The following is a 57,671-nucleotide window of genomic DNA, read 5'->3' on the forward strand; positions in this document are numbered from 1 at the left end:
TCCAAAACCAATACGTTTCCCTTTTAATTCCATCATTTATTCTCCTCTCTTTTTTGCAAATGATCTATCAAAATTTGTGAAAGCACATTTGCAACAATTTTACCTGCTGTCTTTGGTGCTACAATCCCAGGAAGACCTGGAGCTAATAGAGCCTTGATTCCCCGTTTTTCAGCATATCGAAAATCGGTTCCACCTGGTTTTGAAGCTAAATCAACGATTAACGCATGTGCTGGCATTTTGGAAATAACGCCCGCTTTAACAATTAGGTGTGGAATTGTATTAATACACACATCCACGTCAGACACTTGACGTTTTAGATCATCAAGGTGAAATGGTTGTAATCCCATTTCAGTTATCCTGGCTATATGTTCCGATCGTCTAGCTCCTACTTTTACATGTGCACCAAGTGCATTGAACGTCCGTGCAACACTCATTCCTACACGTCCCAATCCAAGAACTAAAACGTTAGAATTATGAATTGTAATATCTGTATGCTGAATAACCATCATGATTGTACCTTCAACTGTCGGAATCGAGTTGTAGATAGCTACATCATCACGCTCAAATAACTTAACCAATTCACGATTTACCGTGATGTTATCTAGATAACTGTTACTGATCCCTGAGAAAATGACACAATGGTCTGGAGTTTTTAAAATAATATCCTCAGTAAGGATTACTTTTTCGTTTGAAAAAATTGTTTCGACCTGCCCCTCACTATTGGTACCCGAAACTGGTAATATAATGGCATCTATATCCGTGAAATCAATTTCATCCATTTGCTCCTTTGAAGCGCCTGTGAAACCATGATCTAATTGATCAAAGCCGATTAAAGAAATCTTCGCATCTAACTCAATTAATTTGCGAATTACTTCTAACTGTCTTGCATCCCCGCCAATTATAGCAATGTGCATACCAGTTAACATGTTTTTTCACCTTCTCTTTTATGGAAATCTGCCAATTCAATTTCATTTACTTAAACATCTTATGAAAAACAACATGAATAGGTGAATAGAAAGTGGTGAAGAACAAAAGCGCAGGGCGAGCCCGGAGCTAGACATTAAAGCTAAGCACAAAATTTTATGCTTTCACATATAAATTCTGATATTATAAAAAAGCACAAAAAAAATTGACCTCACCTAGGTGGGTCAATTCTTTTCGTTCACTCATTATCATTTGTATATTCGTCTGGAATATCAATTATAATCATATCTGTACCAATTTTCTTAATATGCTGCCAAGGTACTCTTACCTCACTACCTTGTTTTCTTAGACCAAACCATTTTAATGACGGGATAATTAGGGCATTAATTTGTCCTGTTTGTTCATTAATTTCTAGATCTGTTTGCCCTAATACACCTAAGCGCTCAGCTCTCTTAACGTCAACGATTTCTTTGCCACCCAGCTCACTCAACCTCATTCGGATTCCTCCTTGATAGTCATTACAATAGGCTGCTTTCGTAAAAATTGTTGTTTTTAAAGTACCAGTTTATTTCATATAGAACACAGGATAGTGGCATTTTTTCTTCCTTTATCGTAACAAGCTTTCTCAACATAACTCTATAAAATTTTTTTTGTACCATAAAAATAACAATCTACCTGAAAAGAGCCTTACTATATTCTATAGAAGTAGTCCATAATTTAGAAGTTTAAATAAAAAAAGCTCAAGGGCTCATTCAAATTCAAATCCCTCTGTCACAAGGTTGGGTTCAAAAAGGAGGAAGGTTACCCTGTGACGGAGGTTATTACCTTGTTATTCGTGTTTCCTTTAATGCTTCAAAACAGTGTGAATGCCTTCTTTAGAAATGATTTTAAAAGGGTAACAGAGATGAAAAAAAGATGCGCTTTATCGTTTGAAAAATAATGAGCGTATGCCTTTGCGGAGTCTGCTTTTAAACGTATCCAAGCAATTTCAACGTTTGGTTAATCCAGATCAGAAAGTGGCGAATAACGCAGCCTTTATTTTGGATGATACCGTTGATAGCCGTGTCGGACGGAAAATGGATCAAAATTAAATGTCAATTGGGATGTCAATTCTTACGATATTTCCATATACATCAGAAGTCATCTCCTAAATTTAGTAACCAGTGATATAGTTAAAATAAGAGGAGATTTTCCGGTTAAACTGCGTAATAAGGCTTGGTTCGGGGTATATAAGCGGAGGTTTTCCGCTTAAGCAATGCAAAATGTTCCATTTTGACATTTTTTGTGTAAATAGTCGGAATTCTTCCGTCTATTTAAGCTATTTTAAGTGCTATTTCGTAATTAAGAGAAATTTCTCCGCTTATTTATTAAACCATGCTGATTCCCTCATCTCATGGTTCTTGTGGGTTCGCTCTATATTTTTATTTATGGGTGTCAAAGAGATGTCAAATCTGTTGTCAGATTGAACGCCTTTTCATTGTAATTTATAGGACTTCCACCTCAAAACGGAACCCTTTAGCAAAAGAAACACCCGTTTTTTTGAGGTTATTGTGGACTATGAAGGTGTGGGAGAAGTGAAATTATACTTCTGCCGATTTCCAAATCAAAAAGATTGGAAACTGCATCTATCCACAGACACTTCATTTTCTTTTCTAGCGATGCTGGAAATATATTCGGTACGTTGGACGATCGAAGTCTTCTTTCGAGAGGTCAACCAATATCTGAAGTTTGGAAATTCCCAGGATTTTGACGCCCAAATTAGCCCATGTGACCACCACCTATATCCTCTATGTGTTTCTTGCCAACTTTCGCAGGATCAATGATTATGAGACACTTGGAGGCCTATTTTGAACATGTCAAAGACGAGATGATTAGCCGAAAGGTTATGGGATAGGTTCGAGGAGCTTCTGCAGGTATTGATCACGGCAGGTAGCAGACTCTGGAACGGTCGACATCAAAGAGTTCAAAAACTCCCCAGAATATCAATTTCTAAAGGGAGCTATTTGAAGACTCATTTTTAGGTAAACAATTATTTCAAGAGGATAAAGCTGCATAGGCAATTAAAATGGAAAATGGAATAATAGACAAGCCTTATATAACAAGGGTTTAGGCAGGTTTATGAGTTAGAAAATCCTGTTTATTAAGGGTGCGAAACTCAAGTTTTCATTTTTAGACGCAATATCATCTACATGCCTTTTGGAAGCTCGTTATTTGGCCCTATTAAAGCGGCGGAATATTCATCATTAAAAATACGGTTAGACAGTTCATTTACACTATCCTCGTTTACTAGGTTAAGCTTTTCAATGATTTCATCTAATGTACGATGTTGCTTTAATAGCAGTTCATTTTTACCATTTCTACTCATTCTACTATTTGTACTTTCAAGACTTAACATTAAGTTGCCTTTCATTTGCTCCTTGCTATTTACGAGCTCCTTAGTGGTAATACCATCGTTTTTAAGCTTCTTCAATGTATCTTGGATCGTGTCAAACAACAGGTCTAACTGGTTGCTTCCCGTCCCACCATATATCGTCATCATACCGTTATCTTGATATGAGGAGTGATATGAAAAGACTGAATATGCTAAGCCACGCTGTTCACGTACTTCTTGAAATAAACGACTACTCATACTACCACCAAGAATATTGTTTAAGACAATCAAATTGTATATATCCTTATCACCAACCTGTAATCCTTTATAACCGATACAAAGATGTACCTGTTCCGTATCTTTTTTCCTTGAAACTCGGTTAGGATGGAAAGATGGTTTCTCAAAATGTTGTGGTTTATGCTCAGAAGTAAAATTCCCGAAATATTGCTCAATTTCTTTTATAAAATCTTCTTCAATATTACCAGCAACTGATATGACAACATTTTCAGGTATGTAGGTTTCACTCATATATTGACGTAATACGTCACCATTAAACGTTTCAAGTGTTTTATCTGTTCCTAAAATTGGATAGCCTAGCGGATGACTTTCATAACTAGCTTTACTTAATAAATCATGTACGATGTCATCAGGTGTATCTTCATACATTTTAATCTCTTCATAGACAACGTTCTTTTCTTTTTTTAATTCATCTTCATCAAAAGTTGAATTAAAGAACATATCTGATAACACTTCAAGCGCAAAACTAGAGTGTTCATCAAGTATCTTTGCATAGTAACAGGTATACTCTTTAGAGGTAAACGCATTTACTTGACCACCTATGCTATCAAACGATTCAGCTATCTCTCTTGCTGAACGATTAACCGTACCTTTAAAAAACATATGCTCTAGAAAATGGGATACCCCGTTATTATGATTATTTTCATTTCTAGATCCTGTTCCAATCCATACGCCAATTGCAACTGACCGGACAGTTGGGATATTTTCTAATACTATTCTTACACCGTTTTGACAAGTATATTTTTTTATCAATATTTTTCCTCCTATTCTGCTATCCATAAGTTGAGGTTCATAAACGATCATTTCACCCGACATAATGCTAGTCGGTCATTCTTTCTTCACTCAATAATGTCGTCACATCACCAATTGTATAGTTTTTTTGTTTAATTGAAAGGATTAGGGTTTCCAGGGCTTGAGCAGTTGATTGTGTAGGGTGCATTAAAATTAATGCTCCAGGATGAACCTTGCCCATTACACGATCAACTATGACATGTGGTTCTGGTCTTTGCCAATCAATCGTATCAACACTCCACATGATTGTTTTCATTTTAAATTCCGCTGCTATTTTAACAATTTCATCTCGATAACTGCCACTTGGAGGGGCAAATAAAGTTGGTTCGATACTGGTTGTAGCTTCAATTACCTTATTTGTTTTGTCCAACTGTTCCCTTGCTTGTGCTGAGGGCAGTGTTTTTAAATTTGGATGAGTATAGGAGTGATTCCCAATCTCATGTCCTGAATCAACGATCATTTTAGCAAGCTCAGGATTTTCCTTAACCCATCTTCCTTCTAAGAAAAATGTTGCTTTTGTATTATTTTTTTCAAGCGTCTCAAGCATATTAGGAATATATTCATTTCCCCATGCGACGTTAATAATGAAGGATACCATAGGTTTATTTGGATTACCCCTGTAAATAGCTGTCGGTGGTAAATCATTTAAATGGATATTCGGTTTAACCTGCTTATAAACCAATTTCTTTTCATCAAACTTGTTTATTTTCTTCATATTTTCAAAAGATGCGCCTACGTCAACTTTTAGTCCATTATAGCCAGGGGTTGCTTTCCATACCTTATCTATTTTTGCATCCTCGGCTGGTACCTCATATTGCTTTGCTTTTTCAGAAATTTCCAGATACAAAGGATCCTGCTGCTTTGAGACAGTGATGCTGTCGTTTTTCAGTGCATTTACATAATTCGTGGCGTATGGATTTTGTACGGCACCAATTGAAATGAAAAAGATAATTCCTAATGCTATAAAGTGTATGTAATTTTTCCTCATCATTTAGCCTTCTTTCCTCTCTAAAGTATATCGTGTTTATTGAATACCTTAGTTTTCGTAATAATAGCTAATTTTATTACAACTAACCTGATTACTAGAAAATATGTAAAAGAAGGACAAGGTAGAACTTACTGTAGGCTAAAGTGAGGAATATCGGAAATTTCATAAAACTATTTGATTTAAAATAGCATGCTATTATAACTATGATTACTTTAGTAAACATGGTTGTCTTACCAATTACTTCACTTAGCATGCAATATAGTTGCATCTTTTTTTCTTAAACCGCAACTAATTTCTCGAAACATCTATACAATGGATGTTTAAAATAACAATCTTTCAGAAAAGTTCCTTACCAATAGAAAGAAAAAAGACCTGGGTTAGCAGGTCCCATTATGATTCTTGTTTTTCTTTTTCTTCTCGTAAAACAACCTTGCGTGACAGGTTAACACGTCCTTGTTTGTCAACTTCCATGACCTTAACGAGGATTTCGTCTCCAAGTGAAACAACATCTTCAACTTTACCTACGCGTTCTTCAGCAAGCTCAGAAATATGGACAAGTCCGTCTTTCCCACTAAATAGCTCTACAAAGGCTCCGAACTTTTCAATTCGTTTTACCTTACCTAGGTACATTTGACCAACTACTACCTCACGAACGATATCCTCAATGATTTTCTTAGCTTTTTCGTTCATTTCATGATTAATAGAAGAAATAAACACTGTTCCATCTTGTTCAATATCAATCTTAACTCCTGTTTCATCGATAATCTTATTGATTTGTTTACCGCTAGGTCCAATAACATCACGAATCTTATCAGGATTAATTTGCATCATCAGGATTTTAGGAGCATATTTAGATAATTCATGTCTTGGTTGATTTATTGTACTTAACATGGAGTCTAATATTTCCATACGGCCTTTTTTCGCCTGTAATAGCGCTTCTTCAAGTATCTCTCTTGATAACCCATCAATCTTAATATCCATCTGCAGGGCCGTAACTCCATTTGCAGTACCAGCTACTTTAAAGTCCATATCTCCTAAATGGTCTTCCATGCCTTGGATATCAGTAAGAACTGAATAGTGTTCACCAGATTTTATTAACCCCATCGCAATCCCTGCAACTGGTGCTTTAATTGGTACACCTGCGTCCATCATTGCTAATGTACTTGCACAAATACTTGCTTGTGACGTCGAACCGTTTGATTCAAGCACTTCAGACACAAGACGTACCGTATAAGGAAAGTCCTTTTCTGAAGGAATAACTGGTTCTAGTGCACGTTCACCAAGAGCCCCATGTCCAATTTCACGACGGCCGGGTCCTCTCATTGGTCCGGTTTCCCCTACACTAAATTGCGGGAAATTATAATGGTGCATGAAGCGTTTTGACTCTTCAATCCCAAGCCCGTCCAAAATTTGTACATCTCCTAGTGCACCTAATGTACAAATACTAAGTGCTTGTGTTTGTCCTCTTGTAAAAAGACCTGAACCATGTGTGCGTGGTAATAAACCAATTTCAGAAGACAATGGGCGAATTTCATCAGGTTTTCTTCCATCCGGTCTGATTTTTTCAACTGTAATTAATCTACGAACTTCCTCTTTAACAAGTTTATTTAGAATTTCTTTTACCTGTTTTAAGGTTTGATCATCCGCTTCCTGCTCTTCATATTTCGTAATGACAGCTAGTTTCACTTCATTGATCGCGTTTTCTCTTGCATGTTTTTCATGAACCTGTACAGCTTTATTTATTTCTTCTTCAGCATGTTGACGAACCTGTTGTTCAATTGTTTGATCTAGTTCATAAAGTTTAATATCTCTTTTTGCTTGTCCAACAGCTTCCACAATTTTTTCTTGAAATGCAATTAGCTTTTTAATTTCATCATGTCCAAACATGATTGCCTCAAGCATTACTTCTTCTGGCACCTCGTTTGCACCAGCTTCAACCATATTGATTGCATCCTTTGTACCTGCAACCACTAAATGGATGTCACTTTGTTCCAGTTGGTCAACAGATGGATTAATGATAAATTGATTTTCAATTCTACCAACAATAACACCTGCGATCGGACCTTCAAATGGAATATTTGATACAGATAGGGAAAGTGATGATCCAAACATTGCAGCCATTTCTGATGAACAATTTTGGTCAACACTCATAACAATACTGATTACCTGAACTTCATTGCGAAAACCATCAGCGAAAAGCGGACGAATTGGCCTATCAATTAAACGACTTGCTAGAATTGCTTTTTCGCTTGGTCTTCCTTCACGTTTAATAAATCCACCTGGAATTTTCCCTACTGCATATAAACGTTCCTCATAATTGACTGTTAACGGAAAGAAATCTAAATTTTTAGGTTCTTTTGAAGCTGTTGAAGTGCTTAAAACAACAGTTTCTCCGTAACGAACTAAGACTGAACCACTTGCTTGTTTGGCTAATTGGCCAATTTCAACAGTTAGCTCTCGCCCCGCCCATTCGGTCGAAAAGACTTGTTTACCTTGTTCCATTACTTAGTACCCCTCTCTATATGTACATTAAAAAAACTTTTTTAAGTGTTGTATCAACCACTATTCACTACCCGAACATCTAAAGTCTTACTAGACAAATCTGGTTTATTATTTAACTTTATTAAACAAGCATAAGTAGTGTAAAGTTATATGTATAGTATGAACTAATTTATTAGAACATATCAATATTAAAGCTATATGTAAATTAAAATTTTGCTAATAAGAAAAGCGCAGGGCGCCCGCCTATCGGCGACAAGCTGGCTGGAAGGTTGTTCTTTAACCTTCCGGACGGATTGGCTTATGACCTCAGGTCCGATGGCGCCTGGAGCTAGACGTAGATAGACAGAGACACGAAGTTATATCCAACCTTACAATTTAATAAATTCCTTAACAATAAAAAAGCGGGAATTCTCCCGCTTTTAGTACATTATCTACGTAAACCAAGTTTAGTGATTAGGTCACGATAACGAGCAACGTCTTTATTACGAAGGTAGTTTAGTAAATTACGACGTTTACCAACCATCTTCAATAGACCACGACGTGAATGATGATCTTTTTTGTGTGTACGTAAATGTTCATTCAAGTTATTAATTTCTTCAGTTAGGACAGCAATTTGAACTTCTGGAGACCCAGTATCAGTATCATGTGTTCTGTATTCGCTGATTAGTTCATTCTTGCGATCTTGTGTGATAGCCATCCTATTTCACCTCCTATTTTATAATCCCCAATTACCGAGCAAGCGTTGGTGATTCGCATTGCCAAGCAACGGTTCTCTAGTACGTCTATTAGAATACCTCTTTTTATGAAAAAAAGCAAGTCTCAGGCGTTATTTTTTCGAAGTACTTCACTGCATTTTCTTTATCTTTTTGAATTTGTTCAATTAACTCCGATACATTTTCAAACTTTTTTTCTGATCTTATTCGCTCATGCCATTCAACTATAATCTTTTCACCATAGATATCTTCGTTAAAGTCAAAAATATGGACTTCGATTGTTGGTACTTTTTTATCTTTGTGGAATGTAGGTTTATAACCTATATTACAAACACCATTAAACCATTTCGATTTCACATTGACTCTAACTGCATATACGCCAACAGGAGGCACATTATATCCCTTTGAAACGTCTAAATTGGCGGTTGGAAATCCAATTGTTCTTCCTCTTTTATCTCCATGTACAACAATTCCTGAAAGTGTAAAAAAACGACCTAACAATTCCCTTATTTCCAAAAGTTGACCGGAGTTTATTTGCTCTCGAATTAACGTAGAGCTAATTTTTTGTTGTGATACCGTCATCTTTTCGATTGTTGTTTGTGTAAACTCATCGCGGGAATGAAAAGGTAGTGTTTCCATATTCCCTTTTCCTAATCTGCCATAGCTAAAATCAAAACCTGCAACTACATGCTTTACGTTGAGGCCGATGATGTATTCGTCTACAAACTGTTGAGGAAGGAGACTTGCAAACTCTTCATTAAAAGTAATGATATACATCATGTCTATGCCTAACCCACTAATGATTTCAGCTTTTTCTTCAATGGTTGTAATTAGTTTCACTTGATTACGTCCATTTCCTAAAACAACTGAAGGGTGGGGATCAAAGGTCATAACTGCACTACTTTGACGATTTTCATCAGCTATTTTTTTAGCTGCTTTAATTACTTTTTGATGTCCGAGATGGACGCCGTCAAAATATCCAACTGCTAATACAGTACTTGGTATATTTTCTCTTTGAAATTGATGCGGATGTGTAATATGTATTATTTTCACTTCTATTCACCTTTTCCAATCAGATGAAGCTATGATTTTAATTCTTGTAAGTTAATAAGTACCTTTACTGGTTTAATTAAGTGCGGCTTGTTAGGATGACGTTCATATATCGCAACGCATTCACCTTGGTTATCAGTTACTCTGAAAGGTTCACTATCATTTAACGCAAAAAGCTCTTCAGGTAACGATAGGACAGCACCATTTTTTACTTTCTCTGCTACTTTATCATTTATTTTAAAATCCGGCAAATGTGAAAGTGCACTCTCAAGCGGAAATAAAATACTAGCTAAAGTTCCCTTTTGAACCATTTCTTCTATTTCTTCAAATGTAAAACAATTTTCAAGAGTATACTCACCTGAGGCAGTCCTAATTAAGTCAGACATATGGGCGGGATAACCTAACTTTTCACCAATAGTTACAGCGAGTGTCCTGACATATGTTCCTTTACTACAGGTCACACGGAAGCGAAATGAAATCGTAACACCTTCGAAAACTTGCCTATCATCTAATAATACTAATTCACTTATCCTAACCTGACGTGTTGGTCTTTCAACCTCAATGCCTTGTCTTGCATATTCATAGAGCCTCTTACCATTCACTTTTATTGCAGAAAACATGGGCGGAGTTTGGTTGATCGTGCCTGTTAACGAATGGAGCACATTCTCAATTTGCTTTCTTGAAATAGTCTCACTCACTTGTTTCCTTTCAACAACCTCTCCCGAAGAATCTTCAGTAATCGTAGAAAAACCTAGCGTAACCTCAGCTTCATACGTTTTATCTTTTCCTGTTACGTATTCAACAACCTTCGTTGCCCTACCAATACAAATAGGTAAAACACCAGTAACATCAGGATCAAGGGTTCCTGTATGTCCAACCTTTTTAATTTTAATTAATTTCCTAATTTTAAAAACACAGTCATGTGATGTCATGCCCTTGGGCTTATTCAGTAAAAGAATTCCGTCCAATTCTCCAACTCCTTACTAATATAATACTAAACATACCTTTTAATAAGAAAAGCGCAGGGCGCCCGCCTATCGGCGACAAGCATAAGACGAGCCCTGACTGAAGGCGTTTTTTGCCTTCGGGAAGGGATTGGCTTATGACCTCGAGCCGATGGCGCCCGGAGCTAGACACTAAAACTAGGTTCAAATTTTTATACTTTCTTATCTTTTAAGAAAAGCGCAGGGCGCCCGCCTATCGGCGACAAGCATAAGACAAGCCGGCTGGAAGGTTGTTCTTTACCTTCCGGACGGATTGGCTTATACCATAGAGTCGATGGCGCCCGGAGCTAGACACTAAGACTAGGTACAAATTTTTATACTTTCTTAACTTTTGAAAAAAAAAGGGATAGACTTTAAAAGCCTATCCTCTTCCTTTATTGTTCTGGATTGGATTCCTTATTAATTTCATGAAGTAAAGTGTCAATTCTGTTTCCATAATTGATTGATTCATCAAATTCAAAAGAAATTTCAGGTGTTTTTCTTAAACGAATACGCTGCCCAATTTCTGAACGGATAAAGCCTTTAGCTTTCGCTAAGCCTTTAAGTGTATTTTCTTTTTGTTCATCATCGCCTAGTACAGAAATAAAAACCTTAGCCTGTTGTAAATCACCTGTCACTTCTACATCAGTAACAGTAACAAAGCCGATGCGTGGATCTTGGATTTTTCGACCGATGATTTCACCTAATTCTTTCTTCATTTGTTCCCCAACACGGGTTGGTCGTATACTCATTTAAAATCACCTCATAATTAGAGCCACTCAAATTCTGTAACCGTTCGTTCTATCTCTGGAAATGAATCAATCATAGTTAAAGCATGATTTAATTCAATCTCTGTCGTTTTCTTGCTGGATGAGACGACTGCAATCGCAATTTTAGTACGTTGCCACAGATCGTGATAATCCACTTCAGATACCGAAACATTATATCTCTGTCTCAGCCGTATAATAATTCTCTGCAACACAGCTCGTTTTTCTTTCAGTGAATGAGCGTTATAAATGATACATTCACATTCAACATAACCAATCATTATTTACGCTCAATTTCTTGCATAACGAACGCTTCGATTATGTCTCCTTCTTTAATATCATTAAATTTCGTAATTGTTATACCACATTCATAGTTTCTTGCAACTTCTTTCACGTCATCTTTAAAACGTTTTAGTGTGTCAATTTCACCTTCAAAAATAACAACACTATCACGAACTAATCGAATACCGCTATCACGAGTAATCTTACCTTCTGTAACATAACAACCAGCAATTGTTCCAACTTTTGAAACTTTGAATGTTGTACGAACTTCCGCTTGACCAATGACTTTCTCTTCAAATTCTGGGTCAAGCATTCCCTTCATTGCCGCTTCGATTTCTTCGATTGCTTTATAGATAATTCGGTGAAGTCGGATATCTACATCCTCTACATCAGCTGTTCTTTTTGCGCCAGCATCTGGGCGAACGTTAAAGCCGATAACAATAGCATTTGATGCAGAAGCTAAGATGATATCTGACTCGGTAATCGCACCTACTCCAGTATGAATGATTTTAACTTTTACACCCTCTACATCTATCTTTTGTAGGGATGCAGCAAGTGCCTCTGTAGAACCCTGAACATCAGCTTTTACGATTAAGTTAATTTCCTTCATTTCACCTTGTTTAATTTGTTCAAATAAATCTTCCAGGCTAACTTTCGTTCTTTCTCCACGTTGTTCAACCTGTTGTTTTTGTGAACGAGCTTCCCCAACTGAACGAGCAGTTTTTTCATCATCAAACACCATAAACTGATCGCCAGCAAGTGGTACATCATTTAATCCTGTTATTTCAACTGGAGTAGATGGGCCTGCTTCTTTTACTCGTCGACCTAAATCGTTAACCATCGCACGTACTCGACCAAACGTGTTACCAACAACGATGGGATCTCCTACACGCAATGTTCCGTTTTGTACAAGTAAAGTGGCGACTGATCCTCTACCTTTATCAAGCTGTGCTTCAATAACGGTTCCAGTTGCATTTGCTTTTGGATTTGCTTTTAATTCCTCTACCTCAGTTACTAAAAGAATCATTTCAATTAATGAATCAATTCCATCACCTGATAAAGCAGATAGCTGTACAAAGATAGTTTCTCCACCCCAAGCCTCTGGAACAAGTCCATGCTCAGTTAGTTCTTGCATCACTCTATCTGGATTTGCACCTGCTTTATCCATTTTATTAACTGCGACGATTATTGGTACCTCAGCAGCCTTAGCATGGTTGATTGCCTCAATTGTTTGTGGCATTACACCATCATCTGCAGCTACAACAAGGATTGTAATATCAGTTACTTGTGCACCACGAGCACGCATCGTTGTAAATGCAGCATGTCCTGGAGTGTCAAGGAATGTAATTTTCTTTCCACTTTCAACGATTTGGTATGCACCAATATGTTGTGTTATGCCACCCGCTTCACCTTCAGTTACTTTCGTATGACGAATAGAATCTAAAAGTGTTGTTTTACCATGGTCAACGTGACCCATTATCGTAACAACTGCTGGGCGTTCAACAAGGTCCTCAGGGTTTTCTTCATTGACATACCCTTCAAACTCTGTTTTTTCATAAACAATTTCTTCTTCAACTTCAACACCATATTCTCCAGCGATTAATTCAATTGATTCTTTATCTAAATCTTGGTTGATTGTAGCCATAACACCAAGAAGAAGAAGCTTTTTAATAATCTCTGAAGGTTCTTTTCCTAATTCCTTTGCTAGTTCACCAACTGTTAATGAACCGATGAAGGTAATTTTTTCGGGAAGTTTTTTCTCAGGCTTTTTTTGAGCCTGTTGTTGATTTTGGTGTTGATTATGTTTGTTTTTATTGTTGTTATTGTTCTTATTTTTATTCTTATTAAATACTTTTTTCTCAACTTGTTGTGTTTGTTGAGTACCCTTTTTACTATCATTTTGTTTAGGAACCGCTTTTTTGATTGGCTCTTTTTTAACAATAACTGCATCATCTTCATCATCAAATGCTTTTGTAGCATTTGGCTTAGGTTTTTCTTGATGTGTGTTAGTTTTTGGATTTTTAGAATATTTTTGATCTAGCTTTACTACTATGTCGTCCTCAATTGTTGCCATATGGTTACTTACCTCGATGTCCAATTCTTTTAATTTTGTAATTACATCTTTGCTTGAGACGTTTTGTTTTTTTGCATATTCATAAACTCTCATTTTACTCATATGTTCACCCCCAAATAAATTAATCGAGCAAAGACATCAATTTATTTGCAAACCCACTGTCGGTAACAGCAACAACAACTCTAGCATCTTTTCCGATCGCTTGACCTAGAATGTAACGGTCACTTACAGTGCGAAGTGGTATTTGATAATAGGTACATTTGTCACTAATTTTTTTTGTAGTATTTGCTGATGCATCCTCAGATAAAAGAACTAGTTTTGCACGTGCACTGCGAACTTCTTTAATCACTAGTTCCTCACCTGAAGTAATTTTTCGTGCTCGATTGGAAAGACCTAATAGCGACATCCACTCTTTATTACTCATTTCATGAATTATTCTCCTTCTCAACCAATTCAAGCAGTTCATCGTATAAACTTTCAGGAATTGCAACTTTTAATTGGTTAGCAAGAATATTTTTCTTTTTAGCTAAAGAAATCATTTCTTTATCTAAACTAAGGTAAGCGCCTCTACCTGCTTTCTTACCTGTTAAATCAATTGATACCTCGCCCTCTTTTGAACGAACAATACGTACCAATTCCTTCTTAGCCTTCATCTCACCACTAGCAATACATTTTCGTAAAGGTATTTTTTTACGAACAACCATTTATTTTCACCTCTCACTCGATTTCTTCTATATGTAAATCGAATGTATCGTCATCAGTTTCATCATCAAAGAATGATATACCTTCGCGTGGATATATTCCTGATTCCTCTGCTTCAGACTGGCTCTTTATATCAATTTTCCAACCTGTTAGCTTTGCCGCTAAACGTGCATTTTGTCCGCGTTTACCAATTGCTAAAGATAATTGATAGTCAGGAACAACAACTGTAGTTGCCTTTTCGTTTTCATTAACCATAACATCTAACACCTTAGAAGGACTTAAAGCATTGGCAACAAATACGACAGGATCTTCTGACCAGCGCACAATATCAACCTTTTCACCTTTTAACTCGTTTACCACTGCTTGGACACGTTGTCCCTTTGGTCCTACACAAGAACCTACAGGATCCACTTCGTCATTATCAGAATGGACAGAGATTTTCGATCTATCCCCCGCTTCTCTTGCAACAGATTTTATTTCGACTGTTCCATCGTAAATCTCTGGAACTTCAATCTCGAATAAACGTTTAAGCAATCCAGGATGTGTTCTTGAAACAAATATTTGAGGACCTTTAGTCGTTTTCTCTACCTTTGTAATGTAGACTTTAATACGATCATGAGGTTTATATTTTTCGTTTGGCATTTGCTCATTAGCTGGCAATAGTGCTTCAATTTTCCCTAAACTTACATAGATAAACTTAGAATCAATACGTTGGACTATACCTGTCATAATATCATCTTCGCGATCCATGAATTCAGAGTATATAACCCCTCTTTCAGCTTCACGAACTCTTTGCGTAACGACCTGTTTTGCTGTCTGTGCTGCAATACGCCCAAAGTCCCTTGGTGTCACTTCTATTTCAACTACATCATTCACACCATAATTTGGGTTGATTGATCTTGCTTCCTCAACTGATATTTCAAGTCTTGAGTCATATACCTCATCGACCACATCTTTCCTTGCAAAAACACGCATCGAACCATTTGCAAGGTTTAGATCTACCCTAACATTTTGTGCCTGATTAAAATTACGCTTATAGGCGGAAATCAAAGCAGCTTCAATTGCTTCTATTAACACGTCGCTACTTATGCCCTTTTCTTTTTCGAGTAATGTTAAGGCATCTAAAAGTTCACTACTCATTGAACATACATCCCCCTTTTTTCCTGGTATCCGTTTGAAATTAATTAAAAGTAACAGCTAGTCTAGCACTTGCTACTTTTTCATAAGGAATTTCAAGCACTTTTTTTCTAGTTTTGATTGTAGCTGTGATCGTTACAGTACTTCCGTCAAATGAAGTTAGTTCTCCTTCGAAAACTTTTTCTCCATCAATTGGTTCATACGTTTTTAGATGAACTTGTTTTCCTAATGCTTTAAGAAAATCAGCTTCTTTTTTTAGTGGCCGTTCAGCACCAGGGGATGATACTTCAAGGAAGTAGTTATATGGGATAGGATCAATTTCATCAAGCTTTTCACTTAATTTTTCGCTTACAATCCCACATTCTTCAATGTCAATTCCTTTTTCTTTGTCAATGAAGACTCGTAAGAACCAGTTCTTACCTTCCTTTGAATATTCAACATCTACAAGTTCAAGTCCTAATTCTTCTAAAATAGGTATCACTAAATCTTCTACAGTTTGTGTTACCTTTTTACTCATGTTATTCCTCCTTAACTTTAAACAAGGAATTAATAAAAAATTAATGATTGTTGCGAAAATACCCTGCTAACGTAGCAGGGAATAGGTGTAACACTATAGGTATTTGGCGCTAAGAATGTACAAGAATATGTAGTAGCAACGTTTAAACGTTTTTAAATCAAAAAACCTTTAAACGTGGACAAATAAGTATTACCCTATAGAGCATTACTTCCATCAGTAGGACTTTGTTACCGATAGTAGCAAATAACAATAACTCACATCAATACGAAAGAGTGGGTTTCCCCACTCTTTAGATGAATTATTTATAGTATTTCCATAAAAACTATAACATAACCAATTTTTTAATGCAAATAATTTAAGAAAAGCGCAAGGCGCGCCCGCCTTTCGGGGACAAGCATAAGACGAGCCCTGACTGAAGGCGTTTTTTGCCTTCGGAAAGGGATTGGCTTATACCATAGAGCCGATGGCGCCCGGAGCTAGACACCAAAACAAGGTTTAAATATCTATCCCTTTTTTCTTTAAGAACAGCGCTGGAACGTCCGTTTAGCTAGAACAAAGATAATTGGTTTTGCTCTGGAAGTGCCTCCAAGCATCCATGATTATCAAGATACTCAATAATTGTTTTAGACACTTTCCCACGTTTTTGCAGATCTTCTTTTGACAAGAATTCGCCTTCCTCTCTTGCCTTTACAATATTTAAGGCTGCGTTCGTACCAAGACCTGGTATTGCGTTGAACGGTGGAATTAATGAATCACCATCAATAATAAATTGTGCTGGACTTGAACGGTAGAGATCAACCTTTTGAAAAGAAAAGCCACGCTCACACATTTCTAAAGAAAGCTCCATGACTGTTAATAAATTCTTCTCTTTAGGAGACGCATCTAATCCTTTGGCATTGATTTCATCAACTTTTGAGCGAATTGAAATCGAACCACGATTCATTGCTTCTACATCAAAATCATCTGCACGAACCGTAAAATATGCTGCGTAATACAACAATGGATGATGGACTTTGAAATAAGCAATCCTTACAGCCATTAAAACATATGCTGCTGCATGGGCTTTAGGGAACATATACTTAATTTTCAAACAAGAATCAATGTACCAATTAGGCACTTCATTCTTTTTCATTTCTTCAATGAATTCATCTGAAAGTCCTTTACCTTTACGTACTGATTCCATTATCTTAAACGCTAAAGATGGTTCTAATCCTTTGTGCATTAAATAAACCATTATATCATCACGACACCCGATAACATCACTAAGTGTACAGGTTTTGTTATGAATAAGCTCTTGAGCATTCCCTAACCAAACATCAGTTCCATGAGATAATCCAGATATTTGAACAAGTTCAGAGAACGTAGTAGGCTTTGTGTCCTCTAACATTTGTCTTACAAATCTAGTTCCAAACTCAGGTATACCTAGCGTTCCCGTTTTACACATAATCTGGTCCTCTGTCACTCCTAGCGATTGGGTACCACTAAATATTTTCATGACTTCAGGGTCATCTGTTGGAATTGTTTTAGGGTCAATACCACTTAAATCTTGAAGCATCCTAATAACAGTTGGATCATCGTGACCAAGTATATCTAATTTTAATAAATTATCATGAATGGAATGGAAATCAAAGTGTGTTGTCTTCCATTCTGAGCTTGAATCGTCTGCTGGAAACTGGATCGGTGTGAAATCATAGATATCCATATAATCTGGTACTACGATTATTCCACCAGGATGTTGTCCAGATGTTCTCTTTACACCCGTACATCCTGAAACAAGACGATCGGTTTCTGCCCCTCTTAAGATCATATTATTATCATTAGCATATCCTTTCACATAGCCGTATGCTGTTTTTTCTGCCACCGTACCTATCGTTCCTGCTCGGTAGACATAATCCTCTCCAAACAGAACTTTCGTATAATTATGAGCACGAGGTTGGTATTCTCCCGAAAAATTCAAATCAATATCCGGAACTTTATCTCCTTTAAAACCAAGGAACGTTTCAAAGGGGATATCATGTCCATCTTTTGTGTACTTTTCACCACAGTTTGTACAATCTTTATCTGGTAAATCAAAGCCAGAACCTATCGATCCATCATTAAAAAACTCAGAATGTTTACATGATGGGCAAACATAATGTGGTGGAAGTGGGTTAACTTCGGTTATTTCGGTTAATGTTGCAACTAACGAAGACCCGACTGAACCACGTGAACCAACTAGATAACCATCATCTAATGACTTTTTTACAAGTTTATGTGAAATGAGATAGATGACTGCAAATCCGTGACCAATAATACTTTTTAGTTCTTTCTCAATCCGTTTTTCTACAATTTCAGGCAGCTGTTCGCCATAAATTCTCCGAGCCATGTCATAGCTCATTTGTCGGACTTCTTCATCTGCACCTTCAATTTTAGGAGTGTATAAGTCATCCTTAATAGGCTTGATATCATCAATACTTTCAGCAATTTGTTGAGTGTTTTTCACTACAATTTCCTTTGCTTTATCCTTATCTAAGAAGGAAAAACATTCAAGCATTTCATCAGTTGTTCTAAAATGAACTTCTGGTAATGAATGACGGTTTAGTGGATTAGCACCACCCTGAGAATTGACTAAGATTTTACGGTAAATATGATCTACTGGGTTTAAATAATGAACATTTCCAGTTGCGACAACTGGTTTATCAAGCTTTTCACCTAATTTTACTATATTTGTAATAATCTCTTTTAAAGCTTTAAGATCATGTATTAGTTCTAATTCAATTAAATGCTTATAGTTGTCTGGTGGCATGACTTCTATATAATCATAGAAAGCTGCAACTTCTTCAACCTCTTCAGGAGATTTCTGCATCATTCCTTCAAAGATTTCACCCTTATCACAAGCCGAACCCAAAATAATTCCTTCTCTATATTTTTGTAAAATAGATCTAGGAATTCTTGGTACACGATAAAAATAGTCTAAATGCGATATTGATACAAGTTTAAATAGATTTTTCAACCCAATATCATTTTGTGCTAATAAGGTTACATGGAATGGTCGTGACCGCTGATATGCCTTCCCTTTACCCATATTATCGTTTAATTGGTCATGATACTCGATACCTTTTTCAAGCGCATCCTTCAACATTTTCAGAAGTAAATAACCAGTTGCCTCAGCATCATATATCGCACGGTGATGTTGTGTTAACTCAATATCAAATTTCTTACACAATGTGTTAAGTCGGTGATTTTTTAAATCTGGCAATAGGAATCTCGCCAGTTCAAGAGTATCAATAACAGGATTAGAAGCTTTTTCTAAACCTATTTTCTTATATCCTACATTTAAAAAGCCCATATCAAAACTCGCGTTATGGGCAACAAAGATATCATCACCACTCCAAGCATGGAATTTTTTTAAGACCTCAGCTATTTCTGGAGCACCTCTAACCATATCATCAGTAATACCAGTTAAATTGATGGTAGTAGCGGATAGTGGATGGTGTGGATTGGCGAACGCTTCGAAGCGGTCAATGATTTCTCCACCCTTAATTTTTACAGCAGCAAGCTCAATTATAGAATCATAGACAGCAGATAACCCTGTTGTTTCTACGTCAAATACGATAAATGTATCGTCTTGAAGTAATCGATGCTGTTCATTATAGGCAATCGGAACACCGTCATCTACAACATTAGCTTCTAATCCATACAAGATTTTAACTCCGTTTTTCCTACCAGCGGAGTAAGCTTCAGGGAATGATTGAACCACTCCATGATCAGTGACAGCAATTGCTTTATGTCCCCACTTGCTTGCTTGTTCAATGTAACGGCTTACTGATGTAACAGCATCCATTTGACTCATCGGTGTATGAAGATGGAGCTCTACCCGTTTCTCTTGAGCACCAGCTGTATCTGTCCTGCCTTTTGGTTTAATTTCATTAATATCGTTTGCCATCATGACAAGGTCACGTACGAAGGTATCATTTTGAATACTGCCTCTTACCTTAACCCACATGCCCTTTTTAACAGCTTGTAGTAGGCCAACATCTTCTTTATCTCTAGAAAACATTTTTACTAAGAGCGAGTTTGTATAATCTGTAATCTTAAACGTTAATAATGACCTTCCACTTCTAAGTTCTTTCGTCTCTGCATCAAAAATATAACCTTGAATAGCAATTCGGCGTTCTTCATCTTGTACCGAATCTATTGACTTAATATCTTCATCCTCTTTAATTGTATAACCAATTGTTAGGGGTCCGGATCTCTCAGTAGTACTTTCTTTATCTTTCTTTTGCATTTCAGTGACAGCTAGAAGTGCCTTTTCCTGGTCTTCTTGCTGCTTTTGGATTAAGAACTTCTGATATTCTTGATTATCACTATTCACCTCTGTATCCAATTGGAATGGAGGAAATCCCATAGATTGATAAATTTCTGAAATAATCTTCGTATATTTTCGTTTTATTGCCATTGCTTCTGTTTCATTTTTAGTTTTTACCAATAGCTTTAAACCCTGTTGTGTGGGTAACTGTTCATTTAATAATGATAACAACGGTGGAGAAATGCCATCGATTTCTTTTAAACATGTTGTCCAATAGGCTTGCACAAGTTCTTCGTTATATTGTTGATTTCTCACTTGAATCGAAAAGGTAACTGATGCGATATGAGCAAATGTTTTTAATAACTGGTTATTGAATAACTGGTATAATTCTGCGGGTAGTATTGTTTCAATGTTAAATTGAAAATGCCAAGCCTTTTTCTCTTTATGAATCACTAGCTTTTCAATTGCTGCATGTTCAAAATGTTTAACATACACATCTTCCGTAATTCCAAGTTGCTGGAGTAGGAGTTGAAAACGTTCTGTCTGTTCTCTCCTTATTCCATCCATTCACTATTCACCTCTTCCTTCCACAATTGAAGGTACCCCTTAGAAGAGGTACCTTTTTTATGTTATATTCTATTTTACTATAAAACTGCGGATTGTTTCGATGAGATTTTCAGTATTTACTTCCAATGTTTCCCCATTACTTCTCACTTTTAGTTCCACAATTCCTTCTTCAGCTCTTTTACCAACTGTAATTCGTACTGGAATACCAATTAAATCTGAGTCGGCAAATTTCACACCTGGTCTTTCTGCTCGATCATCAAAAAGAACGTCAATTCCATTATTTTGTAATTGGTCATAAATATTCTCGGCTAATGAACGCTGTGAATCGTTTTTATTGTTAACAGGGATGACATGTACTTTATATGGGGCTAAATCAACAGGCCACACTATACCATTTTCGTCGTTAAACTGCTCTACTACAGCAGCCATAGTACGTGAAACACCAATCCCGTAGGATCCCATTATCATTGGTTGGTTTCTACCATTTTCATCAAGGAACATCGCATTCATTGCTTCACTATATCTAGTACCTAGTTTAAATACATGACCAACTTCAATTCCACGCGCAAATACAATCGTTCCCTCTCCATCTGGAGAAGGATCCCCTACTTGAATAAAGCGAAGATCAGCATATTGCGGGTTAATCGAAAAATCTCGGTCAGGATTTACACCAATATAGTGATAATCTTCTTCATTAGCACCACATACACCGTTAACAATCATCTTAACAGCGTGATCTGCGATTACTTGTATATTTTCAGCAATTTGAATTGGGCCTAATGAACCAACTGAACAATTCATGATCTCCCGTGTTTCCTCTGGTGTCGCAAGTTCAACTACTGTAGCATCAAATAGATTTTTCACTTTAATATCATTCACTTCATGGTCTCCACGAACAAGGACTAGAACAAAACTTTCATCAACTTTAAATAACAATGATTTTATACATTTAGATGGTTCTACATTTAAATATGTTGAAACCTCATCAATTGTTTTTTGCCCTTCTGTTTTCACTTTTTCTAGAGCAAACTCTTGTTCATTGCTCTTCTCATATTCAACAACAACAGGAGCCATTTCAATATTTGCTGCAAAAGAAGAGGTATCTGAGTAGGCAATTGTGTCTTCCCCTACATCAGAAAGAACCATAAATTCATGAGTATCTTTTCCTCCCATAGCGCCAGAATCTGCTATAACCGCTCGGAAATCTAGTCCACATCTTCTAAACACATTTGAGTAGGCATCAAATATTTTTGTATAGATTTCATCTAGACTTTCATGATTTGCGTGGAAAGAGTATGCATCTTTCATAATGAACTCTCGACCACGTAAAAGACCAAAACGAGGTCTTTGTTCATCTCTAAATTTCGTTTGAATTTGATATAGAGCGAGCGGTAAGCGTTTATAGGACTTTACCTCATCTCTCACCAAACTGGTAATTACTTCTTCGTGTGTAGGACCTATAACAAAATCACGGTCATGTCTGTCCTTCATTCTCATTAATTCAGGTCCATAAGAATACCAGCGTTTTGACTCTTGCCATAACTCCGCGGGCGTTAATGCTGGCATTAATAATTCAACGGCTCCGGCACGATCCATTTCTTCACGAACAATTGCTTCGACTTTTTGTAAAACCTTTTTCGCAAGCGGCATATAGCTGTATATACCACTTGCATTTTGACGAATATAACCAGCTCTTAATAATAATTGATGACTTTTTATTTCTGCATCTGATGGTATCTCTCTTAAAGTAGGAATAAGCGTCATACTTTGTTTCATCTGTTAGCACCTCATTTTAAAATTCACGTATCAATTAAATTATAAAAAATATTTTTGAATATCGTTCCATGTCACAACTAGCATTAATAACATTAACAAAGCAAACCCAATAAAATGTACCATACCTTCTTTTTGACGATCGATCGGTTTTCCTCTAACAGCTTCGACCGCAAAAAACAACAATCTACCGCCATCTAGTGCTGGAATTGGTAGAAGATTCACGATTCCTAAGTTAATACTTAAAATCGCTGCCCATTTCATTAAATAATAGATGCCTGATTGAGCAACTTCACCTGTCATATCATATATCCCTACAGGACCTGATAACATATCAATTGAAAATTGACCTGTAACAAGCTTTCCTAAACCTACTAAGATTTCTTTCGTCCATAGATACGTTTCTAGAAAACCACTTTTAAGGGAAGCTACAACCGATTTTTCCATTGGAGCATAAACGCCCATGATACCGATTGTTTCTTCACCTGACACTCTTGCTTTTGGTACTACAGGAATTTGTAAAGTTTGTCCTTCACGATCAACCCTGAATTGCAACTCATTTTCAGGGTTTTTCTGGATGATAGAAACTACATCTTTCCATGAATCAACTTCAGTACCACCGATTGAGCGAACAATATCTCCCTGCTTAAGACCAGCCTCTTGTGCAGATCCATCACTTGTCAATTTTCCCAAAATAGGCTCATTAATCGGAGTTCCTTGAAGTAGCCCAATTAAGATAAAAATGAAAAAAGCTAACACAAAGTTCATTGCAGGTCCTGCTGCGATAGCTAATGTTCTTTGTGGTAAAGTTTTTGAAGCAAATTGTCTGTTAAAAGGTGCGATTTGCGTTGATTGTTCATCGATAACAAAATGAGCCTTTTCACTAACTTCAAAACGCTGTAATACTTCATCATTTCCGCTTTCATAGCCTGTTAGATAAAGATTATGCTCTAAATCTGCTTCTTCAACTTCAATAATTTTTGAATTTGGATGTTTGTCTTTATTATTTAAGATTATTTTATTGACTTTACCTTCACTGTCAAACTGTAATCCAATATTGTATCCAGGTTTAACTTCAATCATTTCGGGGTCTTCCCCAGCCATTCGGACAAAGCCACCTATTGGAAGTAACCGAATTGTATAAATTGTCTCGTTCCTCTTAAATGAAAATACTTTCGGACCAAATCCTATTGCAAATTCTCGACATAGTATTCCAGCCCTTTTTGCAAGGACTAAGTGTCCAAGTTCATGAAAAAATACAAGAGCGCCAAATATTATGACAAAGGCAATCACGGTATTCACATGTCTAACCACCTTTTATGTAGTATAGGGAACAATTGATAATCTTTAAATTATATTCTATCTAACAGCTTACATGTCCCTATTTTAAATGTAGTTGTTCTTTAATATACAATCTTGCCTCTAAATCAACCTCTTTTATTGTTTCCAAAGAAGGGTTACTAATAGACTGATGTCTCGCTAGCGTTTTTTCTATTAACGTCTCAATTGTTAGAAAAGGAATACTACCTTTTAAGAATGCCGCAACAGCCTCTTCGTTGGCTGCGTTTAAAACCGTGGGCATTGTTCCACCTATTTTACCCGAGTGATAGGCAAACCCAAGGCAGCGGTAGCGTTCAAAATCCATTTTACTAAAGTGTAAATGACCAATTTCCCATAGATTTAATGCTTTAGTTGAAGGAAGTTGGAGTCTATCGGGGTAGCTTAACGCATACTGTATTGGAACTCTCATATCTGGAGTACCAAGTTGCGCGATTACACTCTTATCATGAAATTCAACCATTGAGTGAATTATACTCTCTTTATGTAATACAACATCAATTTGATCATACGGTAGATTAAACAACCAATGTGCCTCAATTACTTCTAGCCCTTTATTCATCATTGTTGCCGAGTCGATTGTAATTTTGGCACCCATTGACCAATTCGGATGATTAAGAGCTTGTTCCACTGTTACTTTTTCTAATTCATGTCTTGCCTTGTCTCTAAAGCTTCCACCAGAACCAGTAAGGATGATTTTTTCAATATTTTTTGAATTCTCTCCTTGTAAACATTGAAAAATGGCAGAGTGCTCACTATCGACTGGAAGTACATCTACACCATTATTTTTTGCTGCCTCCATAACGATATGACCGGCAGTAACTAATGTTTCTTTATTAGCTAAAGCTATCGTTTTTTTCGCCTCTATTGCTTTTAATGTTGGTATAAGTCCAACACTACCTACTACTGCATTAACAAGTATATTTGCTTCGTTATATGTCGCTACCTCTATTAACCCTTCCTCACCAAATAAGAATGAAATGTCACTAGAAAATTCAATCCTAAATTTATCACAAGCATCCTTATTTTTAACAGCAACAAGCTTTGGTTTAAATGTATTAATAATTTCGCGCCCTAATTCAAGGTTATCACCAATTGAAATAGCAACTAATTCCAACTGCTCTGGGTGTAACTTAATGACATCTAATGTTTGTTGCCCAATAGAACCTGTTGCACCTAATAAACTAATCTTTTTCAACGAATTCACTCTCCAATCAATTGAGGCAAAGTTAACTGGCTAATTTGTCACTTATCATTTAGACAAAGACCACAACTGATTTGGTCTCACTTTAAAGCAGCTGTAAAAAATGAAGAATAGGCAACACGAACAGTAAACTGTCAAACCTGTCTAAAATACCACCATGCCCTGGAAGTATATGACCAGAGTCTTTAACTGCATAATGCCTCTTTAATGCCGATTCAACAAGATCACCAATTTGTCCAAAAATCGATAATAACACTGTAAATATGATCAATGTCACTATAGATTCTTCCATGGGTACGAAGAATTGAAATATAATTACAATAACCAACGCACAAATGATTCCACCAATCGAGCCTTCTATTGTTTTATTTGGGCTTATTTCAGGCCAAAGCTTTCTTTTTCCGATTGCCCGTCCGATAAAATAGGCTCCTGAATCTGTTGACCATATTACAATCAGAGCATACGAAATATAGTTTAAGCCCTCAAAAGTAGTGCCTCTTGTTTCAATAAAATAATAAAAACCAATACCAATATATAATGCAGTAAGGATGACAAATCCTACATCATCAAACGTAAATTTATTTTTTGTGATAACTGTATAAGATAAAATCAATAAAACAGCTAATAGCGCTAATTCAACCTTAGATATATTTAAATTATCTAGTAAATGGATATATTGATTTGGTAGAAGAAGAACCCATAGTAAGAGTAAACTGACTACCCCCGGAAATGTTGCTAATGAAATCCGTTTCATTCTTAAAAGCTCATAAATGGCAACTGAAGCTAATATATAAGATAGGATAGTAAATAATAAACCACCGAATATAACAATAGGCAGAAAAATGGCTGCAGCTATTACACCAGTTAAAATACGTTGTTTCATTTTAATCATCACCTTTTTATGCCTTCCTAGTTAAAAAGTATTCGCTAAAAGGCAGAAATGTAACTCTATCGTGAGTTACCTATATAACGACTTTTGCCCAAAATAATCTTTTTTATACTCCACCGTATCGTCTTCCTCTTTGTTGATAGACTTTTATCGCTTCTAGAAGATGTTGATCTTTAAAGTCCGGCCATAGCACATCCGTAAACCAAAATTCAGTATATGCTAATTGCCAGAGCATAAAATTACTAAGTCGTATTTCACCACTTGTTCTAATTAAAAGATCTGGATCTGCAAGATTACGGGTCATCAAATATGTAGAAAATCCATCCTCATTCAGGCAATCTAAGTCAACAGTCCCATTCTTATAGTCATTTGCTAGCTGTTTAACAGCACCCAGGATTTCAGCACGACTTCCATAGTTTAAAGCGAAATTTAAAATTAGACCATCATTATTCCTTGTTTCATTCATTGCGTTTTCAACAGCATTCAAAGTATGTTTAGGTAAAGCTGATTTATCACCCATAGTACGCACTTGAACATTTTCTTCTATCAATTCAGGCAAAAAGGTTCCAAGGAATTCTTCGGGTAGCTTCATTAAGTACTCGACTTCTAACTTAGGTCTCTTCCAATTTTCTGTTGAAAATGCATACACTGTTAACGTTTTAACTCCAAGGTCATTAGCTAATTTCGTAACCTTTCGCACGACTTTCATTCCTTCATGATGACCGGCTGAACGTGGTAATGCACGTTTTTTCGCCCAACGACCATTGCCATCCATTATAATCGCAATGTGGTTTGGAATTTGTCCCCTCATGATATCTTCTTTTGTAAACTCTTTTGACTTATCCTTCCACATTTTCAGTTTCCCTAACATATAACTAGTCCTCCATCACCCTTAAAAATCTTTTAACTAGTAATGTTTCTTGTTAATAACATTCCTACCATATCATATTACTATGGCTTTACCTATTTAGTAAGTCATTAACAAAGACTGTTTTTTGAACATTTTTTTGCATATTGCTCAAAATGGTCTAGATGCTACTTAGCCCCTGCAATGCTACTTAAAACAACTTTAAAAGGCACCAATGTAAACCGCGAAACAGCCTTAACAAAAAAACCCCCTGTTAACTTTAGAGGGTCTTTAAACTATATTGTACATTGAATTAGATTATACTTCCATGATTTCTTTTTCTTTTTCTTTCGTAACATTATCAACTTTAGTGATATATTCATCTGTAAGCTTTTGTACGTCCTCAGTGTAGCCGCGTAGTTCATCTTCAGTGATGTCACCATTTTTCTCTAATTTTTTAAGATCGTCATTTCCATCACGACGAACATTGCGAACGTGAACCTTAGCATCTTCAGAATATTTTTTAACTACCTTAACTAGTTCGCGGCGACGCTCCTCTGTTAATGCAGGAATTGCAATTCGAATAATTGATCCATCATTTGAAGGATTTAAACCTAAATCAGCTTTAATAATTGCTTTTTCAATGCTTCCTAACACTGATTTATCGTATGGCTGTACAACAAGCATACGAGCCTCAGGTACGTTAATAGAGCCAAGTTGGTTAATTGGAGTCGGAGCACCATAATAATCGACAGTAACTCTGTCTAAAATTGCTGGGTTTGCTCTACCGGCTCTTATTGTTGAAAGTTCACGAGAGAACGCTTGAATTGCTTTATCCATTTTCTCTTTCACTTGGTTAATCGTATTTTTCGGCATGTTTATTTCCCCCTAACAATCGTTCCAATATTTTCACCTAAAACAGCACGTTTAATATTTCCTTCTTCCATTACTGAAAATACAATCAGTGGAATGTCATTATCCATACATAATGAAGATGCAGTTGAATCCATAACAGCTAGACCTTCTTTAAGGACATCTAAGTATGAAAGTGTATCATATTTCTTTGCATTTTGATCTTTAGATGGATCAGCAGTGTATACTCCATCAACATTATTTTTCGCCATTAATATTACGTCAGCTTCAATTTCAGCAGCTCTTAAAGCAGCGGTTGTATCTGTAGAGAAATAAGGATTACCCGTACCAGCAGCAAAGATGACGACTCGCTTCTTCTCTAAATGACGGATTGCTTTTCTTCGTATGTATGGTTCTGCTACTTGTCGCATCTCTATTGATGTTTGAACGCGAGTTTGGACCCCAATATTTTCAAGGCTATCTTGGAGAGCGAGAGAATTCATAACCGTTGCCAACATTCCCATATAATCGGCTGTTGCTCGGTCCATTCCCATCTCACTACCAATTTTCCCCCGCCAGATGTTTCCTCCACCAACAACGACTGCAACCTCAACACCTAACTCAACAATTTCCTTAACTTGCGTTGCAACAGAATTAATAACAGATGGAATTATACCAAAGCCTTGATCACCAGCTAACGCTTCTCCACTTAGTTTTAAAACAACTCGTTGATATTTAGCGCTACTCATAATAACCTCCAATTTTTAAAGAAAATACGGGCGAAGACAAAGCCATATTTTAAGTAACTTTATCTTAGGTGATTTGTAAAAAACAGGGAACACAACTGTGTTCCCCATCATTATCTTATTTCTTAACTTGGTTCATTACTTCCTCAGCAAAGTTATCTTGACGTTTTTCGATACCTTCTCCTACTTCATAACGAACAAAGCTCTTAACAGTTGCGCCCTTTGATTCAACAAACTGGCGAACCTTTAAATCAGGATTTTTTACAAAACTTTGATCTAATAAGCAAATATCTTCAAAGAATTTACTTAAACGGCCTTCAACCATTTTAGCAACGATATTTTCTGGTTTTCCTTCATTAAGAGCTTGTTGAGTTAAAACTTCACGCTCACGATCTGCTTCCTCTTGAGAAACTTGATCACGTGAGATGTATTTAGGATTAACTGCAGCAATGTGCATAGCAACATCTTTGGCTGTGTCTTCGTCAGTAGTACCTTCAAGCACTGCAAGAACCCCAATGCGGCCACCCATGTGAAGGTAAGCACCAAAAGCATCTGCATCCGTTTTTGTAGCTACAACAAAACGACGTAATGAAAGCTTTTCTCCAATTTTTGCAATTGCTGTATTAATATTTTCTTGAACTGTTTCACCATTTTCCATTTTTTGCTCTAAAGCTTCCTCTACTGTTGCAGGTTTTTGAGCAAGTAAATGAGAAGCTAAGTTAGTAGTTAATACTTTGAAACCTTCATTTTTCGCAACAAAGTCCGTTTCAGAGTTAACTTCTAAAACAACTGCCTCATTACCGTTTACCTCGATGTGAGTAATGCCTTCTGCAGCGATACGATCTGATTTCTTAGCAGCTTTAGCAATCCCTTTTTCACGTAGAAAATCAACTGCTTTTTCCATATCTCCATCGGTTTCAACTAGAGCCTTTTTACAATCCATCATTCCAGCACCAGTTTTTTCACGTAATTCTTTTACCATTTGAGCAGTAACAGCCATTGTGTAAAATTCCTCCTTGGTTTCACATAAGTATGTATAGTCAGTAGTATTTAATATCTACCCTACAATATTCGCCAATGTAAATAATTTTGTCATTATGTTTGGCTTTAGTATTTCTTTAAAAAAAGGTGATAAAAGGCAGCCCCTCTTATCACCTTTCGCTCATTAAGCAGAAGTTTCTTCACCTTGTTTTGATTCCATGATAGCATCTGCAATTTTAGCTGTAAGAAGTTTAACAGCACGGATTGCATCATCGTTTGCAGGAATTACATAATCAATTTCATCTGGATCGCAGTTAGTATCAACAATACCTACGATTGGAATATTTAATTTATGAGCTTCTGCAACTGCGATACGTTCTTTACGAGGATCAATGATAAATAAAGCATCAGGAAGTTGCTTCATATCTTTGATTCCGCCTAAGAATTTCTCTAAGCGCTCTAACTCTTTCTTAAGTTGTACTACTTCTTTCTTAGGTAGCACTTCAAAAGTTCCGTCTTCTTGCATTCTTTCGATATCTTTTAAACGTCTGATACGTTTTTGGATTGTTTCAAAATTTGTTAATGTACCACCTAACCAACGTTGGTTAACAAAGTACATACCAGAACGTTCTGCTTCTTCTTTAACTGAATCTTGTGCTTGTTTTTTTGTTCCAACGAAAAGCATTGTTCCGCCATTAGCACCTAATTCTCTTACAAAGTTATAAGCTTCTTCTACCTTCTTAACAGTTTTTTGAAGGTCGATGATATAAATTCCGTTACGTTCTGTAAAGATGTAACGTTTCATTTTTGGGTTCCAACGGCGTGTTTGATGACCGAAGTGAACACCAGCTTCAAGCAATTGCTTCATTGAGATTACTGACATTGTGTTTCCTCCTAAGTGGTTTTTTCTCCTCCGTTCATATCATCTTTAAACAAAACTGAAATTGATATGACTTTGAAAATGACTGTCCTTAAATTCATAACCGTAGTCAATTTTTTCAGCACCATTGTTTAAATCTATGAACGTGTGTATTAACACCAAAAACTAATATATCATAACCCGTTATGACAATCAAGATAGAATTGCTAGTTTTGGCGAAATTTCAATAATAATTCTATTTCCGTTTTACCTTTGCCTAGTTTTTTTGCAATTTGATCAATTGTGTCACCTTTTTTTTGTAAAAGCATTGCTTGAGCTGAAAGTGATTGAACATAAAGGTCGTCTTTTGGTATTGAACCAGTTGATGACATTTCTTTTTTTTGAACTTTAGCTATATCACTTGTGTTTTTTTCTACCTTTTCATAGGAAGGTAAAAGATTGTTTAAATCTAGTTTAGAAATTTGTTCCTCTACTATGTTAATAGCTACTCTATCATTTTTTTCTTCTACCTTGTTTTTTTTCGTGTAAGGCTTTCTTTCTTCGCTTTCACTTCTAGTGGTTTTAGCAATTGGGAACACCGTATTGTCGTCAGTCTTTGCTAACTTTTTCAAAAAAATTTCATTTTCTTCCTTCATTTCCAGCAAATACCCTGTAATAATTTCTTCCATTTCTTTTATAATTGCTGATTGTTTTTTTTCAATATCCTTCATACTAGATACACGTTGAAATAATAATATAATTAGAAAAAATGCAATAGCGATTAACACAAAACATACTAGTAGTACAAAAGTTATCATGATACCCCTCTATCCAACATAATCAACAATGTTACCTTTATAAGGATGCTGCTCCTTAAGTGCCTCTTTTGTATCTTCATTTTTAGTACTTTGCGGAAACTGGTCAGTAGTATGTTTATTGGTCAAGGACAGTTGATCCAATTTGTCATTCTTATTTACTTGTTTTCGTTTGAGTTCTTGTTCTCTTGTAGTTGCTACTGCTAAAACATCCTGTTGTAATTGTGATCTTTGGTTCGCTTGCTCTTGAATTTTACCGATATCTTGTGTTCTCGGAAGTGCTACTTGTAACTCTATTAACTTCATACTCATCCAATCACTACCTTATGAGAATAATCGTGTTTCCCTCAGAATGCAGGTCCCGTTCCTGATTTTTAATCCTTTATACTGAACCAATCTTTATTTCTTTATTTATTAATTGGATTTTAACTGCTTTATGTGCTTGGTTGATGATTCTTTTATATTTCCCGCATATGATATGTACATTAGGTTTAATTGATCCATTAACTAGAATGTAACTTTTCTCTAGTTCTCCGATAACCCTTTGAATTTCTTGAAGTTCTTCAAATATTTCAAGCTCTTGTTTATTAATTTTGGCTTCGGTCACTTTTTGCCGTTTTAATAAAGTAACTTCTTGAGTACTCAATGAACCCGTGCTTTTATATTTTTCAGCAAGCTTTTTAGCTAGTAACTGAAGCTTTGCATTTTCTTCTTGGACATGAACCAATTGCTCAGTTAGAAATTTTTCTTTTTCAAAAGCTTGTTGGTTAACTCCTATATGAACTTCTGTTTTTGTATGAAGTTCATTTCCGAAGTCCTTTGCAGTTATGGAACTTCCAGCTGAACATATCCCACCAATAATAGTTCCTTTTTGACAGGATATTTGTCTTTGCGCCTGACAGTAACTATGCAAAATCGTTGTTGTAACCTCGATATTGTGTCCGGCTTGGACATGTCCTTGATTAATATATGAAGCAGTAAGATTCCCACTTGTAACTATCTTTCCACGGTTCGATCCTGCAATACCACCAGAAATATAAATAGAACCACCAGCAAATAAATCGGCACCTTCAACCATTCCATAAATTTTAATGTCACCACCAGCTTGTATCGTGTAGCCAGGAGGTACGTCTCCTCTAACAATAACGGTCCCAATAAAGTTAATATTGCCTGTTTTCATGTCTAAATCACCAGACACCTCATAAACAGGTAATACATTAACTTTATTGCCACTAAAACTAATTTGTCCATCAATAGTTGAGTATATTGAACCTTCCTTTTCTACTGTATTTTTACCTAAACGGAGCTTATAAGGCTTTCCATCACTAGCAAAGAGCGCTTTACCATATACATTTACACCTTCTCTAGCCTTAGACGGCTGAATAACTTTAGCGATTAATTGACCTGAGCTTACTGAAGGGATTGTAATTACATTCCTTAAATTTAATTCTTCGTTTCCACTCCTATTTTCAGTACTTTCAGATCGTTCATGTTTTAAGTACCCATCTTTTCCTTTAAAAGGTGCAATTCCTTCTGCTACCAGGTTTTCTATATACCAAGAAGCTTGATTCTCTACCATTTTTTTTATGGTTTCACCTTTAATCCCAAAGGAAATGCCTTTTTCTTTTAGATAGTCTTGAATCACTATGTCAGATAGAGAATCAGTTGATACTGAAGTATTTTCTTTAATTTTCAAATAAGCTTGAAGAGAGTCGTTTGAAACGCTAAGATCAAACAAATCATTCATTTTCTCACACCCTATTTTTATTGGACGACTTTATCCAGTGTTGTCTTTAATTTAAAAAGGGCTTTTGAGTGTATTTGTGATATTCTAGAAGTTGAAAGCCCCATTACTTGTCCAATTTCCGTTAATGTCAGCTCTTCTTTATAAAATAAACTAACCACTAGTTGTTCTTTTTCATTTAACTGTCCTATCACATCTGCAAGCTGAAGATAGAGTTCTTCCCTTACTACATGCTCCTCTGGTGTTATCGTTTTCTCATCTTTAATAGAAAACGCTGTATGCTCCTTACCATCTGTTTCCTGAAGCTGGTCATCAATAGATAGGACATTCGCAAAAAAGCCTTCATTAACAGTTTGGTATACTTCCTCTTCGGTAATACCTAATTCAGTTGCTATTTCTAGTGGAGTAATATTTCTCATATATCTTTGCTCAAGCTTTTCAATCGTTACTTCTAGCTTTTTTGTTTTTTCCCTAGAACTTCTCGGAAGCCAATCCTCTTTTCGCAATCCATCAATGATGGCACCTCTAATGCGGAATGAAGCATAGGTATCAAATTTTAAGTCACGTGTGGGATCAAATTTTTCAAGAGCGTCATATAGACCTAACATCCCTAAGCTCTTAAGATCATCTTTACTTACACTCTTTGGGACCCCGACTGATATCCGCCCAACATGATATGTTACTAGTGGCATATATTTACGAACCAGAATATCACCTGCTAGAGGGTCACGTGAGCTAGTCCATTTTCGCCAATATTGTTGATCCTCACTTGATGACATCTGTGTCATTTAAATCCTCCTAAACAATGCATAGTAAGGAAACTACCTTCAGTGGGAGTGATTCAATAAGTAATCTAATCAATAGTACCTGAGTTAAATTTCAGAAACTCCCCGGTGCACTGTCCTAATAGTCAAGCGCTTTGTTGTAGGTGAAAATTCTATCGTGCGTCCACTGCTTCCGCCAACATCTTCGGCAACAACTAAGATATTGAACCGCTCTAGTTGTTGCTTAACTGCTTCCACATTACGGGGACCAATTCTCATCAAATCACTACCTGTAGAAAATTGAAACATTTGCGCGCCACCAGCCATTTTAGCTTGGAGTGAATTTTTTTTTCCGCCCAAATTAATTACTTGTGATATTAAAGCCTCTATTGCAGTATCTGCATACTTAGCTACATTTATAGATCCTACTTTTCCTAAGGATGAGTCAGGTAGCATCACATGTGCTAAACCAGCTACTTCTCTTATCTGGTCATATATGATGATACCAACACAGGACCCTAGGCCGGAGGTCCGAATAATATCTGGGGACTTCACAACATTCATGTCTGCTATTCCAACTTTTACAACTTTAATTGTTTCATTCATCTATCTTAACTCCCAATGACTGAAAGATCTTCTTAAATGAATTAGGATCTGGCAACAGAAAGAAGTGCCCTTTAACAATGTCGCTAATTCCTTGTTCATCTTCATTAATAGCTGTGTCAATAACGATAGCATAATCACTTACTTGAGATAATTCTAATAATCCATAACTAATTATTGCTCCAACCATATCAATGGATAAAGCTGGTACGGAAGGATATAAGTTTAATCCGGTAAAGTCAGATAATGAAGATAAGTATGACCCAGACAAAATATTCCCAAGTTCTTGTAAAGCTGACATCGATAATTCCGAGTATGGTTGTTTATCAAAGCTAAATGCCTGTTCACCTGTCATTTGCCAAATAAAATGGGCCGCCTGTGACAGGGATAGTACAAAGAACATACTCCCTGGTGCATCGCCTTCAATTCTTAGAAAGACACTAGCAACGACATTTTCTGGCCCACCTGCCATATCCATCATTTCATCAAAGGACACTAGCTTAACATCTGGGACCTTCATATCTATTTTCTTGTTCAATAATGTTGAAAGTGCGGTAGCTGAGTGTCCAGCCCCTATGTTCCCTATTTCCTTTAAAATATCGATATGGGTTTCATTGAGTTTTTCTAATAAGGACATTCTTCTAACCTTCTACTTTTTCCAAAAGTTCATCTGGATTAAGCACTTTATCTAAATTAAGTAAAATCAGTAATCTCTTATCAAGCTTTGCTACCCCATTAATATATTCCACTTCAACCATACCTACAACTTCTGGAGGGGGTTCAATGGAATTCATCGGAATATCAATAACATCATTTGCTGCATCTACGATAAGACCTACCTCCATATCCCCGTGCACAACAATTATAATTCTAGTACTATCAGTATAAGCTGTATCTGTAATTCCAAATCTTTTGCGTAAATCGACAATTGGTGTAACTAAACCCCGCAAGTTAATAACACCTTTCACAAAATCTACTGTTCTAGGAACTCGTGTGATATGTTGTACCTTCTCAATAGAGCGTACTTGTCTAACAGGAACACCATATTCTTCTTCTTGAAGTTGAAAAACGATTACTTTTATTTCCGCTGTCGCCACTTCTTTTTCAGACATAAAATATTCTCCCCCTTAAAGGTACTCACTTATAGTAATGTCAACCTAACTTTGGTAAATTGAGCTACCTTTCGAATATAACTAATAAATTTATACAAAGGTACATTACTACTTAATTAGAGCATTACAATCCATAATTAATGCAACTTGTCCATCACCTAAAATAGTAGCTCCCGAAATAGCAAATACTGAATTCAAATAATTACCTAGTGATTTAAGGACAATCTCTTGCTGTCCAATAAATGAATCAACGATTAGTCCAGCCATTTTGTCCCCTTTTCGTACGATCACTACGGAGTAGAATTCATCTTCTTCCTTATGAACCGGAACCTCGAAAATATCCTTTAAGAACACTAACGGAACAACCTTACCACGGAAGTCAATTACTTTTTGATTATGAGCATTTAAAATATCTTGTTTTTTCACGATAGCCGTTTCGATTATTGAAGAAAGTGGGATTGCGAACTTCTCCTTTTGAATTTCAACTAGCATAACAGAAATAATTGATAGTGTAAGGGGTAGCTGAATTGAAAAAGTTGATCCTGCACCCTCTTTTGAATCAATTGTTATCGATCCACCAAGTGACTCAATTTTATTCTTAACAACATCTAGACCCACACCACGACCAGAAACATCAGATATCACTTCCGCAGTAGAAAAGCCTGATGAGAGTATTAATTCATACACCTGTTTATTGGTTAAGGTTGAAGCAGTATGTTCAGTAATGATACCTTTGCTAATTGCTTTGCTAAGTACTTTTTCTCTACTAATACCCGCTCCATCATCCTCAATCTCAATAAATACATGATTACCACTATGAAAGGCCTTAAGTACAACGTTCCCTTCTTCTTTCTTTCCATTATTTCTACGTACCTCAGGAGTTTCAACACCATGATCAAGTGCATTTCTCAACAAATGAACTAATGGATCTCCTATTTCATCAATCACAGTTCTATCAAGTTCAGTTTCTGCACCGATTATTTGTAAATTGATATTCTTATTTAAATCTCTAGCAAGTTGACGGACCATTTTAGGGAAACGGTTAAACACAGTCTCAACTGGTACCATTCGCATATTTAAGATTATATTCTGGAGATCACCTGAGATCCTTGACATTCTTTCAACTGTTTCATGAAGCTCTGAGTTATTTAAATCGCGAGAAATCTGCTCTAAACGACCTCTATCAATCACCAATTCCTCAAAAAGATTCATAAGGATATCCAAGCGCTCAATGTTAACACGGATTGTTTTATTATTAGAACCAGATGGTTTAGAAGATGACTTTCTTGTAGTTGGTATCTCCTCATTGTTCTGGATCACATCAGCCACTACATCTTCTACAGCTACTGTAGCAGCAATTTCCTGCTCGGCTTGACTACTATTGTGCTGACTAGGAATATTCTCAATTTCTAATGATAGAGTTTGAATATCGACATGATCTACTTCGGATACCTTCATAATCCTTTTTTGCAGGTCAGCTGCTGGTTCTTTAGATACAAATGTAATACAGAATTCCTGCTCAAATTGTTCATCTTCTAGTAGTTCTACTGATGGTGTTGATTTAATGACCTCGCCAACCTGTTCAATCACTTCAAACACCATGAACACTCGAGCAGCTTTTAATAAGCAATCCGCTCTTAAACCAACAGTAATCTCATAGCTTTCAAACCCTTGTTCTTTTGATTGTTGGATCACTGTATATTCAAAGTCATCATATGTAATCTTATTTTTACTATTTTCTTGGTTTACAGTTGAAATCTCAGTCACTTTGGTTGCTACTAGATTTTCAATATTTTCACCTAGCTCGATTTTTTTAAGTTGTGCAACAACTTTAGTTACATCTCGCTTTCCTGTTCCACCTTCAGCGATTGAGTTGACCATTTCCTCTAGATCGTCAACCGATTGAAAAACAACATCTAGAATCGAAGGAGTCACCTTTATTTTATTGTTTCGAACCGCATCAAGGACGTTTTCCATTTGATGTGTTAGACTTGCAAGATCATCATAACCCATTGTTGCTGACATGCCCTTTAATGTATGGGCCGAGCGGAAAATTTCATTAACAATTGCTAGATTCTCAGGATTTTTCTCTAACTCTAGCAATTGCTCATTACATGTTTGTAAATGCTCTTTACTTTCATCTATAAAAACTTCTAAATATTGATTCATATCCATTTCTTTACACCCCTTAAACTTCTGTATATTTTAAAATGGTATTAGCGATATTATCTAGTTGAACAACGTCATCTACTAAATTTGTTGCTATTGCAGATTTAGGCATTCCAAAAACAATTGATGTTTCTTCTGATTCAGCAATTGCGTGTACACGTCCATTTGACTTTAGCTTCCTTAATCCTAATGAACCGTCTGAACCCATTCCCGTCATGATTACAGCTACATTATCGTAATCTTCTACTTCACTAATTGACTCAAACATTACATCAACTGAAGGTCTGTGGCCATTACGAACCTCAGACTGATCAATCTCTATAGCAAGTGAAGTACCTATATTTTTTACTTTTAAGTGGTAGCCACCGGGCGCAATATAAGCTATGCCTTTTTTTAATACATCACCTTGTTCAGCTTCTTTTACCTCTATATCACAGAGTGAATCTAAACGAGTCGCAAGTGATTTTGTGAAGCCAGCTGGCATATGCTGAACGATTAAAATAGGGGCATTTATTGATTTAGGTAGCTTTGGTAACACCTGTGATAATGCTCTAGGTCCACCTGTGGATGTACCAATACTAAGGATTTTTCTATTGGACTTGTTCAAAGAATTAATTTTAGATAGTTCTATTTTACTATACTCTTTAGGAATGCGAGAAGGACTTTTCGTCAATTGTATGGTTTTTTTCAAGCCACTCATATTTGCTTTACTTGCTTGAAGGACTTTATTTACTATTTCATCCTTTATCAAATGCAAGTCTAGCGATATAGCACCAGATGGTTTCGTTATAAAGTCAAAGGCACCATATTGCATTGCTACCATCGTATTTTCTGCACCCACTGATGTAGTACTTGATAACATTATGACAGGTAATGGATGTTCGCTCATTATTACTTTTAAAGCCTCTAAGCCATTCATTAAGGGCATTTCTACATCCATCGTGATCACATCAGGATTAAGTTCTTTTACTTTTGTAAGGGCATCAACACCATTTCGAGCAATTCCTACTACTTCAATTTTCGGTTCGCTAGTTAAGAAATCTGATATGAGTTTTCGCATAAATGCAGAATCATCCACAATTAGAACCTTAATTTTCTCCATGACATTTTTGTCCCTACCTTTCAAGAAAATTCCGTAATTTTGAAATAAATGTAGGTGAGCTACGCTTATTCTCACCAATCTGTTGATTTGCTAAATATCGATTTGTTAACTCCACCATCGCTTTGCTTATATTGGATCTTGGAGCGTACAATATATAGGGAGTTTGATGACTAACTGCTTTTAATACCGTTCGATCATCTGGTAAAATACCAAGTTGCACTGTTTCTTTATGAAGAAACTGTGATACAACATTATATAAACGCTGAAGAGTTTGTTTACCCTCATTTTCCGAGTGTACCCTATTGACAATTAAATAATAGGGAATACTTTTATCAAGTGAGTAAATGTATTTCATTGCCGAATAAGCATCGGTAATCGCAGTTGGTTCCGGTGTTGTAATAACAAATATATCGTCAACAGCCATTAAAAGCTCTAAGCTTTCTTTTGTAATTCCTGCACCCATATCAAATAGTAAATAATCATATTCAGGTAATACAAGCTGCAATTGTTCTATAAATGTCTTTGTTTTTTCGTGGTCTAAGGAAAAAATAGTAGATAAACCTGTCCCCCCAGCTATATAGGACAGTCCGGCAGGCCCTCTTTTTACTACATCATGAATGGATATATCTTCGTTTAACATATCAACTATCGTATGTTTCGAGGAAAGGCCCAGTAATATATCTACATTTCCCATCCCGATATCCATATCAAATAATAAGACTTTTTTCCCTTGTTTCAATAGGGAAAGTGAAAAATTAATAGAAACATTGGATTTCCCAACGCCACCTTTTCCACTTATCACAGCAATTGTTTTAGTAGAGTTCGTTGTGTTATTTAATTTTTGTAGTTTAATACGTAGGATCTCCGCTTGATCTCTCATATCTATTCGTCTCCAAGAAGCGTATTTACAATTGCTTGTGGATTAGCTTTAATAATATCATCTGGAACATTTTGGCCATTTGTTAAATAGGCAACACCTAGTCCATATTGAGTTAAGAAATTAATCATATGACCATAAATAGACGTTTCATCAACTTTTGTAAAAATAACTTTGTTTATCTTAACAAGAGAAAATTGCTCATATATCTCTTTCATATCACTTAGCTTCGAAGTTAACCCAAGAACGAGAAATGTTTCCATCTCTTCGTTAAAATCAATTACGTTTCTTAAATCATCTACATATTGTTTATTTCTAAAGTTTCTACCAGCTGTATCAATAAGCACAACATCATAGTCGTTAAATTTTTCTTTGGCTGCTTTAAAGTCGTCTAAATTATAGCTTACTTCTAATGGTATACCGAGAATTTTCGCATATGTTTTTAATTGATCAATTGCAGCAATTCGGTACGTATCTGTAGTAATAAATGCCACCTTTTTATTGTCTGTTAATAAACATTCTGCTGCTATTTTCGCAAGCGTAGTTGTTTTTCCAACACCAGTAGGACCAACAACATTTATAAATTTTCTCTTATATGAAATCCCACCATATTCATTAGAAGACAGCTTATCTGTAAGCTGCTCCTTAAGCCAAATTGTGACATCCTGACTCGTTGCGCTTGCTTTATTAACGTACCATTTTTCTAAGAGGCTGGTTATTACTTCATGTCTAATCGAATCACCAATCTCTTGGTGTACCAATAACTGATTTATTTCTTTTAAAGGTTCAGGGTATTTCTCGAAATTCGAGCTTACTCCAGAAGATATTTCTACCATGAGTGATCTTAAATCCTTAATTTCTTTTAATAAATTCTCATGATTTGTTTCTTCATTTTTGCCAATAAAGTCCATTATGGGAGCGGACATTTTTTGTTTTTCCTGGTGGGTAAATTTATTCGATTTTTCCTTTATTAAAGGTGTCTTTTCTTTGGAAGGTAGAGGGTCAATTGCCGCAATTACTTCAATATTTTTTTTCATAAAGAAACCTAAAAATCCACCCTTTTGTACTACTTTCGAATTTAAAATTACGGCATCACTTCCCAATTCAGCCCTAATCAGTTTCATTGCATCTGGCATTGAAGCTGCCACAAATTTTTTTACCTTCAATCTATATTCACCACCCCTACACTTTGTACTTCGATGTTCGATTCAAGCTCATTATATGAGAGTACAGGTATTTGAGGAAAATACCTTTCAATCATTTGTCTGACATACATTCGTACTGCTGGTGAGCAAAGTAATATTGGTGATTGTTCCTGGAGGGATACTTGCTCTATTTGAGTAGCAATTGTTTCAATTATTGTTTGTGAAACTGTAGGATCTAATGATAAATAATTACCATGCTCCGTTTGCTGGACGCCTTCAGCAACAGTCTTTTCAACTTTACCTGATAACGTAATTACTTTTAGTGTATCACCATCTACTGCAAGACTATTAGTAATTTGGCGAGCTAAGGACTGCCTAACATATTCAGTTAGTAAATCGGTGTCCGTGGACATTCTTCCGTAATCTGCCAATGTTTCGAAAATAATCGGTAAATTCCTTATTGATACTTTTTCTTTTAACAGTTTAGCCAATACTTTTTGAATGTCACCTATCGTAAGTGGGTTCGGTGTAACTTCATCTACTAAAATAGGATACGTCTCTTTTAAATGATCAATAAGTTGTTTCACTTCTTGTCTGCCAATTAACTGATGGCCATTTGCTTTTATCAATTCTGTAATATGAGTAGAAACCACAGATGGTGGATCAACTACCGTATAACCTAGCATTTCCGCTTGGTCTTTCATATCTTCTGTTATCCATTTTGCTGGCAAACCAAAAGATGGTTCAATGGTATCAATTCCTTCTATTGAGTCATCATCAACACCTGGACTCATGGCCAAATAGTGGTCAAGTAATAATTCACCTCTAGCCATTTCACTTCCTTTAATTTTCAAACGGTATTCATTAGGCTGTAATTGAATATTATCTCGAATTCGTACGACCGGAATGACTAATCCTAATTCAATTGCTAATTGTCTCCTAATCATAACAATTCTATCTAGTAGATCTCCCCCTTGATTTGTATCGGCTAGAGGTATTAAACCGTAACCAAATTCAAATTCTATAGGGTCAACATTTAAAAGGTTAACAACACTTTCAGGACTTTTCATGCCATCAACCTCAAGCTCTACATCCGGATCATCTACTGACTGTATATCATTTACATTTGATCGACCTATTGTGAAAGCACCAAATGCGATGATTCCTGCAATCGGAATGGTAAGAATATCATTAATTGGTGTCGATAAACCTAGTAAGAATATTGTAGCAGCAGTTACATACAACATTTTCGGAAAAGCAAAGAGTTGTGCAGTTATATCTTGTCCTAAGTTGCCGTCTGAAGCTGCTCGTGTTACAACGATCCCTGTAGCAGTCGAAATCAATAATGCTGGTATTTGGCTAACGATACCATCACCAACAGTAAGGAGTGTGTATTTTGAAAGTGCCTCTTGAAGTCCTAATCCTTGTTGTGTCATACCTATTATAAAACCAAAAAGCATATTAATGAGTACGATAATAATTCCTGCTATAGCGTCTCCTTTTACAAACTTACTTGCTCCGTCCATTGCTCCGTAAAAATCTGCTTCTTTACCAATTTTCTCACGTCGTTCTCTTGCTTCTTTGTCAGAAATCATCCCTGCATTTAAATCAGCATCAATACTCATCTGTTTTCCCGGCATTGCGTCAAGAGTAAAACGTGCTGCAACTTCGGATACACGTTCAGATCCCTTTGTAATTACAACGAACTGAATAATAATTAGGATTAAGAAAACAACAAAACCAACAATTACATTTCCTCCGACAACAAACGTTCCAAACGTCTCTACAACTCCACCTGCTTCACCATGACTTAAAATAGATCTTGTAGTCGAGACATTTAAACCTAATCTGAATAGTGTTAATAGCAATAATAACGATGGGAATATTGAAAATTGAAGAGGTTCTTGCATGTTCATTGAGGTGAGTAGGACAAGCAAGGCAAGAGAAATATTTATTATGATAAGAATACTTAGCATCCACCCTGGAAAGGGAATGATAAGCATGGCAACAATTAAAATAACACTTAATAGAACAGATAAATCTCTTGCTGACATTGTTTTTCTCTCCCTTAATTTGTCAATCTAATATGTCTTACACTTTTTGCTTTAAGCGATACACAAAAGCTAAAATCTCAGCTACTGCTTTAAAAAATTCCTCTGGAACAGCGTCACCGATTTCTGTTTGACTATATAACGCTCTAGCTAATGGACGATTTTCAACGGTTGCAATGCTGTTTTCTTTTGCAAGCTCCTTAATTTTTTGAGCAACAAAATCAACTCCTTTTGCAACTACATATGGTGCGTCCATTTTGTCTTCATCATATTTTAATGCAATTGCATAGTGAGTAGGGTTGGTAATAACAACATCAGCTTTTGGGACTTCTTGCATCATACGTTGCATTGCCATTTCACGTTGCTTTTGCTTTATTTTCGATTTTATTAACGGGTCCCCTTCAGACTTCTTATATTCGTCTTTTATATCTTGTTTTGACATTTTAATATTCTTTTCATGGTCGTATTTTTGATATAAATAATCTAGAACAGATAAGAATAAAAGTGCAAATGCCGCTGAAAGTCCCATTTGGATGGTTAATTTTCCTAAAAATACGAGTGCACTACCCACACTCATCTGTGATAATAGTAATATTTCTTCGAGTTGAAGCCAAATGACTGTAAATGTAACAGCCCCTACAAAAATAATTTTCAGAATCGATTTTAACATCTCTACTATTGCTCTAATCGAGTAAATTCTCTTAAACCCTTGAATTGGATCGATTTTATTTAGTTTCATCTGAATTGACTCTATTGAAAATAGGAATCCGATCTGCATTAAATTCGCTGCTACTCCTGCAACAATCGCAATGAGCATAATTGGACCTACAACTATTGCAACCTCTGACAATATCTCTAAAAAGAGTCGATGTACACTTTCAACTGTCACATTAATCAGTAGATATTCCTGAAATGAATGTGTAAATATATCAATCATCTTATCGCGCATAAATCCACCGATAAATAAGAGTAATAAAAAAATGAAGATTAAAAGAAAGGCTGTATTAACATCAGCACTTTTAGCAACCTGACCCTTTTTTCTAGATTCTTGCCGCTTCTTAGGAGTGGCTTTCTCTGTTTTTTCACCTGCAAAAAGCTGCAGATCAAGACTTAACCATTCCATCTACCTTCCTCCTAATAATCCCATAAAACCTCTCATTGTATAGATCATACTCTCGAACAGTTGGCCGACTAGCATCATCATAACTGACATTACTAAAATCAAAACAATGAAACTTACGACAATCTTTAACGGCAGCCCTACAACGAAAACATTTAATTGTGGTACTGTCTTTGCAACAATACCTAATGCAAGGTCAACTAAGAACAATGAGCCTACAACCGGAATCGACATTTGAAAAGCGATGACGAACATTGTGTTAAATACCTTCAAAACAAATTCTATTACATTCTCATCTCCAAGTGGTAACGACATCTGATCTAACGGGATGAACTGATAGCTATAAAAAACTCCATCTAACAATAAATGATGTCCGTTTACAGAAAGTAATAGTAATAAAGCAAAGGTATATAAATACTGGCCAATAAGTGGACTTTGTGCACCAGTTTGTGGATCTATTACGTTTGCAATTGCAAATCCCATTTGAAAGTCGATAAATCCACCAGCAATTTGAATTGCAGAAATAACCATAAAAGCAATTAATCCTATAGCAAGTCCAACCATCGCTTCTTTTATGACTAACATAAAATAAAAACCGTCGATAGAAATGACTGGATAATCAATTGTAAAAAACATTATCCAAGATAGAAAAAATGCAAAACCAATTTTATGGGGTGCTGGAATCGTTCGATACGAGAATAACGGTAATGTTGCAAAAAAACAGGTAACTCTAACAAGTACTAAAAGAAAAGCAGGATAACTCGTATATAATTCAAGCATCCTATCAACCTACGAATCTTGTTAAGTTATTAAAGATATCATAGGTATATGTCAACATATGTGTTAACATCCAAGGACCGAAAAATATTAAGCCAACTAATACGGCAACAATTTTAGGTACGAAAGCAAGTGTTTGCTCTTGGATTTGAGTGGTAGCTTGAAAGACACTTATTATGAGCCCAACAACTAGGGCTAAGACTAATAATGGGCCACTAATTAATAATGTCGTATAAACACCTTTTTCGGCCATAGAAATTACAAATTCAGGACTCATTATTTTCCACCTTCTTTTAAAAGCTCTGCAAGAGAGACTTAACTATTAAATACCATCCATCAACTAAGACAAACAATAATATTTTAAATGGCAATGAAATCATGACAGGAGGTAACATCATCATACCCATTGACATTAATACACTTGCAACCACCATATCGATTACTAAAAATGGAATAAAAATCATAAATCCGATTTGAAAAGCTGTCTTTAATTCACTTATCGCATATGCAGGTACAAGTGCTATCAATGGAATGTCTGCTACTGACGTTGGGCGTTCACTTCCTGAATAATTAAGGAATAACGCCAGATCTTTTTGTCTTGTATGCTTACTCATGAATTCCTTAAATGGTAGCGATGCTCTTTCATATGCTTCCTCAAGATTTATTTCTTCATTAAATAAAGGTGTTAAAGCCTGGTCATTTACTTCTGAAAACACAGGAGCCATTATAAAAAATGTTAAAAACAAAGCTAGCCCTATAAGCACTTGATTGGGTGGCATCTGCTGAGTAGCAAGTGACGTTCTCACAAAGGATAACACAATGATAATTCTAGTAAAGCTCGTCATTAGAATTAAAATGCTTGGTGCAATTGTTAAAACTGTTAATAAAAGGAACATTTTAACAGATGTCGATACATTTTCGGGGGCGCTGGTATTAAAAAACTCCATAAATTCATTCATTCTTTACTAGACCCCTTTTTCGAAAACTCATCTAACATTTTTTTCCTGCCTTTTGATATTTCAGTTAATTGCTCCTTAAGAATCGACTGAAATTGATCAGCATTCCCTTTTGTTTTGTTCTTTTTATGTGAAACTAATTTAGTAAGTAAATCTCGAGGTTGTACTAAGTGATCTAATCTTGTGTTGTGCTCCTCAAGGATTTCCTTAATCTCTTCGCTATCGTCTATCTCTTTTAGTAACTGAATAGAGTCGCCCACTCCAACTACTAATATGCGATCTCCAACTTTTACAAGTTGAATTGAACGGTTCGTACCTAAACTAGTACCACCTATATTTTCAATATATTTGTCTTTATTAAAAAGTCGATTTTTCTTATTAATCAATTTTAAAACAAAATAAATAAGTGCAATAATGAAAATCGTTGCAAAAATCATTTTAATAAATTCCCATGCAGAGAATTGATTTGATGAGGTTGTAAGTTCACTCTCATTCTGATCCAATTCTCTACTAGGTGTGTTATTTTCATCATTTTGCTCTTCTGGTTGCTGAATCCACTCTATTACATTCTTATTTGTTTGCTGAGCACTGATTTCACTAGAAAAAGAAATTAAAAGTGCAAAAATTAAGATAAAAATCCTACTATAGATTGTTAATCGCTGTAGCAAAATCAGCCACCTTCTTACGTTTAGATTAGCTTAACGTTTTACTAATAGCTTCAATAACACGGTCAGCTTGGAAAGGTTTCACAATAAAATCTTTTGCACCCGCTTGGATTGCATCAATTACCATTGCTTGCTGGCCCATAGCTGAACACATAATCACTTTAGCGTTTGGGTTTATTTTCTTAATTTCTTTTAATGCAGTAATTCCATCCATTTCTGGCATTGTAATATCCATTGTTACTAAATCAGGTTGATGTTCTTGATATTTTTCAACCGCTTGTGCACCATCTGCTGCTTCACCTACAACTTCATATCCATTTTTTGAAAGGATATCCTTTATCATCATTCTCATAAATGCTGCGTCGTCTACAATTAAAATTCTGTGTGCCATGTAAAATCCCCCTACTTATCTTAGTTTATTTATTCTATCTTTTTGACTGATAATATCTGTAATGCGAACACCAAAGTTTTCATCAATTACAACTACTTCTCCTTTAGCAACCAATTTATTGTTAACCAAAACATCTACTGGTTCGCCTGCTAATTTATCAAGTTCAATAATGGAGCCTGTCGACAATTCAAGTATCTCTTTTATTGAGCGCTTTGTTCTTCCTAGTTCAACAGTTACCTGCAATGGAATATCTAAAAGCATATCTAGGTTTTTTGCTTCTGATTCTCCTAGCTGCACCTGCTCAAAGTTAGAAAAAACGGCAGGTTGTACACTTGTCGGTTGTGCTGACGGCATATTAAAATTGCTTCCAATATGCTGTGGCCCTGAATAACTGTTTTGTTGAGGATGCCCTGTTCCGTACATTGGTTGTGTTGGTTGCTGGTGAATACTTGGTTGTGCATAGTCATACTCCCGGCTTTGTTGCATAGCTTGAGAACTATATTCTCGTGTCACTGCTGGTTCATATCTGTCAACTTGAGCAGTTGGAGCTACTTCATTCAACGCAGATGGGTTTAAAAGTTCATCCACCAACGCTTTAGCAAACTCAACAGGGATCACTTGCATAATATTAGAGTCTATTAAATCACCTATTTTCAAACGAAATGAAATTTTAACTAATGTTTCGTCTGATGGGATTTTCTCGGCTCCCTCTCCTTCTTTTAAATCTAGTAAATCAATACTCGGTGGAGAGATATCTACCTTTTTATTAAACACAGTGGACATTGATGTAGCCGCAGACCCCATCATTTGATTCATCGCCTCTTGTACAGCACTTAATTGGATCTCTCCCAATAAGTCAGCAGGATTCTTACCATCACCACCTAACATTAAATCAGCGATAATTGCAGCATCACTTTGTTTAATTACCAGTAAATTTGCTCCAGTAAACCCTTCTGTGTAACTCACATGAATCGCAACGTAGGGTTGTGGAAATTCATCAGACAATTTACTCTTTTGAACAACTAATACGCTTGGTGTAGTAATGTCTACTTTTTGATTTAATAGTGTAGAAAGTGCAGTTGCAGAACTTCCAAAAGAAATATTACCAATTTCTCCTAGCGCATCTTCTTCCATGGAAGTAAGGTAATCTTCAACTGGGGAACGATCACCATTATCTTCATCGTCATTATCAAAATCTGTGGTGCCTCTTAATAGTGCATCAATTTCATCTTGTGATAACATATCACTCATCGTCGTCGTTCCCCCCTTTTATTTCATTAATTATTTGTATCGCTAGCTTTTTATTAACTTTACCAGCTTGTCCTAGAAATTTAGGTGAATCAGCGACGCTAATCGTCAATGGCTTACCTATTACTTGATCAAGTTGAATAACATCTCCAATATCAAGCATTAAAAATTCCTGAATTGCTATGTCTGATGTCCCTAATTGGGCAATAACCGGTAAGTCAGCATTTTTGATTTGTTTTTTAATAGCTTCAATATCATGTGGGGCGCTTTCTTTCTTAATATTTTGCATCCAATAATGTGCTGATAGCTTTGGAATAATAGGTTCTAACACAACATGAGGGATGCAGATAGTTATCATTCCACTTGTCTCACCAATTTGTGTGTTTAATGATATGACAACAACTGTTTCATTAGGCGAAACCATTTGAAGGAATTGTGGATTCACTTCAAATTCAGCCAACATCGGATCAATCTCAGCAACTGAATCCCACGCCTCACGTAAATTTTCGAAAGCTTTTTCAAACATATTAGACATTATTTTCGTTTCAATTTCAGTCAAATTTTCTACCTTGTTAACACTAACACCACGCCCACCTAGCATTCGATCCATCATCGCATAAGCAATATTTGGGTTTACCTCAAGAAGTATTCGACCATCTAATGGCGGAACCTCGAATACATTCAAGATCGTAACCTTTGGTATAGATCGAATAAATTCTTCATAGGGAATTTGATCCGCAGATCCTACGGTAATTTGCACATACGTTCTAAGTTGTGCAGAAAAATAAGTGGTTAATAGTCTAGCGAAATTTTCGTGAATCCTAGTTAAGCTTCGAACTTGATCCTTTGAAAATCGTAAGGCACGCTTAAAATCATATACTTTAACCTTTTTTACTGCTTCTTCCTTTTTTAGTTCATCTGCATTCATCTCACCTGTAGAAATTGCTGATAACAAGGCGTCTATTTCACTCTGTGATAAAACCTCTGCTGACATATTGCTTCACCTCCATACTCCATACCTTTAGCTGTCAATATTATTGAGGGAGAAAGGAGGTTGCATAAACACTCACGATTGTACCCTCTTGCATGAGTTCATTTATACGGTCTTTCAACTTATTCTCTAGTGAGGAAATCCCTTCTTCCCCGTCAAATTGTTCAAGCGTCATTTCTGACAATTCTTTAATGAGAATATTTTGTACTTGAAAACCACGTTTTTCTAACTCTTCTTTCGCTTTCTTACTATCAGTCTGTATATTAAAGGAAATACGAATATACCCTTTCGTCTTTAGCTTAGTGGTTATCTCGGGTATTTCAACAGTTGCTTCAACAACTTCATCAATTGATGGCTCTTTCTGTTCTTCATCACCTGGAAACTTCATTAAAACGATAAATGCTGTAGTACCAACTAAAGTAATTGCACTAATAATAATTAACATTATTGTGAGTAGCTTATTTTTCACAATTATGATCCCTCCGTGTCGCTTTGAAGGCCTAACACATTCACACTGTGGTAAAAATCTCTTACCCTTAGCATAACACCCTCCTCAGATTCCCTCACGACAAACTTTTTACCATTTGTCAAAGTGATTGTTGTATCCGGAAATGATTCTACCTGTTCGATATACAAAGCATTTAATGTAAAAGGCTTACCATTTAATCGAGTTAGCTTAATCAAAATACTTCAGGGGCTAAGGAGAACACCTAGCCCCTTACCTCCCTTATCTATCGTTTAAGATTAACTAGTTCTTGTAAAATTTCATCAGATGTTGTAATGATACGAGTATTAGCCTGGAATCCACGCTGTGCCACAATCATGTCCGTGAATTCCTCTGAAAGATCGACGTTTGACATTTCTAGTGCACCTGAAACGAGAGAGCCTGCGCCTCCAGTTCCTGGGATATTAAAGTCGTTTATATCAATTGTCCCGCTATCATCACCGTCTGACGAACCTGAGTTACTCGTTTCTTGATATAAATTATCTCCAACTTTATCTAAACCACCTGTATTAGGAAACTTAGCAATTAGGATCTGACCCGCAACTAATAATTCACCATTTTCTATAAAAGTCACTTTTCCATCACTACCTATACTAAAACTTTGAGCAGTTTTAGGGATAACAATTTCACCTAATGTATCAGCTAATACATCATCAGCAGGATCATTTCCTTGATTACCTTGAACTAGCAATCCATCGGAATTTACCAGAGTACCATTTTCATCCATGTAAAAATTACCAGCTCTTGTAAAGAAATTATTAATTCCATCATTCACAATAAAAAAGCCATCTCCAGAAATTCCTAAATCTAGCGGACGTCCAGTAGTTTGTAAACTCCCCTGTGTATGAATCGTATCAATTGAGCCTAATTGAGAACCAAGACCAACTTGCTTTGGGTTAACCCCACCTTTAGTATCAGAGGGCGCTGAAGCCCCAGCTATCTGCTGACTCACAAGATCCTTAAACGTCGTCCGACCCTTTTTATACCCATATGTGTTTACGTTCGCAATGTTATTTCCGATTACATCTAGCTTTACTTGGAAGTTTTTCATTCCACCGATTCCTGAGTACATTGATCTTAACATTTGTTAACTCTCCCCTCGTTTAGCCTGCTTCTGTCATTTGGCAGGACAATTGGCTTCCTTTACGGTCCAGCCTCTATTAGTCTAGCAAAATTGTTCCATTGATATTGGTAAAAATTTGTGAACTTGCTTCACTTCTATTCATAGCGGTGATGACTGTATTATTTTTAGTATTAACGATTAATGCTGCCCCGTCCATTACAATCAGCGAATCATTAATTCCTTTTGTCTTCGCTTCAGCAACCTTTGCACTAATTTGATCCCATTTCTGTTGATCAATAAAAATATTTCTCTCATCTAAACGTTTCCTGGCATGTTTACTAATTTTTAATTCAGTTGCTTCTTCTAGCCTTTGTTGAAAAGTAACTGTCGGCGGCTGAATGTCAGACACTTTTTTCTTTTGTGGTAATGCAAGTGGATGGTTTTGTAATTGATATATTCTATGATCCAATGTCTACCCCCCTATTAGTCATTTGAGGTTTGAGGAAGACTAACTTTAATAATTTCATCCGTAAAAACTTTTGTTCCATCTTCTAACTCTAGCTCAATTTCAGTACCTTTTTGCTTAATTGATTTTACAATACCAATACCTGAATTGTTTACTTCATTACCATCTGAATCTGTGGATTTATAACCCCACTCAAGTTCTTTACCAATCATACTGCTGTATTTTAAAAGAAGGTCTCCATTTTGCGAATTCACAAAGCTTTCCATCGTTTTATTGATGTTTGTCATTTGTTCTAATGAAGAAAAAGTTGCCATTTGCGCAATAAAATCCTTATCTTGCATCGGATTCATTGGATCTTGGTTTTGTAACTGTGTCATAAGTATTCTTAAAAAGTCGTCCTTGCCTAGTATGTCATTTCCAGTCTTTCGTTTTTGTTGATTATTTGATAGATAAAGACTAGAATCTATTCTACTTGCCATTCGTTACACCTACACTTTCAAATTGAGAATTTCCTCTTGTAATGAAGCAACAAATGATGACTTAGTTTCTGAATCATCTTGGTTATCTGTTTCACTCTTTTGTTGTTGTTCGCTATCTTGATTTTGTTGTGAATCCTTTTGCAAGAAGCGTTCAGACTGCTGCAATTGCTGATGAGCTATTTCCACCTTTTCAATTTGAATGTTTTGAGATAAGAACGATTGCTTCAAGTTTTGCACTTGTGATTCTAGAACATCTTTCGCAGCTGCTGTTGATGCTATTATCCTAGCCGTCATCAGATTATCTTTTTGTAGTATTTCAATCCGCAATGAACCCAAATGTTCTGGATAAAGCTTTATAAGTAATTTTTGTTGGCCATCCTGTAAATTGCCGAATTGACTTCTTGATAATATATTTTGAAACTCTTTTATAAATTGTTCTTGACCAACTGTTTGCTTTCCATTTTGTTCTACAAATAAAACGAATTGTTGTATTTTATTCATCGGTGCTTGAATATCAACATTACTTACTACCTGTTGGAAAACTGTTTCCACCTTTGTTGATGTTTGAATGTTTGTCTGAATCGATTGTGTAGCGTGAGTAATTTGCTGGTTAGCCGTATTTTTCATACCATTTTGTTCTACAAAATACCGTGAAAACACAGATTGTAAGTACTCTTTTCTTGTATCAGTCTTTGCATTATCATTCGGTTGTTCGTGTAACTCTTTTCCAAAAAGTTGTTGCATTATTTGCTGCATTTTTTTTCCTATTAGTTCCACATCTATGTCTCTAGGAATGATAGTAGTAGCTTCCAATGCATCAACCTGTTTATTTACAAACTCGAAAAGCTTTGTAAAAGTAGGTTCATCAAGCTTTTTCATTGCTTCGCCATCTATTTGTGACAATAAGATTAATAGACTAACGACATTTTCAGGTTTTGAAAAGTCTTCGATGATGTTACTTGGTTCTGCTGAGTTACTAAACATTTGTAAAAACGTCTCAATACCTGCTTTTACTTCTTGAGGTAGATGTTCTACTAGTTCTTCAATATCAGATTCACTAGTGGAGCGGATGTTTAGTTCTCCAGTTTCAACTCGAAGCAACTGAATTACACTAACCAATTCTTTTATATCCTCTTGCGCAGGTTCAATAGTATCCTCATTATCGATAAAAAGATTTTCAAGAAATGCAGCAAAATTTTCTCCAGCCATTTCCATTATATGGTCATCACTACTAGCAAGTATTTTTAGAGTACTATCAGCTTTACTTTCCTGTTGCTGGACTAGACCCCTTTTACTACTTGTTGATGACGACATCGTTTGAGCGTTTAAGAAGCTACTAAAGCTTGTTTGTGAACTTTGATTTTGAGCCTTATCAGCTTTAAACTCGTGTGTTTGGTTGCCTTGTACAGCCGCAATATTCATTAATTTCACCCCCTTTCAAATAAGCACTTATTATTTACTCTGCGAGCAACTGAGTATATTTTGCCGCATCTTCAGGGTTCATTTTCTCTAAGATCAACGCTACCTGATCTGTCTTAAGAGAAGATAGGATGTTAACAGCTTGTTCGTTATCAAGTTTTGGTATAATTACGGCTGCATTTTTTGCTGACATTGTCTCGTACATTTTTGTTATCTCTTGTAGAGTCTTAGTTTTATCTAGCTGTGCTTCTTCTTTAAAGGCTAAGTCTTCTGCCAATTGATTCAGTTCTATTTGCAATCTTTCTATCTCATCTTGTTTGCTCTGTAAATCCTTTTCTAACTGTGCGATTTGCGTCTCCTTTTCACGAATATTTTCTTCAAGAGAGCCGATTTTTTGATCTGGACTTTCCACTGTAGCCTCTTTCGCGGTTTCATTTGATAGATAATTAGAAATTATCGGTGTTTTTTGGCCAATTTCTTTAGCATAATCAACTACATTAATCCCAGCTATCGTTATTAAAACTAGTGCAAGGGTTATTGTAAAAAGGATAGGAATAACAATCACAAAAAGAAACCATTGGAATTTACTATAAACCTTGTTTTCCACTTCACTCGTTTCCATCATGATCACCTAATTCCCTCGACTCATAAATTGTTGAATCGATATTTCATCCATTACCTTACTTTCGTAATGATGTAGCTCTATTGAGTAATGTTGAAAGCTATTCTCTTTTATTTTTTCGAATTTCTTTACTTCAATATTTTTTTCGATTAATTTTGATTGAACTACTTGCATTTTTTGTCTACTCTCAATTACTAATCGTTGGTAATGTGAGATTGTTTTCTCAAGATTCGTAATAAATTGTTGGTGGTGGCGAATATCTTGAATCATTAACCCTGTATTTAGCTTTGAAATTTGCGATTTTTCGAGCTCTTCTTTTCGTTTAAGAAATGAGTAAAGTTTTTCTGCAAGTGTTTCAAAACTTTTTACAGACTCATTGTACTCTGAAAGAACTTGGTCTTTTTCACTTTCTTTAATCGATAATAGCTTATGAAATTTAAATTGGTAGCTCATATAACTACTCACCTTTTTCAATTAGTTGGAACAATCTTTGAATACTATCTTCACGTGAAACCTTTTCAACAGTGCGTTGCTTTAAAAATGAAAGGATCTTTGGATAAAATCGAATTGCTTCATCGATATCTCTTGACGAACCTCGTTTATAAGCTCCGATATTTATAAGATCCTCTGAATTTATATAAGTTGATAATAAATCTCTTAATTTCTCTGCAGCAAGTCGATGGTCTTCTGACACTATATGATTCATTACTCTGCTAATACTTTTTAAAACATTAATAGCTGGAAATTGACCTTTATTAGCAAGAGTTCTATCAAGAACGAGATGTCCGTCTAAAATACCACGAACTGTATCAGCAATTGGCTCATTCATATCGTCACCGTCAACTAAGACTGTATAAAATGCAGTAATTGTACCATGTATATTCGTTCCTGTTCTTTCAAGAAGTTTTGGTAGAATCGAAAAAACACTAGGCGTATAACCTTTAGTTGTTGGAGGTTCTCCGATCGCCAAGCCAATTTCACGTTGGGCCATTGCTACACGCGTGACTGAATCCATCATAAACATCACGTTTTTGCCTTTATCACGGAAATATTCTGCAATTGATGTTGCAGTATAGGCCGCTTTTATACGCATAAGTGCGGGCTGGTCTGAAGTTGCAACTACAACGATTGAACGTTTTAACCCTTCTGATCCAAGGTCTCTTTCAATAAACTCCCTTACTTCCCGTCCACGTTCACCAACAAGAGCAATAACATTTATATCAGCTGATGTATTTCTGGCAATCATTCCCATCAGTGTACTTTTGCCAACACCACTTCCTGCAAATATACCAACACGTTGACCTTTACCTACTGTAAGTAAACTATCTATCATTCTTACACCCACAGTAATTTCCTCTTCAATTGGCGGCCTTTCTAATGGATTAGGTGGGTCTTGGTCTGTTAGGACACTCGTAAGCCCTTTAGGTAGCTGACTTTTATCAAGTGGGTTTCCAGTTGAATCAACAACCTTCCCTATTAAACCGGCACCTACTTTAATTTGAAGTGGCTTTGCTGTCGCCTCAACAATACTTCCAGGTGAGATATCATTAACAGAAGTATATGGCATTAAAATGACATTCTCGTCTCTAAAACCAACTACTTCCGCTTGTATCTTCCGCTTCATTTTTGAACCTACTAGGATGTAGCAGACATCTCCAATGGAACACTCTGGACCCTTTGACTCGATCATTAGCCCAACAACTTTACTTACCCTACCATACCTTTTATAAGAATTAATGGAACCAATTTCATCGAGAAGGTCCTGTATCTTCATGTTGTTATTCACCCTCTAACATTGTAAGAAGCTTGTTCCTAATTTCTAAAAGCTGACTATCAACACTAGCATCAATTCTTCCAAAGCTTGTTTCAATCATACAGCCTAGTTCAGTTAAATCTTCGTTAGGATAAATATAGAGTGTGGTTTCTTTATTAACCAAGCTAACTAGCTCATCTTTTTGACTAATTACAAATTCATATTGTAATGGATGAACAAAGATTTGGATTTGAGTGTACTCACTAGCCTCTTTTATCGCTCGTTTAACCAAGTGGAGGAAATCCTCTTTGTGTTCCTCTAATTGTTTACCAAGAATTCTTTCAGCAACTTTTACGCCAAGCTCTAAAATCGTTTCCTCAGATGATTCTATCAAACTTTGGTACTCATTTTTGGAAGCATCAATTATATTCCTGGCTTCCTGTAAAAGGTCCTGGTATTGATTTAAACCAGCTAGATTACCCTCTTTTAGCCCAAATGAATATCCTTCATCTTTTGCTAATGCGATTAATTCTTTTTTTTCCTGCTCCCATTTGTGCAACTCATTTTCTATTTGGTGGCGCGTTGAATCTAATTCAGACCGAGCTTGTTGCAGTAATTTATCTGCTTTTTGCTTTGCTTCTTCGAGAATGTTAGTTGCTTGAGCATTGATTTTTAGTAAGTCTTCTTGAGCTTGGTGCAGCTCTATGGCATCGTCTGAAAAAGTTCCTATTTTTTGCAACCCGATCACTCTTTTTCCCTCATCATTTGACCGAGCAAAACTAGACTTTATCACTCTAGACAATAATATCATCTCCTCCGCCACGAGCTATGACAATTTCACCAGCCTCTTCTAATCTTCTAATCACCGCTACGATTCGTGATTGTGCCTCTTCAACGTCACGTAGTCTAACAGGTCCCATATATTCCATTTCATCCTTAAATGTATCAACCATCCGTTTTGACATATTTTTAAAGACAATTTCCTTAACCTCTTCGCTTGCCACTTTAAGAGATAATAAAAGGTCTTCATTCTCAACGTCACGTATTACCCGTTGGATAGAACGGTTATCAAGAGTAACAATATCTTCAAATACGAACATTCTCTTCTTAATTTCTTCCGCAAGTTCAGGGTCTTGTATTTCAAGAGCATCTAATATTGTCCGCTCAGTACTTCTATCAACCCCATTTAAAACTTCTACAACAGCTTCGACTCCACCTGTTTGTGTATAGTCTTGGGTTACAGTTGCAGATAGCTTTCTCTCCAATATCTGTTCTACCTCGTTAATAATTTCAGGAGAAGTACTATCCATTAAGGCAATTCTTCTTGCTATATCAGCCTGCATTTCTTGTGGTAGTTCAGATAAAATCTGTCCAGCTTGTGTTGGTTCTAAATATGATAGAATCAACGCAATTGTTTGAGGGTGCTCATTTTGAATGAAATTTAAAATCTGGCCTGGATCTGCTTTTCTAGCAAAATCAAAAGGTCTCACTTGTAGTGAAGATGTTAAGCGATTAATAATCGTAGCCGCTTGATCAACACCTAGAGCTTTTTCCAGTACAGTTTTTGCATAACCAATCCCACCTTGTGCGATATAATCTTGCGCTAGTGCTATTTGGTGGAATTCATCCATAATTTCCTCTTTTGCTGAAGCTTCAACTTTTCTTACACCTGATATTTCAAGTGTTAGCTTCTCTATTTCTTCCTCTGACAAATGTTTGTAGACTGATGCGGATACGTCAGGGCCTAGTGAGATTAGAAGAATGGCTGCTTTTTGTTTTCCTGTTAATCTACTGTCTCTATCACGTTTTGCCATTACAATCCTCCTAGTCTTCTGCTAACCATGAACGTAGTAATTTTGCAAAATCCTCTGGCTTATCTTTAGCCATTTTTTCAAGTTGCTTCCTGCGAACACTCGCTTCTGTTTCTCTTTCCTTATTAACATCAGGTACCTTCCCTATATACGATTCTTCTATTTCTTCCTCTATAACCTCTTCAATTTCTTCTGGTTTTCTCTTTCTAAGGTATAAGAATAGAAGGATAAAAATAATTAATAATAAACCGCCACCTACAAAATAGATCCATAATGGTATAATTGCTGTTTCTTTAGTTATAGCCATTTCAGGTTTTCCTTGAAACTTTTGAACAGAGACAACTACTTTATCGTTAATTGTTTCTTCATCTAACTCAGCATTAATTGAACCTTTATCGATTGTCGTTCGAACAATTGTGCTTAAGATATTATTAATTTCTTCTAACGTTTCTGGAGGAAGATTTTCACCATTGTCCGTACTACTCGGGTCAACTATTACTTGAATACCTAAATCCCTAATCTTATAAGGACTTTCCACGATTTCTTTCCTAATCCTGTTAACTTCATTATTAATTCGTTC

At 36.0% G+C, this 57,671-nt stretch carries 58 protein-coding genes and 2 pseudogenes (2 of these 60 cut by a window edge); 2 read left to right on the forward strand and 58 right to left on the reverse strand.

Features of this window, described 5'->3' with window-relative positions:
• From PY093_RS00250 to PY093_RS00260, 3 genes are all read right to left on the reverse strand, one after another.
• Positions 1-33 carry the 5' end (the start) of a dipicolinate synthase subunit B gene (locus PY093_RS00250; RefSeq protein ID WP_275644175.1) on the reverse strand. The gene continues 567 nt to the left of window position 1, outside the view, so the window shows 33 of its 600 coding nt (coding positions 1-33); the start codon lies at positions 31-33; the stop codon falls past the left edge of the window.
• The gene (gene dpaA / locus PY093_RS00255; protein ID WP_275643846.1) at positions 33-926 is read right to left on the reverse strand and encodes a dipicolinic acid synthetase subunit A; all 894 of its coding nucleotides are present in this window, start codon (positions 924-926) and stop codon (positions 33-35) included. Before dpaA ends, PY093_RS00250 begins: the two co-directional genes overlap by 1 nt.
• A gap of 236 nt (positions 927-1,162) precedes the next feature.
• Positions 1,163-1,420, reverse strand: a complete 258-nt coding sequence (locus tag PY093_RS00260) for a YlmC/YmxH family sporulation protein (RefSeq protein WP_275643847.1) — start codon at positions 1,418-1,420, stop codon at positions 1,163-1,165.
• 255 nt (positions 1,421-1,675) lie between these two features.
• On the opposite strand from PY093_RS00260, the pseudogene PY093_RS21325 reads away from it, so the two are divergent.
• Together PY093_RS21325 and PY093_RS21330 are read left to right on the forward strand one after the other, a co-directional pair.
• A pseudogene (locus PY093_RS21325) lies at positions 1,676-2,009 on the forward strand (IS4 family transposase); the annotation flags it as partial.
• Between the two features lie 435 nt (positions 2,010-2,444).
• Positions 2,445-2,980: pseudogene (locus PY093_RS21330) on the forward strand (IS4 family transposase); the annotation flags it as partial.
• A 129-nt stretch (positions 2,981-3,109) separates the two neighbouring features.
• Here PY093_RS21330 and PY093_RS00265 read toward each other — a convergent pair.
• The 55 genes from PY093_RS00265 to fliF all read right to left on the reverse strand — a co-directional run.
• Complete coding sequence (locus PY093_RS00265) at positions 3,110-4,345, reverse strand: M16 family metallopeptidase (protein ID WP_275643848.1); 1,236 nt, start codon at positions 4,343-4,345, stop codon at positions 3,110-3,112.
• Positions 4,346-4,412: 67 nt separating this feature from the next.
• Positions 4,413-5,372 (reverse strand): polysaccharide deacetylase family protein, encoded by a 960-nt coding sequence (locus PY093_RS00270; RefSeq protein WP_275643849.1) that lies wholly within the window; start codon positions 5,370-5,372, stop codon positions 4,413-4,415.
• A 390-nt stretch (positions 5,373-5,762) separates the two neighbouring features.
• On the reverse strand, positions 5,763-7,874 hold the full coding sequence (pnp, locus tag PY093_RS00275) for a polyribonucleotide nucleotidyltransferase (RefSeq protein WP_275643850.1): 2,112 nt from the start codon (positions 7,872-7,874) through the stop codon (positions 5,763-5,765).
• 427 nt (positions 7,875-8,301) lie between these two features.
• Entirely contained in the window at positions 8,302-8,571 is a 270-nt protein-coding gene (gene rpsO, locus PY093_RS00280) for a 30S ribosomal protein S15 (RefSeq protein WP_275643851.1), read from the reverse strand.
• Between the two features lie 103 nt (positions 8,572-8,674).
• A complete protein-coding gene (ribF, locus tag PY093_RS00285; RefSeq protein WP_275643852.1) occupies positions 8,675-9,640 on the reverse strand; it encodes a bifunctional riboflavin kinase/FAD synthetase in 966 nt (321 codons plus the stop codon).
• Between the two features lie 29 nt (positions 9,641-9,669).
• Positions 9,670-10,605 (reverse strand): tRNA pseudouridine(55) synthase TruB, encoded by a 936-nt coding sequence (gene truB / locus PY093_RS00290; RefSeq protein ID WP_275643853.1) that lies wholly within the window; start codon positions 10,603-10,605, stop codon positions 9,670-9,672.
• A 410-nt stretch (positions 10,606-11,015) separates the two neighbouring features.
• The gene (gene rbfA / locus PY093_RS00295) at positions 11,016-11,372 is read right to left on the reverse strand and encodes a 30S ribosome-binding factor RbfA (RefSeq protein WP_275643854.1); all 357 of its coding nucleotides are present in this window, start codon (positions 11,370-11,372) and stop codon (positions 11,016-11,018) included.
• Between the two features lie 17 nt (positions 11,373-11,389).
• Complete coding sequence (locus tag PY093_RS00300; protein WP_275643855.1) at positions 11,390-11,668, reverse strand: DUF503 domain-containing protein; 279 nt, start codon at positions 11,666-11,668, stop codon at positions 11,390-11,392.
• Positions 11,668-13,845: a translation initiation factor IF-2 gene (gene infB / locus PY093_RS00305; protein WP_275643856.1), complete on the reverse strand. Its 2,178-nt coding sequence runs from the start codon at positions 13,843-13,845 to the stop codon at positions 11,668-11,670. Before infB ends, PY093_RS00300 begins: the two co-directional genes overlap by 1 nt.
• A gap of 19 nt (positions 13,846-13,864) precedes the next feature.
• Positions 13,865-14,167 carry a YlxQ family RNA-binding protein gene (locus PY093_RS00310; protein WP_275643857.1) on the reverse strand — a complete coding sequence of 101 codons (303 nt, stop codon included), beginning with the start codon at positions 14,165-14,167 and terminating at the stop codon, positions 13,865-13,867.
• Position 14,168: 1 nt separating this feature from the next.
• Positions 14,169-14,447 (reverse strand): RNase P modulator RnpM, encoded by a 279-nt coding sequence (gene rnpM / locus PY093_RS00315; protein ID WP_275643858.1) that lies wholly within the window; start codon positions 14,445-14,447, stop codon positions 14,169-14,171.
• Positions 14,448-14,460: 13 nt separating this feature from the next.
• Complete coding sequence (nusA, locus tag PY093_RS00320) at positions 14,461-15,585, reverse strand: transcription termination factor NusA (RefSeq protein ID WP_275643859.1); 1,125 nt, start codon at positions 15,583-15,585, stop codon at positions 14,461-14,463.
• A gap of 40 nt (positions 15,586-15,625) precedes the next feature.
• On the reverse strand, positions 15,626-16,099 hold the full coding sequence (rimP, locus tag PY093_RS00325; protein ID WP_275643860.1) for a ribosome maturation factor RimP: 474 nt from the start codon (positions 16,097-16,099) through the stop codon (positions 15,626-15,628).
• Between the two features lie 547 nt (positions 16,100-16,646).
• Entirely contained in the window at positions 16,647-20,954 is a 4,308-nt protein-coding gene (locus tag PY093_RS00330; RefSeq protein ID WP_275643861.1) for a PolC-type DNA polymerase III, read from the reverse strand.
• A 69-nt stretch (positions 20,955-21,023) separates the two neighbouring features.
• Entirely contained in the window at positions 21,024-22,730 is a 1,707-nt protein-coding gene (locus tag PY093_RS00335) for a proline--tRNA ligase (RefSeq protein WP_275643862.1), read from the reverse strand.
• 39 nt (positions 22,731-22,769) lie between these two features.
• On the reverse strand, positions 22,770-24,029 hold the full coding sequence (rseP, locus tag PY093_RS00340; RefSeq protein WP_275643863.1) for an RIP metalloprotease RseP: 1,260 nt from the start codon (positions 24,027-24,029) through the stop codon (positions 22,770-22,772).
• A gap of 79 nt (positions 24,030-24,108) precedes the next feature.
• Positions 24,109-25,263, reverse strand: coding sequence for a 1-deoxy-D-xylulose-5-phosphate reductoisomerase (gene dxr / locus PY093_RS00345; RefSeq protein WP_275643864.1), 1,155 nt, complete (start codon positions 25,261-25,263; stop codon positions 24,109-24,111).
• 91 nt (positions 25,264-25,354) lie between these two features.
• Positions 25,355-26,152, reverse strand: coding sequence for a phosphatidate cytidylyltransferase (locus tag PY093_RS00350; protein WP_275643865.1), 798 nt, complete (start codon positions 26,150-26,152; stop codon positions 25,355-25,357).
• Positions 26,153-26,264: 112 nt separating this feature from the next.
• Positions 26,265-27,029, reverse strand: a complete 765-nt coding sequence (locus PY093_RS00355) for an isoprenyl transferase (protein WP_275643866.1) — start codon at positions 27,027-27,029, stop codon at positions 26,265-26,267.
• Between the two features lie 294 nt (positions 27,030-27,323).
• Positions 27,324-27,881, reverse strand: a complete 558-nt coding sequence (frr, locus tag PY093_RS00360) for a ribosome recycling factor (protein WP_275643867.1) — start codon at positions 27,879-27,881, stop codon at positions 27,324-27,326.
• Positions 27,882-27,883: 2 nt separating this feature from the next.
• Positions 27,884-28,606: a UMP kinase gene (gene pyrH / locus PY093_RS00365; RefSeq protein ID WP_275643868.1), complete on the reverse strand. Its 723-nt coding sequence runs from the start codon at positions 28,604-28,606 to the stop codon at positions 27,884-27,886.
• Between the two features lie 115 nt (positions 28,607-28,721).
• Positions 28,722-29,603, reverse strand: coding sequence for a translation elongation factor Ts (tsf, locus tag PY093_RS00370; RefSeq protein WP_275643869.1), 882 nt, complete (start codon positions 29,601-29,603; stop codon positions 28,722-28,724).
• A gap of 165 nt (positions 29,604-29,768) precedes the next feature.
• Positions 29,769-30,467, reverse strand: coding sequence for a 30S ribosomal protein S2 (rpsB, locus tag PY093_RS00375; protein WP_275643870.1), 699 nt, complete (start codon positions 30,465-30,467; stop codon positions 29,769-29,771).
• Between the two features lie 203 nt (positions 30,468-30,670).
• Complete coding sequence (locus PY093_RS00380) at positions 30,671-31,261, reverse strand: hypothetical protein (protein ID WP_275643871.1); 591 nt, start codon at positions 31,259-31,261, stop codon at positions 30,671-30,673.
• 9 nt (positions 31,262-31,270) lie between these two features.
• Positions 31,271-31,570 (reverse strand): hypothetical protein, encoded by a 300-nt coding sequence (locus tag PY093_RS00385; RefSeq protein ID WP_275643872.1) that lies wholly within the window; start codon positions 31,568-31,570, stop codon positions 31,271-31,273.
• 70 nt (positions 31,571-31,640) lie between these two features.
• Positions 31,641-33,005: a DUF342 domain-containing protein gene (locus tag PY093_RS00390; protein WP_275643873.1), complete on the reverse strand. Its 1,365-nt coding sequence runs from the start codon at positions 33,003-33,005 to the stop codon at positions 31,641-31,643.
• Positions 33,006-33,022: 17 nt separating this feature from the next.
• A complete protein-coding gene (locus tag PY093_RS00395; RefSeq protein WP_481769257.1) occupies positions 33,023-33,790 on the reverse strand; it encodes a FliA/WhiG family RNA polymerase sigma factor in 768 nt (255 codons plus the stop codon).
• Positions 33,791-33,874: 84 nt separating this feature from the next.
• The gene (locus PY093_RS00400) at positions 33,875-34,372 is read right to left on the reverse strand and encodes a chemotaxis protein CheD (RefSeq protein ID WP_275643874.1); all 498 of its coding nucleotides are present in this window, start codon (positions 34,370-34,372) and stop codon (positions 33,875-33,877) included.
• A complete protein-coding gene (locus PY093_RS00405; protein ID WP_275643875.1) occupies positions 34,365-35,006 on the reverse strand; it encodes a chemotaxis protein CheC in 642 nt (213 codons plus the stop codon). Before PY093_RS00405 ends, PY093_RS00400 begins: the two co-directional genes overlap by 8 nt.
• A 4-nt stretch (positions 35,007-35,010) precedes the next feature.
• Positions 35,011-35,481 carry a chemotaxis protein CheW gene (locus PY093_RS00410; protein ID WP_275643876.1) on the reverse strand — a complete coding sequence of 157 codons (471 nt, stop codon included), beginning with the start codon at positions 35,479-35,481 and terminating at the stop codon, positions 35,011-35,013.
• A 108-nt stretch (positions 35,482-35,589) separates the two neighbouring features.
• On the reverse strand, positions 35,590-37,656 hold the full coding sequence (locus PY093_RS00415) for a chemotaxis protein CheA (RefSeq protein ID WP_275643877.1): 2,067 nt from the start codon (positions 37,654-37,656) through the stop codon (positions 35,590-35,592).
• A gap of 13 nt (positions 37,657-37,669) precedes the next feature.
• A complete protein-coding gene (locus PY093_RS00420) occupies positions 37,670-38,752 on the reverse strand; it encodes a protein-glutamate methylesterase/protein-glutamine glutaminase (protein ID WP_275643878.1) in 1,083 nt (360 codons plus the stop codon).
• A 13-nt stretch (positions 38,753-38,765) separates the two neighbouring features.
• Positions 38,766-39,632 carry a MinD/ParA family protein gene (locus PY093_RS00425; protein ID WP_275643879.1) on the reverse strand — a complete coding sequence of 289 codons (867 nt, stop codon included), beginning with the start codon at positions 39,630-39,632 and terminating at the stop codon, positions 38,766-38,768.
• A gap of 2 nt (positions 39,633-39,634) precedes the next feature.
• Complete coding sequence (flhF, locus tag PY093_RS00430; protein ID WP_275643880.1) at positions 39,635-40,795, reverse strand: flagellar biosynthesis GTPase FlhF; 1,161 nt, start codon at positions 40,793-40,795, stop codon at positions 39,635-39,637.
• Positions 40,792-42,828, reverse strand: a complete 2,037-nt coding sequence (flhA, locus tag PY093_RS00435) for a flagellar biosynthesis protein FlhA (RefSeq protein ID WP_275643881.1) — start codon at positions 42,826-42,828, stop codon at positions 40,792-40,794. Before flhA ends, flhF begins: the two co-directional genes overlap by 4 nt.
• Positions 42,829-42,865: 37 nt before the next feature.
• Positions 42,866-43,948: a flagellar biosynthesis protein FlhB gene (flhB, locus tag PY093_RS00440; protein WP_275643882.1), complete on the reverse strand. Its 1,083-nt coding sequence runs from the start codon at positions 43,946-43,948 to the stop codon at positions 42,866-42,868.
• Positions 43,949-44,725: a flagellar biosynthetic protein FliR gene (gene fliR / locus PY093_RS00445; RefSeq protein WP_275643883.1), complete on the reverse strand. Its 777-nt coding sequence runs from the start codon at positions 44,723-44,725 to the stop codon at positions 43,949-43,951.
• A gap of 4 nt (positions 44,726-44,729) precedes the next feature.
• Positions 44,730-44,999 carry a flagellar biosynthesis protein FliQ gene (gene fliQ, locus PY093_RS00450; protein ID WP_275643884.1) on the reverse strand — a complete coding sequence of 90 codons (270 nt, stop codon included), beginning with the start codon at positions 44,997-44,999 and terminating at the stop codon, positions 44,730-44,732.
• Between the two features lie 16 nt (positions 45,000-45,015).
• On the reverse strand, positions 45,016-45,681 hold the full coding sequence (gene fliP, locus PY093_RS00455; RefSeq protein WP_275643885.1) for a flagellar type III secretion system pore protein FliP: 666 nt from the start codon (positions 45,679-45,681) through the stop codon (positions 45,016-45,018).
• On the reverse strand, positions 45,678-46,346 hold the full coding sequence (gene fliO, locus PY093_RS00460; RefSeq protein WP_275643886.1) for a flagellar biosynthetic protein FliO: 669 nt from the start codon (positions 46,344-46,346) through the stop codon (positions 45,678-45,680). Before fliO ends, fliP begins: the two co-directional genes overlap by 4 nt.
• A 25-nt stretch (positions 46,347-46,371) precedes the next feature.
• Positions 46,372-46,734, reverse strand: a complete 363-nt coding sequence (locus tag PY093_RS00465; RefSeq protein WP_275643887.1) for a response regulator — start codon at positions 46,732-46,734, stop codon at positions 46,372-46,374.
• Positions 46,735-46,749: 15 nt separating this feature from the next.
• Positions 46,750-47,985, reverse strand: a complete 1,236-nt coding sequence (gene fliY / locus PY093_RS00470; RefSeq protein WP_275643888.1) for a flagellar motor switch phosphatase FliY — start codon at positions 47,983-47,985, stop codon at positions 46,750-46,752.
• Positions 47,978-48,976: a flagellar motor switch protein FliM gene (fliM, locus tag PY093_RS00475; RefSeq protein WP_275643889.1), complete on the reverse strand. Its 999-nt coding sequence runs from the start codon at positions 48,974-48,976 to the stop codon at positions 47,978-47,980. Before fliM ends, fliY begins: the two co-directional genes overlap by 8 nt.
• A gap of 40 nt (positions 48,977-49,016) precedes the next feature.
• Positions 49,017-49,445: a flagellar basal body-associated protein FliL gene (fliL, locus tag PY093_RS00480; protein ID WP_275644177.1), complete on the reverse strand. Its 429-nt coding sequence runs from the start codon at positions 49,443-49,445 to the stop codon at positions 49,017-49,019.
• The gene (locus PY093_RS00485; RefSeq protein ID WP_275643890.1) at positions 49,445-49,657 is read right to left on the reverse strand and encodes a flagellar FlbD family protein; all 213 of its coding nucleotides are present in this window, start codon (positions 49,655-49,657) and stop codon (positions 49,445-49,447) included. Before PY093_RS00485 ends, fliL begins: the two co-directional genes overlap by 1 nt.
• A gap of 47 nt (positions 49,658-49,704) precedes the next feature.
• Entirely contained in the window at positions 49,705-50,562 is an 858-nt protein-coding gene (gene flgG, locus PY093_RS00490; RefSeq protein WP_275643891.1) for a flagellar basal body rod protein FlgG, read from the reverse strand.
• A gap of 76 nt (positions 50,563-50,638) precedes the next feature.
• Positions 50,639-51,010 carry a TIGR02530 family flagellar biosynthesis protein gene (locus PY093_RS00495; RefSeq protein WP_275643892.1) on the reverse strand — a complete coding sequence of 124 codons (372 nt, stop codon included), beginning with the start codon at positions 51,008-51,010 and terminating at the stop codon, positions 50,639-50,641.
• 14 nt (positions 51,011-51,024) lie between these two features.
• Positions 51,025-51,486, reverse strand: a complete 462-nt coding sequence (gene flgD / locus PY093_RS00500; protein ID WP_275643893.1) for a flagellar hook assembly protein FlgD — start codon at positions 51,484-51,486, stop codon at positions 51,025-51,027.
• A gap of 9 nt (positions 51,487-51,495) precedes the next feature.
• Positions 51,496-52,908 carry a flagellar hook-length control protein FliK gene (locus tag PY093_RS00505; RefSeq protein WP_275643894.1) on the reverse strand — a complete coding sequence of 471 codons (1,413 nt, stop codon included), beginning with the start codon at positions 52,906-52,908 and terminating at the stop codon, positions 51,496-51,498.
• Between the two features lie 34 nt (positions 52,909-52,942).
• Positions 52,943-53,530 (reverse strand): MotE family protein, encoded by a 588-nt coding sequence (locus PY093_RS00510; RefSeq protein ID WP_275643895.1) that lies wholly within the window; start codon positions 53,528-53,530, stop codon positions 52,943-52,945.
• Between the two features lie 6 nt (positions 53,531-53,536).
• Positions 53,537-53,980: a flagellar export protein FliJ gene (gene fliJ / locus PY093_RS00515; protein WP_275643896.1), complete on the reverse strand. Its 444-nt coding sequence runs from the start codon at positions 53,978-53,980 to the stop codon at positions 53,537-53,539.
• 4 nt (positions 53,981-53,984) lie between these two features.
• Complete coding sequence (fliI, locus tag PY093_RS00520; RefSeq protein ID WP_275643897.1) at positions 53,985-55,301, reverse strand: flagellar protein export ATPase FliI; 1,317 nt, start codon at positions 55,299-55,301, stop codon at positions 53,985-53,987.
• Positions 55,302-55,305: 4 nt separating this feature from the next.
• Positions 55,306-56,073, reverse strand: a complete 768-nt coding sequence (fliH, locus tag PY093_RS00525) for a flagellar assembly protein FliH (protein ID WP_275644178.1) — start codon at positions 56,071-56,073, stop codon at positions 55,306-55,308.
• Position 56,074: 1 nt separating this feature from the next.
• Complete coding sequence (gene fliG / locus PY093_RS00530; RefSeq protein WP_275643898.1) at positions 56,075-57,094, reverse strand: flagellar motor switch protein FliG; 1,020 nt, start codon at positions 57,092-57,094, stop codon at positions 56,075-56,077.
• 10 nt (positions 57,095-57,104) lie between these two features.
• Positions 57,105-57,671, reverse strand: the 3' end of a protein-coding gene (fliF, locus tag PY093_RS00535; protein WP_275643899.1) for a flagellar basal-body MS-ring/collar protein FliF. 1,032 nt of this gene lie beyond the right edge of the window; the window shows 567 of its 1,599 coding nt (coding positions 1,033-1,599); the start codon falls outside the window, past its right edge; its stop codon occupies positions 57,105-57,107.

It is taken from the genome of Cytobacillus sp. S13-E01, assembly GCF_029193815.1.
Classification (GTDB): domain Bacteria; phylum Bacillota; class Bacilli; order Bacillales; family Bacillaceae_L; genus Bacillus_BV.

What these genes read in the sequence shown, in the direction of transcription:
- PY093_RS00400 (WP_275643874.1), bottom strand. Translation starts at nt 34,372, where the DNA reads ATGAATGAAACAATTAAAGTTGTAAAAGTTGGAATAGCAGACATGAAT.
- fliJ (WP_275643896.1), bottom strand. Translation starts at nt 53,980, where the DNA reads ATGAGCTACCAATTTAAATTTCATAAGCTATTATCGATTAAAGAAAGT.
- PY093_RS00410 (WP_275643876.1), bottom strand. Translation starts at nt 35,481, where the DNA reads ATGTCTGAAAAAGAAGTGGCGACAGCGGAAATAAAAGTAATCGTTTTT.
- PY093_RS00420 (WP_275643878.1), bottom strand. Translation starts at nt 38,752, where the DNA reads ATGGAGAAAATTAAGGTTCTAATTGTGGATGATTCTGCATTTATGCGA.
- flgD (WP_275643893.1), bottom strand. Translation starts at nt 51,486, where the DNA reads ATGGCAAGTAGAATAGATTCTAGTCTTTATCTATCAAATAATCAACAA.
- dpaA (WP_275643846.1), bottom strand. Translation starts at nt 926, where the DNA reads ATGTTAACTGGTATGCACATTGCTATAATTGGCGGGGATGCAAGACAG.
- rimP (WP_275643860.1), bottom strand. Translation starts at nt 16,099, where the DNA reads ATGAGTAAAAAGGTAACACAAACTGTAGAAGATTTAGTGATACCTATT.
- fliR (WP_275643883.1), bottom strand. Translation starts at nt 44,725, where the DNA reads ATGCTTGAATTATATACGAGTTATCCTGCTTTTCTTTTAGTACTTGTT.
- rpsB (WP_275643870.1), bottom strand. Translation starts at nt 30,467, where the DNA reads ATGTCAGTAATCTCAATGAAGCAATTGCTTGAAGCTGGTGTTCACTTC.
- flhB (WP_275643882.1), bottom strand. Translation starts at nt 43,948, where the DNA reads ATGGAATGGTTAAGTCTTGATCTGCAGCTTTTTGCAGGTGAAAAAACA.
- tsf (WP_275643869.1), bottom strand. Translation starts at nt 29,603, where the DNA reads ATGGCTGTTACTGCTCAAATGGTAAAAGAATTACGTGAAAAAACTGGT.
- flhA (WP_275643881.1), bottom strand. Translation starts at nt 42,828, where the DNA reads ATGTCAGCAAGAGATTTATCTGTTCTATTAAGTGTTATTTTAATTGTT.
- PY093_RS00385 (WP_275643872.1), bottom strand. Translation starts at nt 31,570, where the DNA reads ATGAGTATGAAGTTAATAGAGTTACAAGTAGCACTTCCGAGAACACAA.
- PY093_RS00465 (WP_275643887.1), bottom strand. Translation starts at nt 46,734, where the DNA reads ATGGCACACAGAATTTTAATTGTAGACGACGCAGCATTTATGAGAATG.
- fliI (WP_275643897.1), bottom strand. Translation starts at nt 55,301, where the DNA reads ATGAAGATACAGGACCTTCTCGATGAAATTGGTTCCATTAATTCTTAT.
- fliQ (WP_275643884.1), bottom strand. Translation starts at nt 44,999, where the DNA reads ATGAGTCCTGAATTTGTAATTTCTATGGCCGAAAAAGGTGTTTATACG.
- PY093_RS00425 (WP_275643879.1), bottom strand. Translation starts at nt 39,632, where the DNA reads ATGAGAGATCAAGCGGAGATCCTACGTATTAAACTACAAAAATTAAAT.
- PY093_RS00335 (WP_275643862.1), bottom strand. Translation starts at nt 22,730, where the DNA reads ATGAAACAAAGTATGACGCTTATTCCTACTTTAAGAGAGATACCATCA.
- pyrH (WP_275643868.1), bottom strand. Translation starts at nt 28,606, where the DNA reads ATGAGTAGCGCTAAATATCAACGAGTTGTTTTAAAACTAAGTGGAGAA.
- rbfA (WP_275643854.1), bottom strand. Translation starts at nt 11,372, where the DNA reads ATGAGTATACGACCAACCCGTGTTGGGGAACAAATGAAGAAAGAATTA.
- nusA (WP_275643859.1), bottom strand. Translation starts at nt 15,585, where the DNA reads ATGAGTAGTGAACTTTTAGATGCCTTAACATTACTCGAAAAAGAAAAG.
- PY093_RS00355 (WP_275643866.1), bottom strand. Translation starts at nt 27,029, where the DNA reads ATGTTAGGGAAACTGAAAATGTGGAAGGATAAGTCAAAAGAGTTTACA.
- PY093_RS00330 (WP_275643861.1), bottom strand. Translation starts at nt 20,954, where the DNA reads ATGGATGGAATAAGGAGAGAACAGACAGAACGTTTTCAACTCCTACTC.
- PY093_RS00415 (WP_275643877.1), bottom strand. Translation starts at nt 37,656, where the DNA reads ATGGATATGAATCAATATTTAGAAGTTTTTATAGATGAAAGTAAAGAG.
- pnp (WP_275643850.1), bottom strand. Translation starts at nt 7,874, where the DNA reads ATGGAACAAGGTAAACAAGTCTTTTCGACCGAATGGGCGGGGCGAGAG.
- flgG (WP_275643891.1), bottom strand. Translation starts at nt 50,562, where the DNA reads ATGTTAAGATCAATGTACTCAGGAATCGGTGGAATGAAAAACTTCCAA.
- PY093_RS00260 (WP_275643847.1), bottom strand. Translation starts at nt 1,420, where the DNA reads ATGAGGTTGAGTGAGCTGGGTGGCAAAGAAATCGTTGACGTTAAGAGA.
- frr (WP_275643867.1), bottom strand. Translation starts at nt 27,881, where the DNA reads ATGCCGAAAAATACGATTAACCAAGTGAAAGAGAAAATGGATAAAGCA.
- rnpM (WP_275643858.1), bottom strand. Translation starts at nt 14,447, where the DNA reads ATGGTTGTTCGTAAAAAAATACCTTTACGAAAATGTATTGCTAGTGGT.
- PY093_RS00405 (WP_275643875.1), bottom strand. Translation starts at nt 35,006, where the DNA reads ATGTCCTTATTAGAAAAACTCAATGAAACCCATATCGATATTTTAAAG.
- fliM (WP_275643889.1), bottom strand. Translation starts at nt 48,976, where the DNA reads ATGTCAGCAGAGGTTTTATCACAGAGTGAAATAGACGCCTTGTTATCA.
- infB (WP_275643856.1), bottom strand. Translation starts at nt 13,845, where the DNA reads ATGAGTAAAATGAGAGTTTATGAATATGCAAAAAAACAAAACGTCTCA.
- PY093_RS00380 (WP_275643871.1), bottom strand. Translation starts at nt 31,261, where the DNA reads ATGATAACTTTTGTACTACTAGTATGTTTTGTGTTAATCGCTATTGCA.
- fliG (WP_275643898.1), bottom strand. Translation starts at nt 57,094, where the DNA reads ATGGCAAAACGTGATAGAGACAGTAGATTAACAGGAAAACAAAAAGCA.
- PY093_RS00350 (WP_275643865.1), bottom strand. Translation starts at nt 26,152, where the DNA reads ATGAAACAACGTATTTTAACTGGTGTAATAGCTGCAGCCATTTTTCTG.
- PY093_RS00270 (WP_275643849.1), bottom strand. Translation starts at nt 5,372, where the DNA reads ATGAGGAAAAATTACATACACTTTATAGCATTAGGAATTATCTTTTTC.
- fliP (WP_275643885.1), bottom strand. Translation starts at nt 45,681, where the DNA reads ATGAATGAATTTATGGAGTTTTTTAATACCAGCGCCCCCGAAAATGTA.
- PY093_RS00395 (WP_481769257.1), bottom strand. Translation starts at nt 33,790, where the DNA reads ATGACACAGATGTCATCAAGTGAGGATCAACAATATTGGCGAAAATGG.
- PY093_RS00300 (WP_275643855.1), bottom strand. Translation starts at nt 11,668, where the DNA reads ATGATTGGTTATGTTGAATGTGAATGTATCATTTATAACGCTCATTCA.
- rpsO (WP_275643851.1), bottom strand. Translation starts at nt 8,571, where the DNA reads ATGGCTATCACACAAGATCGCAAGAATGAACTAATCAGCGAATACAGA.
- PY093_RS00390 (WP_275643873.1), bottom strand. Translation starts at nt 33,005, where the DNA reads ATGAATGATTTGTTTGATCTTAGCGTTTCAAACGACTCTCTTCAAGCT.
- fliY (WP_275643888.1), bottom strand. Translation starts at nt 47,985, where the DNA reads ATGAGTGATATGTTATCACAAGATGAAATTGATGCACTATTAAGAGGC.
- PY093_RS00505 (WP_275643894.1), bottom strand. Translation starts at nt 52,908, where the DNA reads ATGAATATTGCGGCTGTACAAGGCAACCAAACACACGAGTTTAAAGCT.
- PY093_RS00310 (WP_275643857.1), bottom strand. Translation starts at nt 14,167, where the DNA reads ATGAGTAATAAAGAGTGGATGTCGCTATTAGGTCTTTCCAATCGAGCA.
- PY093_RS00510 (WP_275643895.1), bottom strand. Translation starts at nt 53,530, where the DNA reads ATGATGGAAACGAGTGAAGTGGAAAACAAGGTTTATAGTAAATTCCAA.